Annotated in this window: 55 protein-coding genes (1 of these 55 cut by a window edge); 20 read left to right on the top strand and 35 right to left on the bottom strand. The window is 65.9% G+C overall.

All coding sequences use genetic code 11. From position 1 onward, the window contains the following. Positions 1-748: 748 nt before the first annotated feature. From N5C88_RS23365 to N5C88_RS23335, 7 genes are all read right to left on the bottom strand, one after another. Positions 749-1,471 carry an ABC transporter ATP-binding protein gene (locus N5C88_RS23365; RefSeq protein WP_013396767.1) on the bottom strand — a complete coding sequence of 241 codons (723 nt, stop codon included), beginning with the start codon at positions 1,469-1,471 and terminating at the stop codon, positions 749-751. A gap of 18 nt (positions 1,472-1,489) precedes the next feature. Then, positions 1,490-3,412, bottom strand: a complete 1,923-nt coding sequence (locus tag N5C88_RS23360; protein ID WP_059379992.1) for a branched-chain amino acid ABC transporter ATP-binding protein/permease — start codon at positions 3,410-3,412, stop codon at positions 1,490-1,492. Between the two features lie 3 nt (positions 3,413-3,415). Further along, entirely contained in the window at positions 3,416-4,288 is an 873-nt protein-coding gene (locus N5C88_RS23355; RefSeq protein ID WP_013396765.1) for a branched-chain amino acid ABC transporter permease, read from the bottom strand. A 143-nt stretch (positions 4,289-4,431) separates the two neighbouring features. Beyond that, entirely contained in the window at positions 4,432-5,595 is a 1,164-nt protein-coding gene (locus N5C88_RS23350; protein ID WP_059379993.1) for an ABC transporter substrate-binding protein, read from the bottom strand. A gap of 327 nt (positions 5,596-5,922) precedes the next feature. After that, complete coding sequence (locus N5C88_RS23345) at positions 5,923-6,864, bottom strand: LysR substrate-binding domain-containing protein (protein ID WP_059379994.1); 942 nt, start codon at positions 6,862-6,864, stop codon at positions 5,923-5,925. A 52-nt stretch (positions 6,865-6,916) separates the two neighbouring features. Further along, positions 6,917-7,228: a hypothetical protein gene (locus tag N5C88_RS23340; protein ID WP_059379995.1), complete on the bottom strand. Its 312-nt coding sequence runs from the start codon at positions 7,226-7,228 to the stop codon at positions 6,917-6,919. Positions 7,229-7,329: 101 nt separating this feature from the next. Continuing rightward, positions 7,330-7,962: a LysE family transporter gene (locus tag N5C88_RS23335; RefSeq protein WP_054457287.1), complete on the bottom strand. Its 633-nt coding sequence runs from the start codon at positions 7,960-7,962 to the stop codon at positions 7,330-7,332. A 146-nt stretch (positions 7,963-8,108) separates the two neighbouring features. On the opposite strand from N5C88_RS23335, the gene N5C88_RS23330 reads away from it, so the two are divergent. Next, positions 8,109-9,008 carry a LysR family transcriptional regulator ArgP gene (locus tag N5C88_RS23330; protein WP_042796077.1) on the top strand — a complete coding sequence of 300 codons (900 nt, stop codon included), beginning with the start codon at positions 8,109-8,111 and terminating at the stop codon, positions 9,006-9,008. A gap of 19 nt (positions 9,009-9,027) precedes the next feature. Beyond that, entirely contained in the window at positions 9,028-9,528 is a 501-nt protein-coding gene (locus N5C88_RS23325) for a copper chaperone PCu(A)C (RefSeq protein ID WP_059379997.1), read from the top strand. A gap of 189 nt (positions 9,529-9,717) precedes the next feature. On the opposite strand, the gene gdhA is transcribed toward N5C88_RS23325, so the two are convergent. Both gdhA and N5C88_RS23315 read right to left on the bottom strand, forming a co-directional pair. Next, positions 9,718-11,064, bottom strand: a complete 1,347-nt coding sequence (gene gdhA, locus N5C88_RS23320) for an NADP-specific glutamate dehydrogenase (RefSeq protein WP_054456908.1) — start codon at positions 11,062-11,064, stop codon at positions 9,718-9,720. 429 nt (positions 11,065-11,493) lie between these two features. After that, entirely contained in the window at positions 11,494-12,105 is a 612-nt protein-coding gene (locus N5C88_RS23315) for a LysE family translocator (protein ID WP_118933238.1), read from the bottom strand. Positions 12,106-12,215: 110 nt separating this feature from the next. Here N5C88_RS23315 and N5C88_RS23310 point away from each other — a divergent pair, with 110 nt between their 5' ends. Further along, positions 12,216-13,148 carry a LysR substrate-binding domain-containing protein gene (locus N5C88_RS23310; protein WP_118933237.1) on the top strand — a complete coding sequence of 311 codons (933 nt, stop codon included), beginning with the start codon at positions 12,216-12,218 and terminating at the stop codon, positions 13,146-13,148. Here N5C88_RS23310 and N5C88_RS23305 read toward each other — a convergent pair. Further along, positions 13,130-13,918: an exodeoxyribonuclease III gene (locus tag N5C88_RS23305; protein ID WP_054456902.1), complete on the bottom strand. Its 789-nt coding sequence runs from the start codon at positions 13,916-13,918 to the stop codon at positions 13,130-13,132. The two genes, N5C88_RS23310 and N5C88_RS23305, sit on opposite strands and share 19 nt — an antisense overlap. A gap of 132 nt (positions 13,919-14,050) precedes the next feature. On the opposite strand from N5C88_RS23305, the gene pyrE reads away from it, so the two are divergent. Continuing rightward, on the top strand, positions 14,051-14,734 hold the full coding sequence (gene pyrE, locus N5C88_RS23300) for an orotate phosphoribosyltransferase (RefSeq protein WP_118933236.1): 684 nt from the start codon (positions 14,051-14,053) through the stop codon (positions 14,732-14,734). Between the two features lie 49 nt (positions 14,735-14,783). On the opposite strand, the gene N5C88_RS23295 is transcribed toward pyrE, so the two are convergent. The 5 genes from N5C88_RS23295 to gatC form a co-directional block, all read right to left on the bottom strand. Then, positions 14,784-15,251, bottom strand: coding sequence for a type II toxin-antitoxin system VapC family toxin (locus tag N5C88_RS23295; protein WP_251878229.1), 468 nt, complete (start codon positions 15,249-15,251; stop codon positions 14,784-14,786). Continuing rightward, complete coding sequence (locus N5C88_RS23290) at positions 15,248-15,493, bottom strand: hypothetical protein (RefSeq protein ID WP_251878228.1); 246 nt, start codon at positions 15,491-15,493, stop codon at positions 15,248-15,250. The genes N5C88_RS23295 and N5C88_RS23290 overlap by 4 nt, the downstream gene beginning before the upstream one ends. A gap of 128 nt (positions 15,494-15,621) precedes the next feature. Further along, positions 15,622-17,079: an Asp-tRNA(Asn)/Glu-tRNA(Gln) amidotransferase subunit GatB gene (gene gatB, locus N5C88_RS23285; protein WP_059380003.1), complete on the bottom strand. Its 1,458-nt coding sequence runs from the start codon at positions 17,077-17,079 to the stop codon at positions 15,622-15,624. A gap of 4 nt (positions 17,080-17,083) precedes the next feature. Continuing rightward, complete coding sequence (gatA, locus tag N5C88_RS23280; RefSeq protein WP_280016325.1) at positions 17,084-18,619, bottom strand: Asp-tRNA(Asn)/Glu-tRNA(Gln) amidotransferase subunit GatA; 1,536 nt, start codon at positions 18,617-18,619, stop codon at positions 17,084-17,086. 3 nt (positions 18,620-18,622) lie between these two features. Next, complete coding sequence (gatC, locus tag N5C88_RS23275; RefSeq protein WP_054456891.1) at positions 18,623-18,931, bottom strand: Asp-tRNA(Asn)/Glu-tRNA(Gln) amidotransferase subunit GatC; 309 nt, start codon at positions 18,929-18,931, stop codon at positions 18,623-18,625. A 227-nt stretch (positions 18,932-19,158) separates the two neighbouring features. Here gatC and N5C88_RS23270 point away from each other — a divergent pair, with 227 nt between their 5' ends. From N5C88_RS23270 to rodA, 5 genes are all read left to right on the top strand, one after another. Further along, complete coding sequence (locus tag N5C88_RS23270) at positions 19,159-20,202, top strand: rod shape-determining protein (RefSeq protein WP_006216320.1); 1,044 nt, start codon at positions 19,159-19,161, stop codon at positions 20,200-20,202. Positions 20,203-20,286: 84 nt separating this feature from the next. Beyond that, a complete protein-coding gene (mreC, locus tag N5C88_RS23265; RefSeq protein ID WP_042796087.1) occupies positions 20,287-21,171 on the top strand; it encodes a rod shape-determining protein MreC in 885 nt (294 codons plus the stop codon). After that, a complete protein-coding gene (mreD, locus tag N5C88_RS23260) occupies positions 21,158-21,724 on the top strand; it encodes a rod shape-determining protein MreD (RefSeq protein ID WP_059380005.1) in 567 nt (188 codons plus the stop codon). The genes mreC and mreD overlap by 14 nt, the downstream gene beginning before the upstream one ends. A 15-nt stretch (positions 21,725-21,739) precedes the next feature. Beyond that, positions 21,740-23,665: a penicillin-binding protein 2 gene (gene mrdA / locus N5C88_RS23255; RefSeq protein WP_059380006.1), complete on the top strand. Its 1,926-nt coding sequence runs from the start codon at positions 21,740-21,742 to the stop codon at positions 23,663-23,665. Continuing rightward, entirely contained in the window at positions 23,665-24,801 is a 1,137-nt protein-coding gene (gene rodA, locus N5C88_RS23250; protein ID WP_059380007.1) for a rod shape-determining protein RodA, read from the top strand. Before mrdA ends, rodA begins: the two co-directional genes overlap by 1 nt. A 646-nt stretch (positions 24,802-25,447) precedes the next feature. On the opposite strand, the gene N5C88_RS23245 is transcribed toward rodA, so the two are convergent. The 5 genes from N5C88_RS23245 to argB form a co-directional block, all read right to left on the bottom strand. Next, complete coding sequence (locus N5C88_RS23245; protein ID WP_059378320.1) at positions 25,448-26,500, bottom strand: Ldh family oxidoreductase; 1,053 nt, start codon at positions 26,498-26,500, stop codon at positions 25,448-25,450. 12 nt (positions 26,501-26,512) lie between these two features. Beyond that, positions 26,513-28,006 carry a DASS family sodium-coupled anion symporter gene (locus tag N5C88_RS23240; RefSeq protein ID WP_059378318.1) on the bottom strand — a complete coding sequence of 498 codons (1,494 nt, stop codon included), beginning with the start codon at positions 28,004-28,006 and terminating at the stop codon, positions 26,513-26,515. Between the two features lie 314 nt (positions 28,007-28,320). Beyond that, positions 28,321-28,896, bottom strand: a complete 576-nt coding sequence (gene slmA, locus N5C88_RS23235; protein ID WP_059378316.1) for a nucleoid occlusion factor SlmA — start codon at positions 28,894-28,896, stop codon at positions 28,321-28,323. Between the two features lie 56 nt (positions 28,897-28,952). After that, the gene (locus tag N5C88_RS23230; RefSeq protein WP_059378314.1) at positions 28,953-29,699 is read right to left on the bottom strand and encodes a pyrimidine 5'-nucleotidase; all 747 of its coding nucleotides are present in this window, start codon (positions 29,697-29,699) and stop codon (positions 28,953-28,955) included. After that, the gene (gene argB, locus N5C88_RS23225; protein ID WP_013396740.1) at positions 29,699-30,601 is read right to left on the bottom strand and encodes an acetylglutamate kinase; all 903 of its coding nucleotides are present in this window, start codon (positions 30,599-30,601) and stop codon (positions 29,699-29,701) included. The genes N5C88_RS23230 and argB overlap by 1 nt, the downstream gene beginning before the upstream one ends. 264 nt (positions 30,602-30,865) lie before the next feature. Between argB and N5C88_RS23220 the strand changes: the two genes are divergently transcribed. Next, entirely contained in the window at positions 30,866-31,654 is a 789-nt protein-coding gene (locus tag N5C88_RS23220; protein ID WP_059378311.1) for a MetQ/NlpA family ABC transporter substrate-binding protein, read from the top strand. A 136-nt stretch (positions 31,655-31,790) separates the two neighbouring features. Here N5C88_RS23220 and N5C88_RS23215 read toward each other — a convergent pair whose 3' ends face one another. The 4 genes from N5C88_RS23215 to N5C88_RS23200 all read right to left on the bottom strand — a co-directional run bounded on the left by N5C88_RS23215 (position 31,791) and on the right by N5C88_RS23200 (position 34,181). Beyond that, positions 31,791-32,285, bottom strand: coding sequence for a TlpA disulfide reductase family protein (locus N5C88_RS23215; RefSeq protein ID WP_054457775.1), 495 nt, complete (start codon positions 32,283-32,285; stop codon positions 31,791-31,793). Then, positions 32,282-33,022, bottom strand: coding sequence for a BON domain-containing protein (locus tag N5C88_RS23210; protein WP_059378309.1), 741 nt, complete (start codon positions 33,020-33,022; stop codon positions 32,282-32,284). The genes N5C88_RS23215 and N5C88_RS23210 overlap by 4 nt, the downstream gene beginning before the upstream one ends. Then, the gene (locus N5C88_RS23205) at positions 33,019-33,612 is read right to left on the bottom strand and encodes a phosphoheptose isomerase (RefSeq protein ID WP_054457773.1); all 594 of its coding nucleotides are present in this window, start codon (positions 33,610-33,612) and stop codon (positions 33,019-33,021) included. The genes N5C88_RS23210 and N5C88_RS23205 overlap by 4 nt, the downstream gene beginning before the upstream one ends. An 86-nt stretch (positions 33,613-33,698) precedes the next feature. Next, positions 33,699-34,181, bottom strand: a complete 483-nt coding sequence (locus N5C88_RS23200) for a YraN family protein (protein WP_059378308.1) — start codon at positions 34,179-34,181, stop codon at positions 33,699-33,701. A 66-nt stretch (positions 34,182-34,247) separates the two neighbouring features. Here N5C88_RS23200 and rsmI point away from each other — a divergent pair, with 66 nt between their 5' ends. Further along, positions 34,248-35,183 carry a 16S rRNA (cytidine(1402)-2'-O)-methyltransferase gene (gene rsmI / locus N5C88_RS23195; protein ID WP_280016324.1) on the top strand — a complete coding sequence of 312 codons (936 nt, stop codon included), beginning with the start codon at positions 34,248-34,250 and terminating at the stop codon, positions 35,181-35,183. Between the two features lie 3 nt (positions 35,184-35,186). Continuing rightward, on the top strand, positions 35,187-35,771 hold the full coding sequence (locus N5C88_RS23190) for a methylated-DNA--[protein]-cysteine S-methyltransferase (RefSeq protein ID WP_059378304.1): 585 nt from the start codon (positions 35,187-35,189) through the stop codon (positions 35,769-35,771). A 16-nt stretch (positions 35,772-35,787) separates the two neighbouring features. Here the strand turns inward: N5C88_RS23190 and N5C88_RS23185 are convergent, their stop codons facing one another. Next, a complete protein-coding gene (locus N5C88_RS23185; protein ID WP_059378302.1) occupies positions 35,788-36,750 on the bottom strand; it encodes a septal ring lytic transglycosylase RlpA family protein in 963 nt (320 codons plus the stop codon). Beyond that, complete coding sequence (gene rapZ, locus N5C88_RS23180; protein WP_059378358.1) at positions 36,747-37,619, bottom strand: RNase adapter RapZ; 873 nt, start codon at positions 37,617-37,619, stop codon at positions 36,747-36,749. Before rapZ ends, N5C88_RS23185 begins: the two co-directional genes overlap by 4 nt. A gap of 184 nt (positions 37,620-37,803) precedes the next feature. Here rapZ and N5C88_RS23175 point away from each other — a divergent pair, with 184 nt between their 5' ends. Then, positions 37,804-38,556 carry a c-type cytochrome gene (locus tag N5C88_RS23175; protein WP_118933594.1) on the top strand — a complete coding sequence of 251 codons (753 nt, stop codon included), beginning with the start codon at positions 37,804-37,806 and terminating at the stop codon, positions 38,554-38,556. Positions 38,557-38,568: 12 nt separating this feature from the next. Further along, complete coding sequence (locus N5C88_RS23170) at positions 38,569-39,852, top strand: cytochrome c (RefSeq protein WP_251878217.1); 1,284 nt, start codon at positions 38,569-38,571, stop codon at positions 39,850-39,852. A 7-nt stretch (positions 39,853-39,859) separates the two neighbouring features. On the opposite strand, the gene N5C88_RS23165 is transcribed toward N5C88_RS23170, so the two are convergent. The 9 genes from N5C88_RS23165 to N5C88_RS23125 all read right to left on the bottom strand — a co-directional run bounded on the left by N5C88_RS23165 (position 39,860) and on the right by N5C88_RS23125 (position 47,360). Beyond that, entirely contained in the window at positions 39,860-41,293 is a 1,434-nt protein-coding gene (locus tag N5C88_RS23165; RefSeq protein WP_280016323.1) for a PLP-dependent aminotransferase family protein, read from the bottom strand. A gap of 22 nt (positions 41,294-41,315) precedes the next feature. Then, positions 41,316-42,242 (bottom strand): HPr(Ser) kinase/phosphatase, encoded by a 927-nt coding sequence (gene hprK, locus N5C88_RS23160; protein ID WP_013396727.1) that lies wholly within the window; start codon positions 42,240-42,242, stop codon positions 41,316-41,318. 21 nt (positions 42,243-42,263) lie between these two features. Next, positions 42,264-42,719 carry a PTS sugar transporter subunit IIA gene (locus N5C88_RS23155; protein ID WP_006389881.1) on the bottom strand — a complete coding sequence of 152 codons (456 nt, stop codon included), beginning with the start codon at positions 42,717-42,719 and terminating at the stop codon, positions 42,264-42,266. 362 nt (positions 42,720-43,081) lie between these two features. Next, positions 43,082-43,420 (bottom strand): ribosome-associated translation inhibitor RaiA, encoded by a 339-nt coding sequence (gene raiA, locus N5C88_RS23150; protein WP_013396726.1) that lies wholly within the window; start codon positions 43,418-43,420, stop codon positions 43,082-43,084. Positions 43,421-43,642: 222 nt separating this feature from the next. Continuing rightward, positions 43,643-44,437 (bottom strand): LPS export ABC transporter ATP-binding protein, encoded by a 795-nt coding sequence (lptB, locus tag N5C88_RS23145; protein WP_054457765.1) that lies wholly within the window; start codon positions 44,435-44,437, stop codon positions 43,643-43,645. A 32-nt stretch (positions 44,438-44,469) separates the two neighbouring features. Then, complete coding sequence (gene lptA, locus N5C88_RS23140) at positions 44,470-45,099, bottom strand: lipopolysaccharide transport periplasmic protein LptA (RefSeq protein ID WP_059378291.1); 630 nt, start codon at positions 45,097-45,099, stop codon at positions 44,470-44,472. Then, positions 45,096-45,728, bottom strand: coding sequence for an LPS export ABC transporter periplasmic protein LptC (gene lptC / locus N5C88_RS23135; RefSeq protein ID WP_059378289.1), 633 nt, complete (start codon positions 45,726-45,728; stop codon positions 45,096-45,098). The genes lptA and lptC overlap by 4 nt, the downstream gene beginning before the upstream one ends. A gap of 37 nt (positions 45,729-45,765) precedes the next feature. Then, on the bottom strand, positions 45,766-46,374 hold the full coding sequence (locus tag N5C88_RS23130) for an HAD hydrolase family protein (RefSeq protein ID WP_118933591.1): 609 nt from the start codon (positions 46,372-46,374) through the stop codon (positions 45,766-45,768). After that, entirely contained in the window at positions 46,371-47,360 is a 990-nt protein-coding gene (locus tag N5C88_RS23125) for a KpsF/GutQ family sugar-phosphate isomerase (protein WP_280016322.1), read from the bottom strand. Before N5C88_RS23125 ends, N5C88_RS23130 begins: the two co-directional genes overlap by 4 nt. Before the next feature lie 103 nt (positions 47,361-47,463). Between N5C88_RS23125 and purT the strand changes: the two genes are divergently transcribed. From purT to cydD, 6 genes are all read left to right on the top strand, one after another. Next, a complete protein-coding gene (gene purT / locus N5C88_RS23120) occupies positions 47,464-48,681 on the top strand; it encodes a formate-dependent phosphoribosylglycinamide formyltransferase (RefSeq protein ID WP_059378356.1) in 1,218 nt (405 codons plus the stop codon). 267 nt (positions 48,682-48,948) lie between these two features. Then, a complete protein-coding gene (locus tag N5C88_RS23115; RefSeq protein ID WP_059378283.1) occupies positions 48,949-49,494 on the top strand; it encodes a GbsR/MarR family transcriptional regulator in 546 nt (181 codons plus the stop codon). A gap of 127 nt (positions 49,495-49,621) precedes the next feature. Beyond that, on the top strand, positions 49,622-51,196 hold the full coding sequence (locus tag N5C88_RS23110; protein ID WP_059378281.1) for a cytochrome ubiquinol oxidase subunit I: 1,575 nt from the start codon (positions 49,622-49,624) through the stop codon (positions 51,194-51,196). Between the two features lie 13 nt (positions 51,197-51,209). After that, complete coding sequence (cydB, locus tag N5C88_RS23105; RefSeq protein ID WP_059378278.1) at positions 51,210-52,364, top strand: cytochrome d ubiquinol oxidase subunit II; 1,155 nt, start codon at positions 51,210-51,212, stop codon at positions 52,362-52,364. A gap of 16 nt (positions 52,365-52,380) precedes the next feature. Beyond that, on the top strand, positions 52,381-52,506 hold the full coding sequence (gene cydX / locus N5C88_RS23100; protein WP_043546919.1) for a cytochrome bd-I oxidase subunit CydX: 126 nt from the start codon (positions 52,381-52,383) through the stop codon (positions 52,504-52,506). Between the two features lie 77 nt (positions 52,507-52,583). Further along, positions 52,584-53,820, top strand: the 5' portion of a protein-coding gene (gene cydD, locus N5C88_RS23095) for a thiol reductant ABC exporter subunit CydD (RefSeq protein ID WP_280016329.1). The gene runs 461 nt beyond the window's last position; the window shows 1,237 of its 1,698 coding nt (coding positions 1-1,237); its start codon is at positions 52,584-52,586; the stop codon falls past the right edge of the window.

Raw genomic sequence — 53,820 nt, 5'->3', positions numbered from 1 at the left:
TCGGATTCCCTCGGGCGCATCGAGGTTGCGAGCCGCCACGCCGCACGCGACGACGGGCTACTGTCGTCTTGGGTCACTGCGCTGTTAGATCCGTGGCCAGTGTCGAGTCTTGTGCTGCCCGTCATTTATGGCCGCGCGGGCGGCCATAAATGACATACGTGATTTTTGAAATTTCGATAGTGCTCGCTGTCGCGAATGTGGACAGCTGTTTTCTGATGGCATCGCCGTCCTGGGGGTGGGGCGGTGATGGGCGGCGCGTTGAGCAGTAACTTGCGCATGAGGAGTGTCTCGCGCGCGCCGCCCATCCGGCATCGGCGTTGAAATGTAGATGCTGGGCTGGGCTGGGCCGGGCCGGGCTGAATAGCCGTTATGCCGCAGCCACTGCGCGCAGCGCCATCGCGCGACGCAAGACACCGCGTAGGCCCCAAGAGGCCGCCCGCGCGGCCGGCCTGGGGCGGGCCCCGCAAGACCCGCCACCACACCCCGATGCGGAAAAAAACGCCAAGCACACCACTCGCCCCAGCGCCCGTGAAGATTCAGACAATGCAGCCTGCCGCGTTGGGGACTCGCGCTGCGCGGGGCGTCGATAAGCCCGAGGGAATCGGAAGGCAGCCGCCGCAGGCGGCAACGACGATGACGAAGGGGAAGTCCGGAGCGAAGGCTCCGGACCGCAATCGTTGCCCCGCGCAGCGCGAGTCCCCAACGTGGCAGGCGTCAATAGAAAGAACGCCCGCCGCGCAGCACATCCCTAATGCGACCCACCCAAATATGCCGCAACTACAGCCGGATCATGCTTCAACTTATCCGCACTCCCATGCACCGAAATCCGCCCGTTCTCCAACACATACCCATAATCCGCCACATTCAATGCAGCAGCAGCAAACTGCTCCACCAGCAGCATCGTCACCCCTTCATCCTTGAGCCGCGCAATGATCCGGAACACTTCTTCCACCAGGATCGGCGCCAGCCCCATTGAAGGCTCGTCCAGCAGCACCAGTTCCGGATTCAGCATCACCGCGCGCGCCATGGCCAGCATCTGCTGCTCGCCTCCAGACAGCGTGCCGGCCAACTGATCGCGTCGCTCCTTCAGGCGCGGAAACAGATCCATGGCCCGGCCCAGGTCGGACTGCACGTCGCCCTTAGGACGGCTGCCCGTCAGGCGCGGGAAAGCGCCCAGCAGCAGGTTGTCGGTGACCGACAGCGTCGGGAACACGCGCCGGCCCTCGGGTGAGTGCGCCAGGCCCAGCCGCGCGATGCGGTGGGACTCCAGGCCGTCGATGCGCTTGCCGCTCAGCGTGACCTCGCCCGCGGTGGGGCGGATCATGCCGGACAGCGCCCGCATCGTGGTGGTCTTGCCGGCGCCGTTGGAGCCGATCAGCGTCACTACCTTGGCCTTCGGCACCTCCATGCTGATGCCGTGCAGCACCTTCACCTTGCCGTAGCCCGCTTCCAGATTCTTGATCGATAGCATCTTGTTGTCCCCTTGGCGTCAGGCGGGCGCGCCGCCCAGATACGCCTCGATGACCTTGGCGTTGCTTTGCACTTCGTTGGGCAGGCCCTCGGCGATCTTCTGGCCGAAGTCCAGCACCGACACGGTGTCGCAGACTCCCATCACCACGTCCATGTGGTGTTCGATGAGGATCAGCGTGATGCCGTGGTCGCGCACCTTGCGGATGATGGCCAGCAGTTCGACGATGTCGGGCGCGGTCAGGCCGGCCGCGGGTTCGTCCAGCAACAGCAGTTGCGGGTCCAGCGCCAGCGCGCGGGCGATTTCCAGGAGGCGCTGTTTGCCGTAGGGCAGATTGCGCGCCTCTTCGCTGGCCAGGGACTCCAGGCCCACGAATTCCAGCAGCGCCATGGCGCGGGCGCGGGCGCCCTGTTCCTCGCCTTTCCACTTGGACGTGCGCAGCGCGATGCCGGCCAGGCCCGTGGTGAAGGTGTGGTGCAGGCCGACCAGCACGTTTTCCAGCGCCGTCATTTCGCCGAACAGCTGCACGTTCTGGAAGGTGCGCGCGATACCGGTTTCGGCAATGTCGGCCGGTGTCATACCGACCAGCGACTTGCCCGAGAACTCCACCGCGCCGGCGGTCGGCACGTAGATGCCCGTCAGCACGTTCATCATGGTGCTCTTGCCGGAGCCGTTGGGGCCGATCAGGCCATGGATGGTGCCGCGCTTGACGGTCAGGTCGACCTGGTTCAGCGCCTTCAGGCCGCCGAACTGCATCAGCACGCCCTTGGCCGCGAGCAGCGTGTCGCCCTTGCCCTTGGCCGCATCGGGCACGGCTTCCTGCGCCTTCACCAGATCCGATTTGACCGAGAGCGCGGCGCGGCGGTTGGAGAAGAACAGGTTGCGCACGAAGCCCACGATGCCGTCGGGCAGGTAGTACACGACGAACAGGATCATGGCGCCGAAGATCGTCAGGCGCCAGTCGGTGACCGCTTCCAGCCAGTATGAGAACACCGCCAGCAGGATGGTGCCGATCACCGGCACGGCGACGCGGCGCGGTTCGGTGCGGCCCTTGGAGATCGCGATGGCGCTGCCTACAGTGACCAGGATGGCCACGGCCAGCGCGATCAGCCGGAAGGTCGCGATGTCATCCAGCATCTTGGGCAGCAGCACGATGATGGACGCGCCCAGCAGCGCGCCCGTGCGGCTCTTGCGTCCGCCCATGATGATGGCCAGCAGGAACAGGATGGTCAGTTCGAAGTTGTAGGTGTTGGGCGAGATGTACTGTTCCGAATACGAGTACAGCGCGCCGGCCAGGCCGGCGAAGCCGGCGCTGATGACGAAGGCGAACACCTTGTGCCGGTAGACCGACACGCCCATGCAGTCGGACGCGATGGGGCTGTCGCGCAGGGCCTCGAACGAGCGGCCCAGGTGCGACTTCAGGATGCGGTGCACCACGATCAGCGACAGCACCAGCAGCGCCGCGACCAGCCAGAAGTATTCGCTCTTGGTCAGCACGTGTCCGGCGATGGCGGGCTTGGAGATCTTGATGCCCAAGGGTCCTTCGGTCATGAAGGTCATCTCGTTGATCAGGATCTGGATGATGGTGCCGAACGCCAGCGTCACCATCGCCAGGTACGGCCCTGTGACCCGCAGCGCCGGCAGCGCCAGCACCGCGCCGAAGGCCGCCGCGATCAGGATGGCGGCGGGCAGGATCACCCAGATGGGCATCTGCAGATGGAAGAACAGCACGCCGGCGACGTACGAGCCGATGCCGAACAGGCCGGCGTGGCCCAGCGACACCTGGCCGGTATAGCCCACCACGATATCGAGCCCGAACAGCAGGATCGAATAGATCATGATGGTTTCGATCAGGTGCAGGTAGTACGTGTTGGTCACGCCCAGCGGCACGGCGGCCAGGCAGGCCACGGCCACGATGGATAGCAAAAGGTGCAAGGGTTTCATCGCTTACACCTTCTTGATCGCGGTCTTGCCGAACAGGCCGGCGGGCTTGAAGGTCAGTACGAGCAGCAGCAACACCAATCCCGGCACGTCTTTGTACCCCGTTGAAAGATAGAAACCGGTGGTCGTTTCGGCGATCCCCAGGATCAGTCCGCCCACCACCACGCCCATGCCGCTGGACAGGCCGCCGATGATGGCGACCGCGAAGGCCTTGAGCCCCAGCACCGCGCCCATGGTGGCGCCGGTCAGGGTCAGCGGCGCGACCAGCACGCCGGCGAACGCGGCCGTCAGCGAGGACAGCGCGTAGGAAAACGTGATCACCATGCCGGTGTTGATGCCCATCAGGCCGGCGGCGTCGCGGTCGTTGGACGTTGCGACGAAGGCCTTGCCGTAGATGGACTTGCGATTGAAGATTTCCACCAGCAGCATCATCGCTAGCGCGCCGAACACCACCAGTAGCTCCATGGGCAGCACGTTGGCGCCCAGCACCTGGATGGGCGCTTCCGGCAGCGGCGAAGGGAAGCGCAGGTCGTCGCGGCCCCAGATGTTCTCGGCGACGTTCTTGAAGATGATGCCCAGCGCGATGGTGGCCATGATCCAGCCGAACTCCGAGCGGGTCTTGATGGCGGGCCTGACGCCCACGCGTTCGACCAGCGCGCCTTGCGCGAATCCGAAGATGCAGACGATGGGTATCATCACCCAGTAGTTCACGCCCAGGCCGACCAGCGTCAGGCCGACCAGCGCGCCCAGCATCAGGGCTTCGCCCTGGCCGAAGTTCAGGGTGCCCGACGTGGCGAACGTGAGCTGGTATCCGAACGCGATGACGGCATAGATCATGCCCAGCGCGATACCGCTATAGATGAGCTGTAGAAGAATCATGGTGTGTGTCGTGTGGCGCTGTGGTTCCGTCCCAACCCCCTTGGGCAGAACGCGGTTTTCAGGCGGCGGCAAGCCCGCGCCCTGGGCGACAGGGCGCGGCTGGCGGCGGCCGGGCAGCCGCCGCCGGGATGCGCTGCGGGACCTTAGTTGGCCTTGATGACGCGGCCGCCCTTGACCTCGCCGATGACCACTTCCTTCGCGGTGATCGCGTCGTGGTTGTCTGCGCTGAAGGGCTTGTTGTAGGTCATCACCACGCCCTCGACGGGCGTCTGCAGGTTTTCGAGGGCCTCGCGGACCTTCGGGCCGTCGGTGGAGTTGGCCTGCTTGAAGGCCGCGGCCAGCAGATAGATCGAGTCATAGCCCTGGGCGGCCGACACCGGCGAGTCGATGCGGTTGTTCTTGGGCTTGAACTTGGCCAGGTAGGCGTCGATGAAGGCCTTGCGCTTGGGCGTGTCCGGGTCCTGGATGAAGGTCTGCGGCATGCGCGCGCCTTCGCCGTTGGCGCCGGAGTTGTCGATGTAGTTGGCCATGGACAGGGTCCAGCTGCCGATGATCGGCACCTTCCAGCCCAGCTTGGTCATGCCGTTGGCGACCTGGGCCAGTTCGGGGCCGATGCCGTAGGTCAGCACGGCTTCGGCGCCGGCGGCCTTGGCCTTCAGCAACTGGGCCGTCATGTCGACGTCCTTGATGTTGAACTTCTCCACGGCCACGGGCTTGATGCCCTTGGCGTCCAGGGCCTTTTCCAGGTCTTCGCGGCCGAGCTGGCCGTAGTTGGTGGAGTCGGCCAGGATCGCGACCTTCTTGAAGCCGCGGCGGGTCACCGCTTCTTCCACGATCATCGGGGCCTGGATGCTGTCGTGCGCGGCGTTGCGGAACACGTAGTTGTTCGGGTATTCCGGCGCCTTGAACTGGTGCGTGATCACGCTGCCCGTGGCCACGTTGTTGAACACGGGAATCTTGGCGTCCTGGTAGAAGCGCTGCGAGGCCAGCGCCACGCCGGTATTGATGTAGCCGACGGTGGCGGCGACCTGTTCCTTGTTGATAAGCTCTTGCGCGATCTGCACGCCGCGCTCGTTCTTGGCTTCGTCGTCGCGTTCGACGGCGATCAATTGGCGTCCCATGACGCCGCCGTTCTTGTTGATTTCTTCAATGGCCAGGCGCACGCCGTCGCGCATGCTGACGCCCATGGAGGACGAGCCGCCTGTATAGGGGCCGGCCACGCCGATCTTGATGGGGTCGGCGGCGTGGGACGCGGCCGTTGCGGCAAGTGCAAGGGTTCCTGCAAGCAGCTTCAAACGAAAATCCATGGATGTCTCCGTTGTAATTGGTAGAACTGCGTGGAAAACCGTGTGCCGGCGCCAGGCGGCGGAAATCGTTGCTGCGGCGCTCTCCTGTGTGGCGTGTCGTGACTGTCTGCCTAATCACTTACGCGAAACTGACCCGGCAGGGTTTTTCCGCGTAAATACCTAGTACAAACGTATAGGGTGTCCTGCCATGCGCGATGGCGCGGCCTGGGATTGGGAAGGGGGGCGGCTGCGTGCCGTTGAGGACATGGGCGGGACGTTGCATTGGCCGCATCCTAGCCAGCGCGGCGGCGGATTGCGCGGAATTTCATTCCGCCCCGGTCTGGAAATTTATTCCTTACCGGCCTGCGGGCCTTGCGGCCATTGGGAAACCTGTTTGCACACGCCTTCCAACCATAGGGAAAACGCTTGGACTGCCCTGCCCGGCGGGCGCGAGGTTTCGGTGCACAGGTAATACTGGCATTCGCCGGGAATTTCGATGTCCAGGACGCGCACCAGCTTGCCCTCGTCCAGCCATTCAGCCGCCAGCGCGCGTCGCGTGAGCGCCAGGCCCTGGCCGGCGCGCGCAGCCGCCAGCATGATGCCCAGGTCCACCAGCCACACGCCGCGCGCGGGCTCGGGCCAGTCCAGCCCGGCGGCGGCCAGCCAGGGCCGCCACGGCTCCATGGGGCAGCGCAGCAGTTGCGCCCGCGCCAGATCGGCGGGCCGCTCGAAGGGGCCATGCTGGTCGCGGTAGCCGGGCGCGCAGACCGCGAACACGGGATCGGCCGTCAGTTGGCGTGCGTTCAAGCCTGGATATTTGCCGCTGCCGAAGCGCACCCAGACGTCGGCATTGGGCGGCATGATGTCCAGGTAGGGAATGGACAGCATGATTTCCAGCTCCACCTCCGGATGCGCGGCGGTGAAGCCGGGCAGCGCGGGGATCAGCACCTGGCGGGCGAACGTGGGGGTAGAGACGACACGCAGGGGTTCGAGCTTGGGTTCGCCGCGCTTGTGCAGGGAGGCGTCCGACAGCAGGTCCAGCGCGGTACGTACCTGGTCCAGGTATTCGCGCCCGGCGGAGCTCAGCGTGGCGCCGCGGCTGCTGCGGATGAAGAGGGTGACGTCCAGCAAGGTCTCCAGAGCGGCGATGCGCTTGCCGATGGCGCTGGCGGTGACAAACAGCTCTTCGCTGGCGCGTTCGAAGGAACCCAGGCGGGCAGCGGCTTCGAAGGCCTGGATGGCGGCAAGGGGGGGCAGGCGCACATCTTTGGAAGGGGAGGGACCGCGCATGATCGTCTGGCGGGCCGGTGTTGCGCCCGACGAAAGAATGGCAACCGGCTGATTATAAGGACGGCGGGGCCAGCCCCTCGCCGTAGCGTCTGAGCACCTGGCAGATTTCCACGCGATAGCCGTCCAGCCAGCGCGCTTGCGCGGCCTTGGCCTGCAGGTGCGCGGGGTGGCGGATCAGTTGTTCCAGCGCCTCCAGCGATTCCCAGTAGTAGACGTTGGAGATCAGGCCGCGCGTGGCGTCAGCCCAGCTCTCTTCGCCCGCGTAGCCTGGAATGGCGCGGGCGGCGGCGGCGATGGCTTGATCCAGGCGGTGGAAATCATCGTCGAACTGCCTGGTGGCGAAGATGAAGGTGGAGCTGTACATGAGGGACTCCGGACGCGGCGGGTGCAGCAAGCAAGAAAACCGGCCGCTGGAGGATCCGGGCGGCCGTTCGGGGAACTGCTGGAGAGGTGGCTTGAATGCGCCTACACGCCCTTGAGGGCCAGGCTGACCGCCAGCGCGGCCATGACCACCGCGATGATGCCGTCCAGCACGCGCCAGGCCGATGCGCTGGCGAAGAACGGGGCGAACAGGCGCGAGCCGATGCCGAGCACGGCGAGCCACAGCAGGCTGGCGGTGAAGGCGCCGGCGGCGAATGCCATGCGTGCTTCCTCGAAGCCGTGCGCCAGCGAGCCGACCACCACCATGTCCAGCCAGAAATGCGGATTCAGCAGCGAAAAGCCCAGCGCGCCCAGCATGGCGGCGCGGCGCGAAGGCACCACGTCGCGGGCGGCGGCCAGGCCGCCGGTGGCGGTCCAGGCGCGGCGCGCCGACTGCAGCGCGTACCACGACAGGAAGGCCACGCCGAACCACAGCACGGCGGTCGTCAGCCAGGGGAACCAGGCGGTGAGCGCCTGCAGGCCGGAGACGCTGGCGAAGATGAAGACGGCGTCGATCAGCGCGCAGATGGCGACCACGCTCAGGAGGTGGGCGCGCATCAGCCCCTGTCGCAGGATGAACGCGCTTTGCGCGCCCACGACCGCGAACAGGCCCAGCCCGGTGGCCGTGCCGCTGGCCCAGGCAGTGAAAAAGAGGGGGGATGACAACGTGGCGAACATGACCTGCACCTGTGCTGCTACGCCTGTGGCGGCGCTTGGATGACAACGCCGGGCGCTATCGGCGCTCCGGTAATAAGGCATTTTCGCTTGCGGAAGATATGAAATAAAGCTAATTTTCCTTCACTATCTTAAGCAAAACTAATTTCATGAAAATCGATCACGGCAACCTGCGGGCCCTGGCCGCGGTGGTGCGGGAAGGCAGTTTCGAGCGGGCGGCGCTATCGCTCAGTGTCACGCCATCCGCGGTGTCGCAGCGGATCAAGGCGCTGGAGGACCGCATGGGCCGCTTGCTGGTCCAGCGCACCGTGCCGGCGGTGGCGACGGCGGACGGCCAGGTGCTGGTGCGGCTGGCCGAGCAGACGGCGCTGCTGGAGCATGACGCGCTCGACCGCCTGGGCGTGGCGGACGACGATGTGCCGTATGCCAGCATCCCGGTCGCGGTCAATCACGACAGCCTGGAGACTTGGTTCGTCGACGCGGCCGTACAGTTTTCGGCGCGCACCCGCGCCACGCTGGACATGCAGTCCGAAGACCAGGACCACACCGCGACGCTGCTGCGCAATGGATCGGTGCTGGGCGCGGTGACCGCGCTGGCCGAGCCGGTCCAGGGCTGCCGCATCCATGCGCTGGGCAGCATGCGCTACGTGGCCACCTGCACGCCGGAATTCCACAAGCGCTACTTCTCGCAGGGCGTCAACGCCCAGACGCTGGCGCAGGCGCCGGTGCTGGTGTTCAACCGCAAGGACGCGCTGCAGGCGCGCTTCGCGCACAAGATCGCCGATCCCGCGCCGTGGCAGCCGCCGGTCTGGTGGGTGCCCTCCACCCGCGCGTTCGTGCAGGCCACGCTGGGCGGCCTCGGCTGGACCATGAATCCGCTGCCCTTGGTGCAGGAGCACCTTGATGCAGGTCAGCTGATGCTGCTTCGAGGCCGCGCCTGGGAGGATGTGCCGCTGTATTGGCAGCATTGGCGGGTAAACTCCGAAGCGATGGAAGCCCTGACGGATTCGGTCCTGTCAGCTGCCCGCAGCCTGGTCAGGCGGCGTTAACCCACTAGGAGAACAACCCATGAACATCCGCAAGTTCGCTGTCATCGCCGCCCTGGGCCTGTGTACGGCCGGGTCGGCCTGGGCGAAGGACTACAAGGTTGGCCAGATCGAGGTCGACGACCTCTGGGTGCGCGCATCGGCGCCCGGCCAGTCCAATGGCGCGGGGTATATGGATATCGACAACGACGCCAAGACCGCGGACCGCCTGCTGTCGGTCTCGTCCGACGCGGCCGAGCGCGTCGAACTGCACACGGTCCAGACCGAGAACGGCGTCTCGAAGATGCGTCAGGTGGAAGGCGGCATTGCGTTGCCGGCCGACACCGAGGTCAAGCTCAGCCCGGGCGGCTACCACGTCATGTTCATCAAGCTGAAGGCTCCGTTCGCCGAAGGCGGCACGGTCCCGGCCACGCTGAAGTTCGAAAAGGCCGGCGAAGTCGCCGTGCAATTCACGGTCAAGCCGGCCTCGCACAACCCCGGCATGAACCACGGCAGCATGAACCACGGCACGATGAAGCATTGAGCGGCAGGCGCTGCCCGCGCCTGAAAACTAAGCCGGCCCATGGGCCGGCTTAGGTGGATTCCTGTCAACGAGGCAGGTCCGCCCCGACACAACAGGTCTCCCACCAATCGGGGCCGCGCGGAGCCGGGCTCTGCCGGTCCGCAGCGGCGCCCCCCTGGGGGGGAAGCGCGCAGCGCTTCGGGGGGGGGATTAATACAAGCCTTGCTGACGCATCGCGTCAGCCACCTTCACGAAGCCAGCGATGTTGGCGCCGTCCAGGTAGTTCACGTACTCGCGCTCGCTGTGGCCGTGGCGCACGCAGTTTTCATGGATGTCGCGCATGATGGCGTGCAGGCGCGCGTCGACTTCCTCGCGCGTCCAGGACAGGCGGGCCGAATTCTGGGCCATTTCCAGGCCGGACACGGCCACGCCGCCGGCGTTGCTGGCCTTGCCCGGGGCGTACAGCACGCGCGCCGCGATGAAGGCCTTGGCGGCTTCCAGCGTGGCGGGCATGTTGGCGCCTTCGGCGACGCACAGCACACCGTTCTTGATCAGCGTTTGCGCATCGGCCAGTTCCAGTTCGTTCTGGGTGGCGCAGGGCAGGGCCACGTCCACCGGCACGTGCCAGGGACGCTTGCCGGACTCATAGGTCAGGCCGAATTGGCGGGCGTAGGTGTCCAGGCGGCCGCGCAGGTCGTTCTTGATGTGCATCAGCGCAACCAGCTTCTCGTGCGTGAAGCCGGCTTCGTCCACCACGGTGCCGTTGGAGTCGGAAACGGTCACGACCTTGGCGCCCAGCGCCATGGCTTTTTCGATCGCGTACTGGGCGACGTTGCCCGAGCCCGACACGGACACGCGCAGGCCGTCGAAGGACTTGCCCACGCGCTTGAGCATTTCTTCAGCGAAGTACACGGTGCCGTAGCCGGTGGCTTCGGGGCGGATCAGGCTGCCGCCGAAGGTCAGGCCCTTGCCGGTGAACACGCTGGCGGTCGAGTTGGACAGCTTTTTCATCATGCCGGCCATGAAGCCGACTTCGCGCGCGCCCACGCCGATGTCGCCGGCCGGCACGTCGGTGTCCGGACCCAGGTGGCGGTACAGCTCGATCATCAGGGCCTGGCAGAAACGCATGACTTCTGCGTCGGACTTGCCCTTGGGATCGAAGTCGGAGCCGCCCTTGCCGCCGCCCATGGGCAGCGTGGTGAGCGAGTTCTTCAGGGTCTGTTCGAAGGCCAGGAACTTGAGGATGGACAGGTTCACCGAGGGGTGGAAGCGCATGCCGCCCTTGAAGGGGCCGATGGCCGAGCTGTGCTGGATGCGGAAAGCGCGGTTGACCTGGGCCTGGCCGCGGTCATCGGTCCAGCACACGCGGAACTGGATCACGCGTTCCGGCTCCACCAGGCGCTCGAGCACGGCATGCTCGGCGTAGTGGGGGTGCTTTTCGATGAAAGGCCAGAGACTCAGCATCACCTCCTGGACGGCTTGCATGAACTCAGGCTGCTGCGGGTCGCGCGCGGCGACGCCACGCAGGAAGTCGTCCAGACTCTGCACTTTCAACATGATCTCCTTGGGGGTGCTTCGAATAGGTGCGGACTGCGCCGGATTGGGGCGCGAAATTTCTTTTTTGGTGCACGGCTGCACCGGTATGGTGCGGGGATTGTAGGGGCAAAATGTTGCCCTGCGCAAAGCCGAAAAATAGTGCCATCACCTTGATATCAAAGCACTTTTTCTTTTAATTTAATAGGGACGTATTAATACTTGGAATCAAGGGAATGAGCCCTTTCTCTAAGGGTTTTGGGCGGAAATGCTTGAATTCCCTGGGGAAATATATGTGTCCCCATTTATTTCTCCCAAGAGGGGTTGCGCTCTTCCGATTTCCGGCGAGGGAAGAAAGGTCGATTTCAGGCATATTCAGGGAGGTATGAAGGCCATTGCCGCCATTATATGTCCCCATTATTTATTTGAGCGAAATCAGACCCTGCGGCAGGATTACAACTGCACGGCGGCCAGCGCCGCGCCCAAGGCCATCAGGACCGCTCCCACCACCCGATCGGCCGCAAGCTGATGATCCAGCAGCATCCGCCGCAAGAATGGCGAGGACACCGACCACGCGACCGCGCCGAACCAGACCCAATGCGCCAGCGACATGAACAGGCCATACCCGAACTGCCGCGACAGCGGCGTGCCGGGCGACACGACCTGCGTATAGGTGCTGACCACGAATAGCGTGGTCTTGGGATTGAGCGCATTGGTCAGAAAGCCGTTGTATAAGGCCTGCCAGCCGGTGATCGGCGGGCGGGCCGACAGGTCGCGGCTGACCTGGGTGCGGTTGAAGAAAGTCTTCCAGCCCATGTAGACCAGATAGCAGGCGCCCGCGAGCTTGATGCCCTGCAGCACCGGCTGCGCGTAATGCGCCAGCAGACTGACGCCGAACATCGTATAGAACACGTGCACCTGCACGCCCAGCGCGATGCCCAGCGCGCAGATCAGGCCGGTGCGCCGGCCGAACAGATAGCTGTTGCGCGTGACCATGGCGAAGTCCGGTCCGGGACTGATGACGGCAAGAATGGTGATGAGGGCGACGGCGATCAGTTCGGTCATGGCGACAGGACGGCGGGTTTCGAAACGGAGCCGGCATTTTGGGATGCTGGCGCGCGCCTGAAAAACGATTTCTAATGCCGGATATTCGTGAAAAAAACTCACCTTTCACCATGAAACTGCCACCGCTCAATACGCTGCGGGTGTTCGATGCCGCCGCCCGCAATCAGGCCTTCGGCAAGGCCGCCGAAACGCTGCACGTGACGCATGGCGCCGTCAGCCGGCAGATCCGGCTGCTCGAGGATGCGTTGGGCGTGGCGTTGTTCGAACGCCGCAACCGGGCTGTTTTTCTGACCGATGCCGGCAGGCAGCTGTTCGAGGTGACTAGCGCCCTGTTCGAGCAGCTGGCAACGGGCCTGGCCAAGCTGCGCCAGCCGGCGGCAGATGCGCCCCTGGTGCTGTCCTGCGAACCCACCATCGCCATGATGTGGTTGATCCCGCGGCTGCCGGACTTCCAGCGCGCCCATCCCGGCGTGCAGGTGCATCTGTACGCGGCGGGCGGACCGGTGGATTTCGCCGCCCAGGGCGTGGACGTGGCGCTGCGCCGCAATGACTTCGATTGGGACGCGGCCCTGCATGCCGAGCGCGTTTGCGAGGAATGGACGGGACCGGTGTGCCGGCCGGGACTGCTCGGCGCCGCGGGCGCGGACCCGGCCGCAGCGGATTGGGGCGGGGCGTCTGCGCTCAGCAGCGCGACGCGTCCGCAAGCCTGGCGGCACTGGGCGCGGGCGGCGGGCGTGAAGCCCCCGCGCCGGGCCGGGCCGGCCTACGAGCATTTCTATTTGAGTTTGCAGGCCGCCGCCGCAGGCCTGGGGGTGGCGATAGGTTCCGCCTTGATGGCGTGCGACGCCTTGCGCGACCGCCGGCTGCAGGCGCCTTGCGGCTTTGCCCGCGACGGCTCGGCCTACGTGCTGCTGTCGCCGCGGCCTTGTTCAGAAGATCCGCGGGCGGCAGCCTTTCTGGAATGGTTGCGCCGGGAAGCCGCCGCAACGCTAAGGGAGGCGGCGGGCGATCCGGTGGATGCTGCTCAGAGCGTGGCGTCGTAGTCGATCGTGAGGGGCGCGTGGTCCGAGAAGCGCTCGTCCTTGTAGATGGCCACGTTGCGGGCGCGGGCGGCGATGCCCGGCGTCGCGATCTGGTAGTCGATGCGCCACCCCACGTTCTTGGCCCAGGCCTGGCCGCGATTGCTCCACCAGGTGTATTGGTCGGGGCGATCGTCGATGGTGCGAAACACGTCGACGAAGCCGCGCTTGTCGAACACGTCGGTCAGCCAGGCGCGCTCTTCGGGCAGGAAGCCCGAGTTCTTCATGTTGCCCTTCCAGTTCTTCAGGTCGATTTCCTTGTGCGCGATGTTCCAGTCGCCGCAGATGATGAACTCGCGGCCGGTGGTCTTGTGCTCGTGCATCAGGGCGTCGATCCAGGGGCCGAAGCGGTCCAGGAAGCGGTACTTGGCCTGCTGGCGCTCGTCGCCGCTGGAGCCCGAGGGCAGGTAGGCGCTGATGACCGACAGGTTCTTCCAGTCGGCGCGGATGATGCGGCCTTCAGGATCGAATTCCTCGCATTCCAGGCCGGCGTTCACACGCTCGGCCGCGTCGCGCAAATAGATGCCCACGCCGCTATAGCCCTTCTTCACGGCATGGTGGAAGTGCCCGGTATAGCCGGGCGGGTGGCGCAGGTCGTCGGTCAGGTCTTCGTCGGATATCTTGATTTCCTGAAGGCACAGCACGTCGGCGGCGTGCTTTTCCATCCAGGGTTGCAGGCCCTTGCGGAAGGCGGACCGGATACCGTTGAGATTGATCGACGTGATGCGCAGCAAAGCGAAACTCCTGTTGAGCGGCCGCCAGGGCCGGGGCAATGGCAGCAATTTAACCGACTCCGCGCCGCCGCCCGGGAATAGCCCCGACAGCGGATAAAATGCTGGCGTTTGCCATCTACCGGACCTTTACGCATGCCCGCCGCCCAATCTTCCGCCACCGCCCTGGATTTCGTCCGCTTCGCCTTGAACGAGGGCGTGCTGCGCTTCGGCAGCTTCAAGGTCAAATCGGGTCGAATCAGTCCCTATTTCTTCAATGCGGGCCTGTTCAACAGCGGACGCTCGGTCGGCAAGCTGGCGCAGTTCTACGCCCAGGCGCTGCTGGATTCGGGCGTGGAATTCGACATGCTGTTCGGTCCGGCCTACAAGGGCATCCCCCTGTCCACGGCTACCGCCGTGGCGCTGGCCGGCCACCCGGACATGAAGGGCGGCGACGTGCCTTTCGCCTACAACCGCAAGGAAGCCAAGGACCACGGCGAGGGCGGCACCCTGGTCGGCGCGCCGCTCAAGGGCAAGGTCGTCATCATTGACGACGTGATCACCGCGGGCACCTCGGTGCGCGAGTCGGTCGAGATCATCCGCGCCGCCGGCGCCGAGCCGGCCGCCGTGCTGATCGCCATGGACCGCATGGAACGCGCGGGTCCCGACGACGCGCTGTCGGCGCATTCCGCCGTGCAGGACGTGGCCAAGACCTACGGCATTCCGGTGGTGTCGATTGCCTCGCTGTCGGACATCCTGGCGTTGCTGCAGGATGATGCGTCGTTCGCCGAACACCGCGAGGCGGTGTTGGCTTATCGGACGAAGTATGGGGTGAAGTAAACCCCGGACTCAGCGAGCGCAGGTAGAGGAGCGGTCAGGTACCGCCCTTTCATCCGTAGCTCGCCGCAGGTTCGGCGACGCCGTGGGGTTGGCCAAAGACGGCAACGCCGCTCGCTCGGGCGGCATCCGCCAGCTTGCGGTCAAAGGTGGCCAGATATGCGTTGGTTCTTTGGGCCAATTCGAGATAACTGGCGTCATAGACGGTCAAACCGTGCGTCCGCGCCAGCAGATAACTGCGGGTTACGCTGGAAGACGAGGCGGCCGGATCCGGAAATATCGGCAGGCGTTCGAGCAGCCGGTTGAATGAGAACAACTGGTGCTCCGACACGCGTTGACTGCGTTCAGCGCGCAATATGCCGTTTGCGACCTCGACTCGCCAAATGGGCGGTACCGTGTTTTTGGATCCGTGGGCGACTTCCAGCAGATGCTGCGCAAGCCGTGATTCGAGGGCATCGGTGCGGCTGATCAGCCAGGCCAGCGCGAGTGATGCGTCGGGAATCAAGCGGGTCGGATTCATTCCCGGCCTTCCTCGATCCAGGAGCGGATGACTTCGTGCGGGACGGCCGGCGCGGGCGTAAAGCCTTTCATCGCTTCGAGCGCATCATGCGCGTCCAGCGAGGTCGTGGGCAGGGCGGGGGTCAGCCTGGCGCAGAACACGCCGTCCAGTGAAATGATGAAATGCTGGCCTTCGCGGACCGCTTGCAGGTAGTCCGAAAACCGATGCAGCAGGTCGCTGCTGCTGATTTCGAGGTAGTTCATGTCCAAGTCTCCGGTCAAGATCGACCAGATCATTCTTGGATAAACGAAGGGCCGCGGCAATACGCCGCGGCCCTTCGTTTTGTCTGATACTGCTCGGGGGCGGCCATTGCGCCGCACCCTGCCCAGGATCAGCTATCCAGCTTCTGCTTCAACAGATCATTCACCTGCTGCGGATTCGCCTTGCCGCGGGCGGCCTTCATGATCTGGCCGACCAGCGAATTGAACGCCTTCTGCTTGCCGGCCCGGTACTCTTCCACGATGGCCGGGTTGGCGGCCAGCACCTCGTCGATCATGGCGCCGATGGCGCCGGTGTCGCTGATCTGCTTGAGGCCGCGCGCCTCGATGATGGCGTCCGGCTGACCGCCGTTTTCGCCGGCCCACATGGCGCCGAAGACTTCGCGGGCGATCTTGTTGGAGATGGTGCCGTCGATGATGCGGCCGATCAGGGCGGCCAGCGCCGGCGCCTGGACCGGGGACTCGGCGATGCTCTTCTCGTCCTTGTTCAGGGCGGCAGAGACTTCACCCATGACCCAGTTGGCGGCCAGCTTGGCCTGGCCGGCCGGCAGCGCGTTCGCCACCGCCTGGAAGTAGGCGGCGAGGTCGCGGCTGACGGTCAGCTGGGCGGCATCGTAGGCGGGCAGGCCGTATTCGGATTCGAAGCGGGCGCGCTGGGCGGCCGGCAGTTCGGGCATGGCGGCGCGGACCTCGTCGACCCAGGCGCTGGAGATCACCAGCGTGGGCAGGTCGGGGTCGGGGAAGTAGCGGTAGTCGTGCGCGTCTTCCTTGCTGCGCATGCTGCGCGTTTCGTCGCGGTCGGCGTCGTACAGGCGGGTTTCCTGGACCACCGTGCCGCCATCCTCGATCAGCTCGATCTGGCGCCGCGCCTCATAGACGATGGCGCGTTCCAGGAAGCGGAACGAGTTGACGTTCTTGATCTCGGTGCGGGTGCCGAATTCCTTCTGGCCCACAGGGCGGACCGACACGTTGGCGTCGCAGCGGAACGAGCCTTCCTGCATGTTGCCGTCGCAGATGCCCAGCCACACGACCAGGCTGTGCAGGGCGCGGGCGTAGGCCACGGCCTCGGCGGCCGAGCGCATTTCGGGTTCCGTCACGATTTCCAGGAGCGGCGTGCCGGCGCGGTTCAGGTCGATGCCGCTGCCGGGGGCGCCGTTGGCCAGGCTGAAGTCGTCGTGCAGGGACTTGCCCGCGTCTTCTTCCAGGTGAGCGCGCGTCAGGTTGACGGTTTTTTCTTCCTCGCCCACGAAGAACGACAGCGAACCGCCCACGACCACCGGCAGCTCGTACTGGCTGATCTGGTAGCCCTTGGGCAGGTCGGGGTAGAAGTAGTTCTTGCGCGCGAACACCGAACGCGGCGCGATGGTTGCGCCCACGGCTAGGCCGAAGCGGATGGCGCGTTCGGCGGCGCCGCGGTTCATGACCGGCAGGCTGCCCGGCAGCGCCAGGTCGACCACGTTGGCGTGGGTGTTGGGCGCGGCGCCGAATTCGGTGCTGCTACCCGAAAAAATCTTGGAGTCGGTGGAAAGCTGGGTGTGCGTTTCCAGGCCGATGACGATTTCCCAGTTCATGTTCTCAGCCTTGCTGGACCGGGGCACGCGTGTGCCAGTCCGTCACTTGTTGGTAGCGGTCGGCGATGGCCAGCAGGCGGCCTTCGTCGAAGTAGTTGCCGATGATCTGGAGACCGACGGGGCGTTGGTTGCCAGCGCCGCCGAAGCCGCAAGGGATCGACATCGCAGGCAGGCCGGCCAGGCTCACGCCCAGCGTGTAGACGTCGGCCAGCCAGTCGGCCGTGGGATCGTCGCGGTTGTCGCCGATGTTCTTGGCCACCGTGGGCGTCACCGGGCCCATGATCACGTCGCACTGGTCCGCATAGGCGCGCTGGAAGTCTTGCGCGATCATGCGGCGCAGGCGCTGCGCCTGCAGGTAGTAGGCGTCGTAGTAGCCGTGGGACAGCACGTAGGTGCCGATCAGGATGCGGCGCTTGACCTCGTCGCCGAAGCCTTCGGCGCGCGAACGGCTGATCATTTCGTTCAGGTCGCCGTACTGGGCGGCGCGGTGGCCGTAGCGCACGCCGTCGTAGCGCGCCAGGTTGCTGGACGCTTCGGCGGGGGCGATGACGTAGTAGGCGGGAATGGCGAGTTCGGTGCGCGGCAGCGACACCGGCACGCGCACGGCGCCCAGCGCCTCGAACTGGACCAGCGCGGCTTCGACCGCGGCGGCCACGTCGGGGGCCAGGCCGGCGCCGAAGTACTCGGCGGGCACGCCGATGCGCAGGCCCTTCAGGGGCTGGCTGCCGGCGGTGTCGAAACGGCCCTGGGCCGCCTCGAAGTCACGCCGGACGCGGCCGGGCGCGTTGGCGGCGGCGTCGCATTTTTCCAGGCTGGTGGCGTCGCGCGGGTCGAAGCCGCTGATGACGTCCAGCAATTCGAGCAGGTCGCGGGCGCTTTCGGCCAGCGGGCCGGCCTGGTCCAGGCTGGAGCCGAAGGCCACCATGCCGTAGCGGGACACGGTGCCGTAGGTGGGCTTGATGCCGCTGACGCCGCACAGGGCGGCGGGCTGGCGCACCGAGCCGCCGGTGTCGGTGCCGGTGGCGGCGGCCACCAGGCGGGCAGCCACGGCAGCGGCTGAGCCGCCCGAGGAGCCGCCGGGCACGGCGGCATGGTCCCAGGGGTTCTTCACGGCGCCGTAGGCGGAGTTCTCGTTGCCGGAACCCATGGCGAATTCGTCGCAGTTCAGCTTGCCCAGCGACACGGCGCCGGCCTCGCCCAGGCGCTCGACCACGGTGGCGTCGAACGGGCTGACATAGCCGTCGAGCATCTTGCTGCCGGCGGTGGTGCGCCAGCCGCGGGTGACGAAGGCGTCCTTGTGGGCGATCGGGATGCCGGCCAGGGGGCCGGCCGAACCGGACGCCAGCGCGGCGTCGGCGGCGCGGGCCTGGGCCAGCGTCAATTCGGCGTCAATATGTAAAAAGCAATTCAGGCCGCTGGCCGCTTCGGCGGCCGCCAGGCCGCTTTGGGCGAGCTCGACGGCGCTGATCTGGCGTTGCGCAAGGGCCGCGCGCAGGGCGGCGATCCCCTTGAATTGGGTGTGCAGAGCGGGTTTCGTCATGACTTAATCCAGGACCTTGGGAACCAGGAACAGGCCTTCCTGGGCGTCGGGGGCGTTGGCCAGCAGCTCCTCGCGGCGGGCCTCCGAGCTGGGTTCGGTCACGACATCTTCACGCAGGCGCAGCACGATATCTTCATGGGCGGACAGCGGGTGGGCCAGGGGTTCGACCCCCTGGGTATCGACGGACTGGAGCCGTTCGATCAGGTGGAGGATGCCGTTGAGTTCGGCCTGCGCGACGGTGCGCTGGTCGGGGGTCAGTTCGATTCTGGCCAGCCGGGCAATGCGGGCCACATCTGTGTCATTGAGCGCCATGGGGGATTGCAAATCGATAAGCGAAGGCCGAGGGGCGGGACAGGGCAGTATGCATATGCCGAACCCGTTACAAAGCTTGAATAGCCTGCATTTATGCGCTATTTCCGGGGAAATTATAAGTTATGATTCACGGTTTAATCGCCGTGATGACAGGCGGACCCGTTGTTTTACGGGCCCTACGCCCCGCGGCATGTACCTCATTCCCCCCAGAATTTAGCTGAGCTCCCATGTTCGGATTCCTGCGCAGTTATTTTTCCAGCGATATGGCGATCGACCTCGGTACCGCCAACACGCTGATCTACGTCCGCGGCAAGGGCATCGTGCTCGATGAACCGTCCGTGGTCGCAATCCGTCATGAAGGCGGTCCCCACGGCAAGAAGATCATTCAAGCCGTCGGCCATGAAGCCAAGCAGATGCTTGGCCGCGTTCCCGGCAATATAGAGGCCATCCGGCCCATGAAGGACGGCGTGATCGCCGACTTCACGGTCACCGAGCAGATGCTCAAGCAGTTCATCCGCATGGTGCACCCCCGCAACATGCTGGCGCCGAGCCCGCGCATCATTGTTTGCGTACCCTGCGGCTCCACCCAGGTCGAACGCCGCGCCATCCGTGAATCGGCCTTGGGCGCGGGCGCGTCCCACGTCTTCCTGATCGAAGAACCCATGGCCGCGGCCATCGGCGCCGGCCTGGCCGTGTCCGACGCCAGCGGCTCCATGGTGGTCGACATCGGCGGCGGCACCACGGAAGTGGCGGTCATCTCGCTGGGCGGCATGGTCTACAAGGGTTCGGTGCGCGTCGGCGGCGACAAGTTCGACGAAGCCATCGTCAACTATATCCGCCGCAACTACGGCATGCTGATCGGCGAGCCCACCGCCGAACTGATCAAGAAGGAAATCGGCTCGGCGTTCCCGGGATCCGAAGTCCGCGAGATCGAGGTCAAGGGCCGCAACCTGGCCGAAGGCGTGCCGCGCAGCTTCACGGTCTCGTCCAACGAGATCCTCGAGTCGCTGACCGACCCGCTGAACCAGATCGTTTCGGCCGTGAAGATCGCGCTGGAACAGACCCCGCCCGAACTGGGCGCCGACATCACCGACAAGGGCATCGCCCTGACCGGCGGCGGCGCGTTGCTGCGCGACCTGGACCGCCTGCTGCAGGAAGAAACCGGCCTGCCCGTCGTGGTCGCGGACGATCCGCTGACCTGCGTCGTGCGCGGTTGCGGCGAGGCGCTGGAACACCTTGAGAAACTGGGCGCCATCTTCATCAACGACTAATTTTGCCCGCCAGCCCGGAGCCCCGCTTTTTCACGGCTCCGGCCGCTGCCGGAGCGACGGACGCGGGCGTCCGGGCTGAGATTCATGCAACGACAAGGGACTCCTCCCCTATTCAGGCGCGGCCCACCTGCGGAGGTGCGGCTGGTCGTTCTGGTCGTCCTTGCGTTGGCCCTGATTGTCATGGATTCGCAATGGCGCATGCTGGAACCGGCGCGCCGGGCGATGTCCGTGGCGCTGTACCCCTTCCAGCGCGCCGTCATGGCGCCGCGCGACCTCGTCCAGCAAGTGAACGAATGGGTCAACGCGGCCAATCTCATCCGTAGCGAAAACGAAGCCTTGCAGCGCCAGCGCATCGAGCTGGCCCAGGTGACCACGCATGGCGCCCAGCTGGCTGCCGAGAACTCGCAGCTGCGCCGGCTGCTGGGCGTGACCGATACCGTGGCGCAATCCGCCGTGGTGGTCGAGGTCATGTACGAACCCACCAACGCGTTCACGCAGCGCCTGGTGTTCAACAAGGGCAGCAAGGCGGGCCTGGCCCCGGGCATGCCGGTCATCGACGAAGGCGGCGTGGTCGGGCAGATCGTGCGCGTCACGCCCATGACGGCCGAGGCGGCCCTGGTCACCGACGAGCAGGTCTCCATCCCCGTGCAGTTGCTGCGCAACGGCCTGCGCCTAATTGCGTTCGGCGGCAACTCGCCGGGCAAGATGGAAGTTCGTTACCTTGCCGCCAACGCCGACATCAAGGAAGGCGATACCATCGTCACCAGCGGCGTCGGCGGGCTGTTCCCGGCCGGCCTGCCGGTGGCCAAGGTGACCTCGGTCGAACGCGATACCGCTTCCGGCTTCGCGCGCGCCGTATGCGAACCGCTGGCCCATCCCGAACGCTACCGCCACTTCCTGGTCCTGCAGGTCGATGTGGAGCGCGCCGAGTCCAACCGTCAGGAGGTCGATTCCGGTGGATCGGACTAATCAATCCTCGGGGCAGGCCGCGCGCCGCCTCGGCACCCCCAGCAACGTGCAGCCCGACCGGCTTTCCGGCCCGGCGCACGGCGTGTTCGTCTGGGCCACGGTGCTGGTGGCGTGGCTGGTATCGCTGCTGCCCTGGCGCCTGTGGCAGGGCGCGCCCGACATCCTGCTGCTGATCATCGCCTTCTGGTGCGTGCACGAGCCGCGCCGCGTCGGCCTGTTCACCGCCTTCTTCTTCGGCCTGCTGATGGACGTGCACGACGCCGGCCTGCTGGGCGAACACGCGCTCTCGTACACGCTGGTCGCCTACGGCGCAGTGGTGCTGCACCGCCGGCTGCAGCGCTTCGACCTCTGGAGCCAGGCCATGCACATGCTGCCTGTGTTCTTCATCGCCCGCTTCGTGACCCAGATCATCCATGCATGGCTGGCCGGCAAATGGCCGGGCTGGGACTGGGGCATCAGCGTGCTCCTGACCACCGCCTTGTGGCCGCTGGCGGGCTGGGTTCTGCACTTGCCGCAGCGCGGTGTCGACGACGCTGAATCCTCCTCCGCCTGACGGCGGCGCCGCGTCATGTTCGAATTCAAGAAAACTGGCCAGCAGCAGAAGCAGCGTTTCCGCCTGCGCGCCTGGGTGGGCGGGCTATTCGCGCTGGCCTGCTTCGGCGTGCTGATCGGCCGGTTCTGGTACCTGCAGGTCGATCGCTACGAAGGCCTGTCGGAACGCGCCGATCGCAACCGCATCGCGGTCGTGCCCATCCCGCCGCGGCGCGGCGAGATCCTGGACCGCAACGGCGAGGTGCTGGCGCGCAACTACCGCACCTATACGCTGGAGGTCGTGCCGGCCCATGCCGGCAATCTGAGCCAGCTGTTCGAACGCCTGACCGAGGTCGTGTACATCAGTCCGGCCGACCAGCGCCGCTTCAAGCGCCGCGCCGCCGAGTCCAGCCGCTACGCCAGCCTGCAGCTGCGCAACAACCTCAACGAGACCGAAGCCGCCTGGTTCGCGGCGCATTCCTTCCAGTTCCCCGGGGTGGAGCTGCGCGCGCGCTGGGTGCGCGAGTATCCGCAGGGCGCGTCGGCGGGCCATGTGGTCGGCTATATCGGCCGCATCGCCGAAGGCGACAACGAAGAGCTGGAGCGCGCCGGCCAGTTGGGCAACTATCGCGGCACCGAGGTCATCGGCAAGAAGGGCATCGAGAAAACCTGGGAAGAGCAGCTGCACGGCCGCACCGGCCTGGAAGAGGTCGAAGTGACCGCGGGCGGACGGCCGATGCGCACGCTGCGCCGCATCGATCCGGTGCCGGGCTCCGACATCATGCTCTCGATCGACCTGGGCCTGCAGAAGGTGGCCGAAGCGGCTTTCGAGGGACAGCGCGGCGCGCTGGTCGCCATCGATCCCGACACCGGCGAGGTGCTGGCCTTCGTCTCTCAGCCTTCGTTCGATCCGAACCTGTTCGTGGACGGCATCGACGTGGACAACTGGCGCATGCTGAACGAGTCGCCGGATCATCCGCTGATCAACCGGCCGCTGTACGGCACCTATCCCATCGGTTCGACCTACAAGCCTTTCGTGGCCCTGGCGGCGCTCGAACTGGGCAAGCGCCGCGCCACCGACCGCATCTCCGACCCCGGTTACTACGAGTTCGGCGGCCAGAAATTCCGCAACGCCGGCGGCGCGGCCTATGGCATGACGGACATGCACAAGGCCATCGTCGTGTCGTCCGACACCTACTTCTATTCGCTGGGCCCCGAGATCGGCGTGAACGCACTGCACGATTTCACCAAGCAATTCGGTTTCGGCCAGATCACCGGCATCGACCTGGAAGGCGAAAAGCGCGGCGTGCTGCCCTCGACCGACTGGAAGCGCTCGGCCTACAAGGACAAGGACCGCCAGCGCTGGTACGCGGGCGAGACGATTTCCGTGGCGGTGGGGCAGGGTTACAACGCCTTTACGCTGCTGCAACTGGCGCAAGGCACGTCCACGCTGGCCAACAACGGCCTGTACCGCCGCCCGCACCTGGTGCACGCGGTGCGCGATCCGCGCACCGGCGAGGCCAAGCCCACCGAGTCCGCGCCCGACTATCGCATTCCCCTCAAGCAGGCCAACGTGGACGTGATCAAGAACGCCATGGCGGACGTGGTGCGGGCCGGCACGGCGCGGCGCGCGTTCGCCAACACCCCCTACCAGGCAGCCGGCAAGACCGGCACCGCGCAGGTGTTCAGCCTGCGCGGCGGCCATTACCGCGCCAGCGCCATTGACGAACGTCTGCGCGACCACGCCTTGTTCATGGGCTTCGCGCCGCTTGAGCATCCGCGCATTGCGGTGGCGCTGATCGTCGAGAACGCTGGCTGGGGCGCGAGCGTCGCCGCCCCGGTCGCGCGCAAGGTGTTCGACTATTGGCTGGCCAAGGACCGCAAGGACAAGATCGTGCGGCCCGACCGCGCCGACCCCCTGGCCTCGGTCGAGGAAATCGCTTCCGACGTGGTGCGCCGATAATGAAACGCCTGGGCCTTATCCTGCTACGTGTGTTCACGGCCTTCGATTGGCCGCTGCTGGCGATCCTGCTGATGTTCGCCGCGCTGGGCATGACGGTCATGCATTCCGCGGTGGGCGGCACCGACTGGCGCTTCGCCGAACAGTCGCGCAATTTCATCATCGCTTTTTTCGCCATGTGGACCATGGCCCTGATTCCGCCGAAGTGGCTGATGAAGCTGGCCTTGCCTTTCTACGTGGTGGGTGTGGTGCTGCTGCTGGGCGTGGAGTTCTTCGGCGAGACCAGCAAGGGCGCGACCCGCTGGCTGAACCTGGGCGTGACCCGCATCCAGCCCTCCGAGATGATGAAGATCGCCGTGCCCATGATGCTGGCCTGGTACTTCCAGCGTCACGAAGGCGCGGTGCGCATCCGCGACTTCCTGGCGGCCGCCGCCATGCTGGCCGCGCCCTTTGGCCTGATCGTGCTGCAGCCCGACTTGGGTACGGCCCTGCTGGTGTTCGGCGCCGGCTTCTTCGTGATCTATTTCGCGGGCCTGTCGTTCAAGCTGCTGGTGCCGGTCATGCTGGCGGGCATCATCGGCATAGGCACGCTGATCTACTACGAAGACCAGTTATGCGAGCCCGATGTGGACTGGGTGGTGCTGCACGACTACCAGAAGCACCGGGTGTGCACGCTGCTCAATCCCAGCTCCGATCCGCTGGGCAAGGGCTTCCATACGATCCAGTCGATGATCGCGGTGGGCTCGGGCGGGGTGTACGGCAAGGGTTACATGAAGGGCACGCAGACGCACCTGGACTTCATCCCTGAACGCACCACCGACTTCATCTTCGCGGTGTACGCGGAAGAATTCGGACTCTACGGCGGCATCGCCATGCTGGTGCTGTATGGCCTGATGATGGCGCGAGGACTGACGATCGCGTCACGGGCATCGTCGCAGTTCGGCAGGTTGCTGGTTGGGGCGCTGACGATGATGCTGTTCATCTATGTGTTCGTGAACGTGGGGATGGTGACGGGGATTCTGCCTGTGGTGGGGGTGCCGTTGCCGTTCATGAGCTATGGGGGGACGGCTTTGTTCACCATGGGGATTGCGTTTGGGATCATGATGAGTATTAGTCGGCATCGGTCGGTTAAGACTTGATCTTTTTGGCGGCTGCGCGTTCTTCGTAGGTCGCCCGTCGTCGCGTGCGGCGTGGCGGCTCGCGCCCACGATTGCGGTCCGGAGCGTTCGCTCCGGACTTCCCCTTCGTCATCGTCGTTGCCGCCTACGGCGGCTGCCTTCCGATTCCCTCGGGCGCATCGAGGTTGCGAGCCGCCACGCCGCCCGCGCCGACGGGCTACGTACGTCTTGGTTCGCTGCGCTGCTGGATCTGTGGTCGGTGGCGACTCTTGCATCGCCCGTTGCCTACGGCCGCGCGGGCGGCCGTAGGCAACATACATGGTTGTGGGCGTCGTGGCGATGGTCGCTAGCGCGTTTGCGGAGGGCGGTTTGCTAGTGGCCGCTCATCATTGGGGGTGGGGGCGGTGATGGGTGGCGCGCGGCGGGCAGCGGTATGCGCTTGAAGACTCTCGCGCGCGCGCCACCCATCCGGCACCGTGGCTTAGCGGCAGGTGATGATCAACGGCCTGGTGACGTTCGGTGATGAGCAGCCACCTGCGAGGCGTTAATGCTGACAGGTGTTTCATGTGCGCGCAGCGCCATCCTCAACCGCAAGACACCGCGGAAGCCTCGGAAGGCCGCCCGCGCGGCCGGCCCGAGGCGAGCCCCGCAAGAGCCGCCTACAACCTCAAGCAGGCAACGCCTCAGGCACCCCAAGGTCGACGGCCAGCTTGGTAAGCCCATCCCAAATTCGGCTATCGAACGTCAGCGTATCCTCGTTCAGCGCCCGGTTGCGAGCTTCGTACTCGCCCGGATACTGCACGCCTTCGACGCCGGGTTGCGGCTTGCAGGCGTGGAGGTAGTCGATGAACGCGCCCACCTCCATCGACCGCCAGTCCGTGTTGAAGTCCACCTGCGGATCCAGCAGCAGCGCGAACATGTTGTTCGTCGCCACGCCGGTGCGCGGATGCTGCGGCTGGATCGTGCCGCCGCCGGACAGCACGCCGGCCAGCAGTTCGGCTACCAGGCCCAGCGCGTAGCCCTTATGGCCGCCGAACGGCAGCAGGGCGCCGGGCGGGTCGGTGAACAGCGCGTTGGGATCGGTGGTCGGATTGCCCTGGGCGTCGATCAGCGAGCCCGGGGGCGCTTGCTCGCCCTTGGCGGCCAACACGCGCGCCTTGTTGACGGCGATGGAGCTGGTGGCCATGTCCACGATGAACGGCGGACGGCCGCCGGGCAGCGGGCCGGCGAAACACAGCGGGTTGGTGGTCAGGCAGGCCTGCGCGCCGCCGAAAGGCGCCACGGTGGGCGAGCGGTTGATCACGTTGGTGAAGGCCAACAGGATCAGACCCTTGGCCGCCACCATTTCCCCGTAGTGGCCCATGCGACCCAGGTGATGGCTGTGGCGCAGGGTCAGGATGCACTGGCCGTGCTCTTGGGTGCGCTCAATGGCCTTCTCGATGACGACCTTGCCGACATATTGGCCCAGCCCGTGGTGGCCGTCATAGGCCAGCATCGCGCCGCGGTCGTTGACCAGTTCGGGCCGGCCGTCGGCCTGGGCCAGGCCCTCGGACAGCACGCGCCGGTAGTTGGTCAGGATGGACAGCCCGTGACTGGTGTAGCCGACCCGGTCGGACTCGACCAGGTGCTCGGCCACGTCGCGGGCGATGTCCTCGGGCACGCCCTGCGCCATCAGCACGCGGCGACCGTATTCATTGGCTTGGGCGATCGAAATCTTCATGATGCGACCTCCTTACAGCCAGCCCAGCCAGCGCCAGTAGGTCATGCCCATCAGCAGCATCAGCAGGTAGCCGACGATGGTGACGATGATGCCGACCTTGGCGAACTGCTTGGCGTTGAAGGTCTCGGTACCCAGGCACACCATGTTCTGCGGTGCGTTGATGGGCAGGATGAAGCCGTAGCTGACGACGAAGCCCAGCAGCATGGTCATGCCCAGGCGGCTGAATTCGCCCGGCAGCGTGGCCAGCACCGAGATCAGGATCGGCAGCATGGCCGAGGTCAGCGCGGTGGCGCTGGCGAAACCCAGGTGGATGACGATGAGGAAGGCGGCCAGGATCGCGAAGATCGCCAGCGGTCCGAGGTGGTCCAGTCCGGTGTGCGCCACGACCTGGTTGCCCAGCCATTGGCCGGCCTGGGTCGTCAGCAGGGCGGTGCCCAGGCTGATGCCGACGCCGAACACGATCACGGTGCCCCATGGGATACGCGATTGCACGTCTTTCCAGGTCATCACGCCAAAGCGCGGCAGCAGCAGCAGGACCAGGCCGAAGTAGGTGGTCGAAGTGGTGTCGAACTTGTGCAGCTTGCCTTCGGTCGACCAGAACAGCAGCAGCATGAGCGACACGGCCATCAGGCGCTTTTGCGCGCCGGTCATGGGGCCCAGTTCAAGCAGCGACTTCTCGACGGCTTCCTTGCCTCCCGCGATGCTGTCGCTTTCCGGCGGCAGCAGCTTGAGCACGATGATGATCAGCACGGCCGACATGATCAGCGACCAGGGGGCGCCGGCGATCAGCCAGTCCGACCACGCCACGCGCTGGCCCAGCATCTTCTCCATGAAGCCCACGGTCAGCAGGTTCTGCGCCGCGGCGGTCTGGATGCCGACGTTCCAGATGCTGGTGGCCTGCGCCACGATGATCATGATGCCGGCGGCGATGTTGGAGCGCTTGTCCACGCCGAAGGCCGCGATGACGCCCATCATGATGGGCACCACGGCCGCGCTGCGCGCGGTGGCGCTGGGCACGACCAGGCTCAGCACGATGGTCACCGCGATACATCCGATCAGGATGCGGCGCGTGCTGGTGCCTACCTTGGACAGGGTCACCAGCGCGATGCGCCGGTCCAGCCCGGTGAATGTCATGGCCGCGGCAATGAACAAGGCGCCGGTGACCAGCGCCAGCGCCGAGTTCGAGAAGCCCGCCAGCGCCATGCTGATCGCGGCCGAGGTGCCGTAGATGACTTGCGGGTCTTTGATTGTCGGAGCCGTGCCCAGCAGGAAGGCCATCAGCGTCGTGATCATGATCGCGCTGGCTTCGTAGGACACGGCTTCGGTAATCCAGACCACCACTGCGAATGCCAGGATGGCGAGCATCCGGTGGCCCGCGACGGGCAGGTCGGCGGGCAAAGGCATCATCAGCACGCCGATCATCACTAGGACGCCGGCGACGAGTCCGATTGGAATTTTGGTTTTCTTTGGGGCTTGCGAGGCAGGGACGGCGGCTTGCGCGGTCATATCCATCTCCGGTTGAGGTCAAACTGCCGACACACCGCCCCGCGAGCAACGGGATAGGTCAAATCGGTGTGTCGACGCTACAGCATGATCGTGACGGCATTGCGGAAAACCCGTATTGATACTGATCAAGCCTGTGGAGATTTGGGCTTGTGGAAAACCTTTGACGGGCATTATGCTCGTCGCCCCGCGCCGCCGGCAAGCGGAGATTGTTGCATGGAACAATGCAAATAGGCGGAAATAGAGACGGAAAGGAAGTTAATTAGATCGTGCCACGATGCTAATCGGCGCCGAAGCCGGCAGGCGGCGCGGGCCGCTCAGCCCAGCGCCAGGCGCAGCTGTTCGTCCAGATGCAGCGTGGGCGCAATGCGCCACCCACTCTGCGCGTAACGCAGCCACCGACCCAGCACCAGATGCGTCAGCAGGCTGGCATGCGCCGCGACATTGGCCTGCGGCGGCAGGCCGCCATCGGTGACGGCGATGCGCAGCGATTGCTTCAACGACGCCTCGATGCGGTCGTTGATGTGATTGATGCGTTCCTGCAGGCGGTTGTCTTCCGTGACCAGCGCATCGCCGGTCAGCACGCGCGTCATGCCCTTGTTGCGTTCCGAGAAGGTCAGCAGCATGGAAACGGTCTGGTGGGCCTGGGTCAGGCCATGGGGCTCGGCGATGGCGATCTGGTTCACCAGCGTGAAGATGCTGGTTTCGATGAATTCGATCAGCCCTTCGAACATCTGCGCCTTGCTGGCGAAGTGCCGGTACAACGCGGCTTCAGAGACTTCCAGGCGCGCGGCGAGGGCCGCCGTGGTGATGCGGGAGGCGTGCGGCTGCTCCAGCATCTCGGCCAGGGTTTGCAGAATCTGGGTCTTGCGCTCGCCGGGTTTGCTCGCCATGGAGGGGTCTGCTCTCGCGCAGGCTTGACGGTGGAGGGGAGGGGAGGAGCGCGCCGCTATCCCCGCAGGGGGCGTCGGCGTAACAGCAAATCACTGACGGAGTTTACCCGCAAGTCGACGTAGGCCGGCCGCTGCGAGCGGCCGCGGGCGAACGGCGTGCCCGGGTGATACACGTGAACGGTGCGCAGGCCGGCCTGGCGCGCGCCGCGCAGATTGGCCAGGGTGTCTTCCACCAGCACCGCGTTGCGTGCCTGCACGCCTTCGCGGGCCAGCACATGGCGCAACAAGGCGGGCGAAGGCTTGGGCCGGAACTCGCCATGCAGGCGCATGTGCTCGATGGCCCAGAGGCTGTCGAACTGCCGCAGGATCCCCAGGCGCGCTAGCACGGCGCGGGCGTAGTGCAGCGGCGCGTTGGTCAGCAGCACCTTGCGGCCCGGCAGCCGGCTCAGCTTGTAGGCCAGCGCCTTTTCCGCGCGCACCAGCGGACCGACATCGAAGTCGTGGCTGCGGTGCAGGAACTCATGGGGGTCCACGCCATGATGCCGGACCATGCCTATCATGGTGGCGCCGTAGCGTTTCCAGTACTGCGAGCGCAGGCGGTTGGCGGTGTCGATGTCGACGTTCAGCGCCTCGACCACGGCCATGGTCATGCCGTGGTCGATCTTCGGGAAGATGGCGTGCGAGGTGTCGTGGAGCGTGTTGTCCAGGTCGAACAGCCACAGGCGCTCGGAGTCGCCCGCGGCCGCGCGGCGCGAGCGGCGCATGCGCACCGCCGGCCGCAGCAGGTAACGCTGTGCCCGCATCAGTGCGAGCTGATCATCGTGCCCACGCCCTGGTCGGTCAGGATTTCCAGCAGCAGGCAGTGCGGCACGCGGCCGTCGACGATGTGCACGGAGTTCACGCCGTTCTTGGCGGCGTCCAGCGCGGACGAGATCTTGGGCAGCATGCCGCCGGAGATCGTGCCGTCGGCGAACAGCTCGTCGATGGTTTGGGCCGACAGGCTGCGCAACAGCTTGCCGCCCTTGTCCAGCACGCCCGGGGTGTTGGTCAGCATCAGCAGCTTTTCGGCGCCCAGCACTTCCGCCATCTTGCCGGCGACGACGTCGGCGTTGATGTTGTAGGCCGTGCCGTCCTCGCCATAGCCGATGGGCGAGATGACGGGGATGAACTGGTCGTCCTGCAGCGCCTTGACCACGGCCGGTTCGACCATGGTGATGTCGCCGACGAAACCGATGTCGATGGGTTCGGACGGATTGTCCTTGTTGGCCATCAGCTTCTTCTGGGCCTGGATCAGTCCGCCGTCCTTGCCGGTCAAGCCCACGGCCTTGCCGCCGACCTCGTTGATCATCATGACGATGTCCTGCTGGACCTGGCCGCCCAGCACCCATTCGACCACTTCCATGGTCTCGGCGTCGGTGACGCGCATGCCCTGGATGAAGGTGCCTTGCTTGCCGATGCGGCGCAGCGCGTCGTCGATCTGCGGACCGCCGCCGTGCACCACCACCGGATTCAGACCCACCAGCTTCAGCAGCACGACATCGTGCGCGAAGCTGCGCTGCAGACGCTCTTCCGTCATGGCGTTGCCGCCGTACTTGACCACGATGGTCTTGCCGTGAAATCGTCGGATATACGGCAGTGCTTCAGACAGCACAGCGGCTTTGACAGCAGGAGACGAAACGGCAGCAGGGTCGGGGGTGTCGGTCATGGCAGCTAAGTCGGCAAATATACGTATGAGTGGTTAGAAAAAATGCCTGCACAAAAACGCGTTCGGGACGCGGTAGCGCAAGCATACGACGGATTGTAGTACCCACAGGTTTCTTATGCTTTAAACCCATGTTCATATGCCCGACAAATAACCGGCATTCAGGTAAATTGGGGGCGTTTTCGCAACGGCGACCCCCGCAAAAGGGGGCGAGGCCGCACCGGCAGGGCATCAGCCCCTAATTTTTACCCATAAAAGAGGCAACACATGCGTTTGAACTTTGTCCGGTCCGCTCTGGCGGCGTCGGTGTTCCTGGTGGCGGCGAACGCCGCACATGCCGAAAAAATCGTGGTGGGCGCGACCCAGGTTCCCCATGCCGAGATCCTGGAAGTGGTGAAGCCGCAGCTGGCCAAGGAAGGCGTGGAACTCGACATCAAGGTGTTCAGCGACTACGTGCAGCCCAACCTGCAACTGGCCGACAAGCAGCTCGACGCCAACTTCTTCCAGCACAAGCCCTACCTGGATTCCTTCAACAGGGACCGCAAGGCCACGCTGGTGCCGGTGGCCCTGGTGCACGTCGAGCCCTTCGGCGGCTATTCCAAGAAGATCAAGAGCCTGTCCGAACTCAAGGACGGCGCAACCGTCGCGATCCCGAACGATCCCTCCAACGGCGGCCGCGCGCTGGTGCTGCTGCAGAAGCAGGGCGTGATCAAGCTGAAGGATCCGTCCAACATTCTGGCGACGGCCGCGGACGTGGTCGAGAACCCCAAGAAGCTGAAGTTCCGCGAACTGGAAGCCGCCATGCTGCCGCGCTCGCTGGATGACGTGGACCTGGCGCTGATCAACACCAACTACGCGCTGGAAGCCGGCCTGGTCCCGACGAAGGACGCCTTGTTCATCGAAGGCTCGGATTCGCCCTACGCCAACATCCTGGTGACCCGCGAGGACAACAAGGACGCGCCGGGCATCAAGAAGCTGGTGCAGGCCCTGCACACGCCCGAGGTGAAGAAGTTCATCCAGGACAAGTACAAGGGCGCCGTGGTTCCGGCGTTCTGATTCCGGCCCGTCGCGGCCTGATCTGGAAACCGCCCGCCGTGGGCGGTTTTTCTTTTGGGCGCCGCCGCGGCGGGGCCGGTCGCCGGACGAAAAAAAACCGCCCTGTCGGGGCGGCCATTTTGGGGGGCTGCGGGGCTCAGCCTGCCGCCAGGGCCTTTTCCACGGTGGCGTGGAACTCCGCCACGTCGTATTCGCCCAGGTAGCGCTTGATGATGCGGCCTTGCTTGTCGATCAGGAAGGCCGTGGGCGTCAGGCGGATGTCGCCGAAGGCGCGGGCGATGTCGCCCTTGGTGTCCAGGGCCACCGGGAACGGCAGCTTGCGCGTTTCGGCGAAGTTCAGCACGAAGTTGGGCGGGTCGTAGTTCATGGCGACCGCGACCGCCTGGTAGCCCTTGGCGGCGTACTCGTTGTAGGCCGAGATGGTTTCCGGCATTTGCTTCACGCAGGTCACGCAGCTGGTGGCCCAGAACTTGACCAGCACGACCTTGCCGCGCAGATCCTGCATCGAGAAGGTCTTGCCTTCCAGCGTGGTGAAGGTGACGTCGGGCGCGGTCTGGGCGGGGCGCATGACGAACCAGGCGCCGATGCCGACCGCCACCAGGACGGCCAACGCGATGATGGCTTTCTTCATTTGATGGGCATGGCCTCTACGCCGCTGCTGGTGCCGGCCGCGTTGTCGCTCGCTGCGCCGGCGCCGCTTTCGATGGGCGCTTTGGTTTCCGTGGAAGTGTTGGACTTGGAACCGGTATTCGACAGCCGGATGGCTTCCTCGCGGCTGATCGTCTCGAACAGTTTAACCACCTTGGCCACGCCGCCGACGTCGGCGGTGGCGTTGGCGGCATATTCGCCTTCGGCCTGCGTCACCTTGCCCATCAGGTAGACCACGCTGTGGTCGGTCGTGACCGCGATGGTGCCGGACGGCACGTACTTGGTGTTGAGCAGGGCGGTCTTGACCTTGGAGGTCAGCCAGGTGTCGTTGGAGCGCGTGCTGAATGAGGCGATGGGGCCGACGTTCAGCTGGTTGATGACCTGTTTGACGTTTTCCACGCCTTGGGCGATGGCGGTGGCCTGGTTCTTGGCCTCTTCGGTGGGGACGTCGCCGGTCAGCAGCAGATGGCCGCCGTAGGCCATGGCATTCACGCGGGCGGTGTCGCCCAGCTTCTGCGAGATCTGGCTCTGCGCCTTGAACGCCATGTTCTGGTCTTCGAGCTGGATGCCGGAGGTGCGGCGGTCGGTCACGACGACCGCGGTGGTGGCGGCCGCGCCGCCCACGATCAGGGGCGCGCAGGCCGACAGCGAGAGCGCGGCGGTGGAGAGCGCCGCGGCGAGCATCAACGGGCGGACTGCGGTACGGACGTCAGAAATCATTCGGTGTCTCCAAGCAGAAGAGCGTCAATGCCGTCGCACAGCGCGTGCAGCAGCAGAATATGGACTTCCTGGATGCGCATCGTGCGATCGCTGGGAACACATAGATGGACGTCCATCGGCGTAATGAGTTCCCCCATGACGCCGCCGCCCTTGCCGGTCAGGGCAAGCACGTGCATCTCGCGGGCGCTGGCGGCTTCCATGGCGCGCACCACGTTGGGGGAGTTGCCGCTGGTGGATATGGCTACCAGCACGTCGCCAGCCTGGCCGAAGGCGTTGACCTGGCGTTCGAAGATTTCGTCGAAACCGTAGTCGTTGCCCACCGCGGTGAGGATCGAGGTGTCGGTGTTGAGGGCGATGCCGGCCAGGGGCAGGCGTTCGCGTTCGAAGCGGCCCACCAGTTCGGCGATGAAATGCTGCGCATCGGCGGCCGAGCCGCCATTGCCGCAAGCCAGAATCTTGCCGTTGTTTGCCAGGGCGCCGAACAGCACGTCCACCGCCACTGCCAGCGGCTCGGCCAGGACGTTCATGCTTTGTTCGCACGCAGCCATGGCGTCGCGAAAGTGCGACGTCATTCGAGAGGTCATATCCATGGGCGCGATTATCTCACGGGGCCGAGGCGTGGTTCTGTCCAGGCGTAACGACTGTTAGGCAGGTCGTTACCGGGGCCGTGCGGACTTCAGGCCTGCCAGAACGCGCCGCGCAGCCACTGGGGATCGCCGGCGTCGAAGACGACCGCGTCAAAGCGCGCCGCCGGCAGCCTGCCGCGCCAGTGGCGCCGGGCCAGCTCCGGCAGCCAGCAGGCCGCGGCGCTGGCCAGCCGTGCCTGCTTGTCCGGGCCGATGCTGGCTGCGGCGCCGCCGTAGCGGCTGGGGCCGCGCGATCGGACCTCGACGAACACCAGCGTGTCGCCTTCGCGCATGGCCAGGTCGATCTCGCCGGCGCGGGTCTGCAGATTGCGCGCCAGCAGGACCAGGCCGCGCGACTGCAGCAGGCGCAAGGCGGCGTCCTCGTGGTGGTCGCCCTTGCGTTGGGCGGGCGAGCGTCGCGGGGGCGGGCGATCCGCTGGCGCCGCGCGCGCGGCACGGCGCCGGCGTTTGGCGGCGCGGCCGCGGGCGGCCAGGGCCAGTTCGCAGGCCAGTCGCAAGGTGTCATCCGTCATGGGCGCTCCGGAAGTCGCGGGCATAGGCGGCTACACTGACATGGTTTCCCGTGTCTGTAGGCTGCAATGAATCAAAATGTCTCACCTCCCCCTGCCGGAGATGCCTGGTCTCGCGTTTCTGAACGCGTGGCGGGGCAGCATTGGCCCGCTGCGACGCTGTATGTCGTGGCCACGCCGATCGGCAACCTGGGCGACCTGGGGCTGCGCGCCTGGCACGCTTTGCTTCGGGCCGATGTAATCGCCGCGGAAGACACGCGCGCCAGCCGCGCCTTGCTGGACGCCTGGGGCGTGGGTACGCCGCTCATGGCCGCCCACCGCCACAATGAAGCTGCCGCGGCCCAGGCCATTTGCGAGCGTCTGGCCCAGGGCCAGCGCGTGGCGCTGGTGTCCGACGCCGGCGCGCCCGCGGTCAGCGATCCGGGCGCGCGCATCGTGCGCGCCGTGCGCGAAGCCGGCTTCGGCGTGGTGCCGGTGCCCGGTCCCAGCGCGGTCATCGCCGCGCTGATGGGTAGCGGCGTTACCACCGACGAAAACCCGGGCTATGCCTTTGCCGGATTTCCTCCGCCCAAGGCGGCTGCGCGCCAGCGCTGGCTGCGCACGTGGTGCGCCTTGCCCGCGCCGGTCGTCATGTTCGAATCGCCGCACCGGCTCGCGGCCACGCTGGCCGACCTGCTGGAAGTGTGCGGCCCCGACCGTCTTCTGACCGTGGCGCGCGAACTGACCAAGCGTTTCGAGGAGATCGCAACGTTCCCGATGGGCGAAGGCGCGGCCTGGCTGGCTGCGGACTCGCACCGCGAACAGGGCGAATTCGTGCTGATCGCGCACGCGCCCGCGGAACAGGAAGCGGATGAAGAAGCCGATCCGCGCACCGATGCGCTGCTGGACGCCTTGCTGGAGTCGCTGTCCTTGCGCGACGCCGCGCGCGTGGCCGCCAAGGTTTCCGGCCTGCCGCGCGACGTGCTGTACAACCGGGCCCTGGCCCGCAAGAAATCGGCGGAGTAAGACATGGTGTATTCGACTATCGTGTCCAACAAGCCCGCGGATCCCGACGAACGCCTGGTCTACCGCGACATTTCCACGCCGCTGGGCGACATGCGTCTGGTCGCCAGCGCCAAGGGCCTGCGCGGCGCCTGGTTCACCGATCAGGAACTGCTGCCCGCGGCGGATGGCTGGATCCTCACGGACTCCGATCCCATCCTGGAGCAGGCGCGCCGCGAACTGGAAGAATGGTTCGCCGGCAAGCGCCGCGTCTTCGACGTGGTGCTGGACCCCGTCGGCACCACTTTCCAACACCAGGTCTGGCATGCGCTGTGCGACCTGGAATTCGGCGTGCTGGCCAGCTACGGCGACCTGGCGCGCACCGTGGGGCGGCCCAAGGGTGCGCAGGCGGTCGGCGGCGCCGTCGGACGCAATCCGATCAGCATCATCATTCCCTGTCATCGCGTGATCGGGGCCGACACCTCGCTGACGGGCTTCGGCGGCGGGCTGCCGCGCAAGCAGGCCTTGCTGGCGCACGAAGGCAATCGCTACCGCAGCCGTAGCGCAAGCGCGCGCCGGGTGTGCGACGGTCAGGCCGAACTGCCCTGGTAGGCGGGCAGCGGGGCGTTTACTGCGAGGCGATGCTGGGCAGGATGCCGATGCGGTCCGACACCATCGGCACGGCGTCCAAGGCGCTCTGCCGGTCGGGGTAGGGGCCGATCTTGACCCGATACAGATTGTTCGACTGTTCGACCGATGCGGGCGGCGCGCCTTCGGCGCCCAGCTGCGTGTTGATGCGGCTGACCAGCGATTGCGCGTTGGCTGGCTGGCTGAACGCGCCCACCTGCAGATAGACGCTGCCGATGCCGCCCGCTGCCGGCTGGCGCACCGGCGCGGAACCCGGAGCGGGCCCCGACAGGGGTTCGGCCGCCAGCGCCACCGGCACGGCGGCGATGGGCGCGGCCACGGGCGACGAACCCGTGGCCGATGCGGGTTCGGGTATGGCCGTGGCAGGCGCGCCCTGCGAGGCCAGCCGCCGGATCTCGTCCTGCGGGATGGCTTCCACGATCACCTGGCCGCTGCCGGGGCCGATGATGCCCAGCTTGTACGCGGCGACATAGGACAGGTCCATGATGCGGTCGCTGTGGAACGGGCCGCGGTCGTTCACCCGCACGATGATGGTCTTGCCGTTGACCATGCTGGTGACGCGGGCGTAGCTGGGCAGTGGCAGCGTGGTGTGGGCGGCCGTCATGGCGTACATGTCGTAGGACTCGCCGATGGACGTGGAATTGCCGTGGAACTTCTTGCCGTACCACGAGGCGGTGCCGCGCTTTTTATAGGGCTGGCCGCTGGTGTCCGGCACATAGCGCTGGCCGAACACCACATACGGCCGGTTCGCGCCGCTGGCATAGGGTTCGATCCTGGGCACCGCGTCGGGCACCTGGTCCAGGTTCGAGGGCGGATTCGCGTCTGGCCCGTCGTCCTTGTAATACCCGCCGCCCTTCTTGCGTCCGCCGGTGGAAGAGCAGCCAGCCACGGCAATGGCCAGCAGCAGCATCATGAACAGGCGGGTCGGGCGGGACAGGGTCATGCGGATTCGTCAGGCAGTTGGGTGCGATGGCGCACCAGCAGCGGGTCGTGGTCGGCAAAACGCAGCGCCAGCTGTTCGACCACGTACACCGAACGGTGCTGGCCGCCGGTGCAGCCGATGGCGACCGTAAGGTAATTGCGGGTGTCTTGCGTGTATTGCGGCAGCCAGCGGTTCAGGAAACCGGCGATGTCGTCGATCATCTGCCCCACCAGGTCGAAGCCCGCCAGCCAGGCGGCCACGGGTTCGTCACGGCCGGTCAGCGGCCGCAGGTCGCGGTCGTAGTAGGGGTTGGGCAGGCAGCGCACGTCGAACACCAGGTCCGCGTCGCGCGGCACGCCGCGCTTGTAGGCGAAGGACTCGAAAGTCAGCACCAGCGGCGCGCGGTCGGCCTTGATCAGGTCGCGGATCCAGACGCGCAGTTGGCCCGGCGTCAGGTCCGAGGTGTCGATGACGTGTTCCTGTTCGCGCAGCGGCGCGAGCAGTTCGCGCTCCACAGCGATGCACTCGGACAGCGTCGGGGTCTTGCCACCGTGCTGCAGACGGTCGGTCAGCGGGTGGCGGCGGCGCGATTCGGAATAGCGCTGCACCAGCGTTTCCGTGCTGGCGTCCAGGAAGACCACGCGCAGGCTGGTGCCCATGGCGCGCAGCGCGGTGACCACGTCGGGCAGTTCGGCCAGTTCGCCGGGGGAGCGGACGTCGATGGCGACCGCGACGCGCTCCATGCCGTCATCGCGGGCGTTGGCGATGAACTCGGTCAGGAACCGCACGGGCAGGTTGTCGACGCAGGTATAGCTTGCGTCCTCAAGCATGCGCAGGGCGACGGACTTGCCTGAGCCTGAGATGCCGGTGACGAGGACGACTTTCAACATGGACATGATTGTGGCACGCTTTTCGAGGACGATGCCGGCGGGATGACATCTGATATGGCCGTAAACTGCCAATCTGCGCCTGTACCGCTTTGGTCCCCCTGGCGTAAGCTGGGGGCCGGATACTCGACAGATTCACATACGCGCCCCGCCGTCATGCGTTTCGGGGGAATGGAATTCGACCTAGATGTTAGCCTTCATTTCCTTTCGTAGTGTTTCACTGCCGCGTTTTTGGGCAATTTCCCTATTTGGGGTGGCTGCCGCCTTCCTGGCAGCGCCCGCGCCGGCCCAGCCCGCGCCCCAGGAAATCCTGCGCCCGGACACCATGGACGCCCGCGTCGCCGCCTGTACGGCCTGTCATGGTGCGCAGGGCCGGGCCGGCAACGACGGCTACTATCCGCGCCTGGCGGGCAAGCCTCAGGAGTACCTGTACCACCAGCTGCTCAACTTCCGCGACGACCGGCGTCAGTACCGGCCCATGACGCATTTGTTGACCGGCCTGCCCGACGACTACCTGCGCGAGATCGCCGCGTATTTTTCCTCGCAGCATGTACCGTATCCGCCGCCGACGCGCGCCGACGTCTCCGCCGCCACGCTGGAAGCCGGGCGCAAGCTGGCCCTGAACGGTGACGCCGCGCGCGGTCTGCCCGCCTGTGCCGCCTGTCACGGTGCCGCTCTGGGCGGCGTGTTGCCCGCCATTCCCGGCTTGCTTGGCCTGCCGCGCGACTACATCGGTTCGCAGATCGGCAGCTGGAAGAACGGCTTGCGCCGCGCTGCCGAGCCGGACTGCATGGCCGACATCTCCAACAAACTCACTCCCCAGGACATCGGCGCGCTGGCCGCGTGGCTGTCCTCGCAACCCGTCGTGGAACCCTACGCGCCAGAAGCCGCGGGTTCGATACGCCTGCCCGCGGAATGCGGCAGCCAGGCGCAACGGTAAGGGAGAGGCGGGATGTCGATCATGAAGAAAGTCCTGTCCGCCCTGTTGCTGCTCGCGATCGTAGCCGTGGGCGGCCTCTACTGGTTCGGTACGCGCGACGATGCCAGCACTGGTCCCGCCGCGGCCGCGGCGGATGCCGCGACGCTGGTGGAGCGCGGCCGCTACCTTGCGCTCGCTGGCAATTGCATGGCCTGCCACACCAGCCGGGGCGGCAAGGCGCTGGCGGGCGGCACGCCGATCCCTACGCCGTTCGGCACGGTGTACGGCCCGAACCTCACGCCCGACGACAGAACCGGCATAGGCGCCTGGACCGCGGACGATTTCTGGCAGGCGCTGCACAACGGCAAGTCGCGCGACGGCACGCTGCTGTATCCCGCTTTCCCTTATACGGAATACACGCGCGTGACCCGCGCCGATTCCGACGCGTTGTACGCCTATCTGCGCACCGTGGCGCCCGTGGACCAGCCCAACCGGCCGCCCGAGATGGAATTCCCCTACGACCAGCGGGCGCTGCTGGCCGCCTGGCGCGCGCTGTACTTCAAACCGGGCGTGCAGGAGGCGGACGCAGGGCAATCGGTGCAGTGGAATCGCGGCCGATATCTGGTCGAAGGCCTGGGGCATTGCGCCGCCTGCCATACGCCGCGCAACAACCTGGGGGGGCTGCGTTCGGCCGACCCATTGGCCGGCGGCGTGATCCCGGTGCTGGATTGGTACGCGCCGCCGCTCACCAACGATATGGAAACCGGCATGGGCAGATGGTCCGCCGAAGACATTGCAGCCTTGCTCAAGACTGGCATTTCGAAGCATTCCAGCGCCAGCGGGCCCATGGCCGAGGTGGTGCTGGGCAGTACGCAGCATCTGACCGATGCGGACGCACTGGCCATCGGCGTCTATATCAAATCCCTGCCCGCCACGGCGGCTTCAACTGAGCGCACGCGGACCGCTGTCGCGCCAGCCGCCATGGAACTGGGCGGCAAGATCTACCGCCAGCAATGCGTGCAGTGCCACCAGTCAGCGGGCGAGGGCAGCGGCACGGCATGGCCCGCGCTGGCGGGCAATCCGACCGTGACGGCGCCGTCGCCTGTCAACGCGATCCGCATGGTGCTGGACGGCGGCTATGCCCCGGCCACGGCGGCGAACCCGCGGCCTCACGGCATGCCGCCCTTCGGGCAGCTGCTCAACGACGGCGACATCGCGATGCTGGTGACGTATATCCGCAATAGCTGGGGCAACGAGGCGGGCGGCGTGACCCCGCTGGAAGTCAAGCGCGCGCGCGCCGCATCGACGTTGAACTGACGCGGAATCAGCGCGCTCGCGTGGCCTGCGCGCAGGCCGCGCGAGCCAACTCGCCGAGTACGCGGATGGCAGCCTGCGAGGCCGCGTCCCAAGGGTGCCCGTAATTCAGGCGCAGCGCGCTGCCGAACTGGCCGCTGGCCGAAAAGATCGGCCCCGGCGCCACGCTGATGCCGCGCGCGAGCGCCTGGCGATGCAGCGTCAGCGCATCCACGGCGGCCGGCAGTTCCAGCCACAGGAAGAACCCGCCTTGCGGACGCGTCACGCGCGTGCCGGCCGGGAATTCCTGGGCGATTGCCTCGGCCATGCGCTGCTGCTGTGTCTGCAGCGTTTCGCGCAGGCGGCGCAGGTGGCGGTCGTAGCCGCCTTGCTCCAGATATTCGGCGATGGCGCCCTGGGCGGGGCCGGAAGCCGATAGCGTCGACGACAGTTTCAGGCGCTGTACGCGTTGCGCGTAGCGTCCGGCCGAGGTCCAGCCGATGCGGTAACCCGGCGCCAGGCACTTGGAAAAAGACGAGCAATGCAGCACCAGCCCCTGGGTGTCATAGGCCTTGGCGGGTACCGGCCGCACCGATCCGAAATACAGCTCGCCGTACACATCGTCTTCGATCAGCGGAATATCGTGGCGCGCAAGCAGCTGGACCAGCTGGCGCTTTTTTTCATCGGGCATCAGGCTGCCCAGCGGGTTCTGGAACTGCGTCATCAGCCAGCAGGCGCGGGGCGCGTGGCGCTCGATGGCGCCCTGCATTGCGTCCAGGTCGATGCCGGTGCGCGGATGCGTCGGTATTTCCAGCGCCTTCAGCCCGTGGCGCTCGAGCGCCTGCAAGGCGCCATAGAACGTGGGAGCCTCGACCATGACCGTGTCGCCAGGCTGCGTGACTGCTTGCAGGCAGAGGTTCAGCGCTTCCAGCGCGCCGTTGGTGACGACGATGTCGCCGGCTGGCACGTTGATGCCGCCGATCAGGTAACGCAGCGCGATCTGGCGGCGCAGGCCCGGATTGCCAGGCGCCAGGTCTTCCACCGTGTCCAGCGGATCCTGGCGCTTGAGGTGCGCAGCCATGGCCTGGGCCAGCCGCGGCAGCGGGAACAGCAACGGGGAAGGGAAGGCGGAGCCCAGCGGCGTCACCTCGCGGTTGCGCACTGAGCCGAGAATGTCGAAGATGCGCTCGCTGATCGCGAGCTCCGTTGAGTCGCCATCCGGAGTGGACGCGCCGGGTTCCGGTGGCAGGGATGCGGCAGGGGCGTTGACGTAGTAACCGGAGCGCGGCTGCGCCCGGATCAGGCCTTGCGCTTCCAGCAGGTAGTAGGCCTGGAACACCGTCGACGGGCTGAGGCCGCGCGCCGCGCACGCGTCCCGCACGGAGGGCAGCTTGTCGCCCGCGCGCAGCACGCCGTCGCGGATCGACTTGGCGATCTCGGCGGCCAGGTTTTCATACAGGTTCAAGCTGCCGCCGGACGACGCGCGCCTACTTGCTGCTTTGCAGGATCGCCATGGCCTGGCGTTCCATGAATTCGCCCAGCGTATCGATGCCGCGCAGCTTCAGGATGGTATTGCGCACGGCGGCCTCGACCAGCACCGCCAGATTGCGGCCCGCAGCCACTTGCAGCATGACCTTGCGCACCGGCAGGCCCAGCATGTCCTGCGTGATGTCTTGCAGCGGCAGGCGCTCGAACTTGTCTTGTGCGGTGGCGCGCACCAGGTGCACGATGAGCTTGAGGCGCATCTTGCGGCGTACGGAGGTCTCGCCGAAGATGGTGCGGATATCGAGCAGGCCCAGGCCGCGCACTTCCAGCAGGTTCTGCAGCAGCTGCGGACAGTGGCCTTCGATCATGTTGGGGGCGGTGCGCGAGAACTCCACGGCGTCGTCGGCCACCAGGCCGTGTCCGCGCGAAATCAGTTCCAGCGCCAGTTCGCTCTTGCCCAGGCCGGATTCACCGGTGATCAGCACGCCCAGTCCCAGCACGTCCAGGAACACGCCATGCACGGTGGTGGTGGGCGCCAGTTTCTTGCCCAGGTAGATGCGCAGCAGGTCGATCAGTTGCGCCGCCGCCACCGGCGTGGACAAGAGCGGCACCTGATGCTGGTCGCACTGGTCGATGAGGTCTTGCGGCGGGGTCAGGCCGTCGGCCAGCAGGATCGCGGGTACGCCGCCGATCAGCAGCTCGTCCATGTGGTGCATGCGGCGGCGCAGGTCGAAGCGGGTGTAGTACGCCAGCTCTTCCTGTCCGAACACCTGGATGCGGGACGGGTGGATCAGGTTCAAGTGGCCGACGAGGTCCGCGGCCGACATGCCGTCGTCGGGAATCGCGCGGTCCGCGGCACCCTGGCCGGAAATCCAGTTAAAGGGGATTTTGTCGGCGTTGTCGTCGACGAGTTCCTGCACCGTGAGCATGGCTGCGCTTCCGCGTGGAGTTCAGAGTTGGCCGGTCGTGAGCATCTTATGGACGACAGCGGGATCGGGCTCTGTGGCCAGGGCCTCGCGCAAGGCCTTGTTCGACATGAGCTGCGCCAGTTCGGCCAGGATGTCCAAGTGCTGCTGCGTGGCCGTTTCCGGCACCAGCAGGCAAAGCAGCATCGACACGGGCTGCCCGTCGGGCGCATCGAAAGTGATGGGCTGGGCCAGGCGGATGAAGGCTGCCAGGGCCTGTTCCAGGCCCTTCACACGGCCATGCGGCACCGCCACGCCCTGTCCGAGCGCGGTGGAGCCCAGGCGCTCCCGGGCGAACAGGCTGTCGAAGACGAGCGCGCGCGCCAGGCCATGGTTGTTTTCAAAGAGAAGGCCGGCCTGTTCGAACGCACGTTTCTTGCTCGTTGCGAGCATATCGAGCACGACGTTGCCGGCGGGTAGGATGCGCGACAAATGATTCATCGGATCATTATATGGTTATATGACGCACTGCAATAATCGGCCTCTGAGATGCGTACTCGGCTCGGTCGCATCATGGGGCGGCAAGAGCGACAGCATAGACCGATAGCGGCGGATTGTGGGCATTCTTGCGCCCGGCGGCGAGGGTGGCCCTGGGGAAAGCGTCGGAAACGTGGAAAAACGGAATCGCCGGCGGGGCCGGGAATTGGGGGACAAGGAAGGGGGGTACTGCGGGGGGCACTACAAGGAGGGAAGTTTGCCGATGCCCCAGCCGGACGTTGCGTCTAGCGGGACACCGGGACTCAGGCAGGATTACTAGAATCGCTGTTTAGCTAGTCTCGCAGTGCGAGTGCTCATGAAGCGCGTTACTGCTGGGGTGGCGTTAGATTCGCCGCTTGCCGCTTCACGGACTCCGCCGTGTGACTTCGTACCTTGTCCTTGTGCTTGATGACCTGACGGTCGACTTTGTCAGCAAGAAGGTCTATGGCTGCATAGAGATTTTCATCGGTTGCTTCACAATGAATGTCCTTACCGCTTAGACGCATGGTGATTTCGGCTCTATGCCGCAGGGGCTCTACCGAGAGCATGACCTGGGTATCGATGACGTGATCGAAATGCCGCAGCACTCGCGCCAGTTTGTTCATGACATATTCCCGGATGGCCGGGGTGACGTCGAGGTGACGACCGCAGATGCTCAGGTTCATAGTGTGCTCTCCTTCTAAAAGAGGAAAAAAGGGTGCGCAAAAAGCGCGGCTGATTCGTTAGGCGTTCTCCTTGATTGAGCGGGTTCGTTTAGTACTAGTGTATAGACTCGGGCCGATAAAACAAGCTGACCTAGCGCAAGTTCATGGCATTTTTATGGCTGAGGCCCCAGGGTGCATGCGCCTTTGCGCAGGCGGCGCCTAGGGGTCTTCCCCAGGGCCGCATTACATGCGGAAATGCTCTCCCAGATACACCCGGCGCACGGCGGGATCGCCCACGATTTCGTCGGGGTGGCCGTCGGTCAGGACCTTGCCTTCGCTGATGATGTAGGCGCGGTCGCAGATGCCCAGGGTTTCGCGCACGTTGTGGTCGGTGATCAGCACGCCGATGCCGCGGCCCTTCAGGAAACGCACGATGCGCTGGATCTCGATCACCGCGATGGGATCCACGCCGGCGAAGGGTTCGTCCAGCAGGATGAAGCGCGGGCTGGTCGCCAGCGCGCGCGCGATTTCCACGCGGCGGCGTTCGCCGCCCGACAGGGAGATGGCGGCGTTGCTGCGGATGTGGCCGATCTGCAGTTCTTCCAGCAGCGATTCCATCTGCTCGTTGATCTTGGGCGTGGACAGCGGACGTCCATCCGGCCCCAATTGAAGTTCCAGCACGGCGCGGATGTTCTGTTCCACCGTCAGGCGGCGGAACACGGAGGCGTCCTGGGGCAGGTACGACAGGCCCATGTGCGCGCGCTTGTGGATCGGCATCGAGGTGATGACGGAGCCGTCGATCTCGATGCGGCCCGCATCCGCGGGCACCAGGCCCACGATCATGTAGAAGCTGGTGGTCTTGCCGGCGCCGTTGGGGCCGAGCAGGCCGACCACTTCGCCGCTGACCACGGACAGGGACACGTCCTGCACCACGGTCCGGCCGTTATAGGTCTTGCGCAAGCCGGTTGCGCGCAGGCTGCCCTGCTTGACGCCCGAAGGCGCGGAGGTTACCGGAGTCGGCACTGAAGGTTGGTTCATCGTGGCTGCGAGTGGTGTTGCATGGGAGGCGTTCAACGCCCCTTCTTGGCTGCCTGCTGCTTGCGGCATTCGGCGATGGCCGCATCCGACTTGGCGCGCGGTTCAGCCACCGAACGGACCCGGCCGCCGGCCGCGGCGGAGTTGGGGCCGCCATGGGCTTCGTAGGTGCCGGTCTTCTCGTTGTAGCGTACCCGCTCGCCGCGAATGGTATCGAACGGTTTCCCACAGACGTAGCGGATCACGACCGCCTGGCCGATCAGGTCGAAGGTGCTCTTGGAGCCGTCGTATTCGGCGCGCAGGCCCGTGCCTTCGATGAGTTCGAAGGTTTCCGGGCGTTCCTGGCGGATGGTCACGATCTTGCCCTTGTTGGCGGTGGCCGTGCCGAACTGGTTGCCTTGCGCGTCTTCGTTCATTTCCAGCACGTCGGACGTCAGGGTCATGAGGCCGCGCGTCATGTTGACGTTGCCCGTGAAGACGCTCTTCTTCTTCACGTCGTCGTAGTGCAGGGTGTCCGACAGGATCAGCGTGCTGGGCTCTTCAGCCGGCGTCGCTGCCTTGGGCGCCGGATCCGCGGCATGGGCCGGGGCCAGCGCCGAGGCCGTCAGCAGGATGGCGCCGAGCAAGCGGGTCGTCGGGGCAAGGAGAATCCGGAGGTCGGTCATGGTTTTTTCTGGTCAGTGTTGTTGGCGGGAATTTCGGTCCGGCGTTGCTGCCTGCCTTCGGAACCGGCAATTTCCACATCGGTCGATGCCGAAACCTGCAGTTGGCGCGTTTTGTTGTTGTAGTGCATGCCCGTGCCGTTCATGCGCGAACGGCCCTTGATGACTTCCGCCGGCAGGTCGGTGTAGACCACGTCGTCGTCGGGCAAGATGATCAGCTGCTGGCTGCGCACGTCCAGCAGGTCGTTATTGGCGTCCGGCTGGCGGCGCACGTGGGCGTCGCCGTTCATGACGATGCGCTTGCCGCCTTGCTCCATCACCGCGGTCTTGGAGACAGCCACGGTGATGGGGTTGTCCTCGCGCTGGCCCACGGCGCGCGGCGAGGTCACGTGATAGGAATCGTCATCCGGAAAATGTTCAGCGTAGTCGCCTTCCAGCCGGTTGATGGGCTTGCCGTTCGGGTCGGTGCGCAGCATGATGAAGTCGCGCGACCAGGCGTCCATTTCGTGGGTGACGCGGCGCGGCGGATCCGTCTGGATGGCCCGCTGCGCGTAATCCGCCGCCCACCACGAGCTGGCGACCAGCACCAGCAGCAGGAACAGCGCGATCAGGGATGGAAAACGTTCTTTCATCGGGTCTGCCGCAAGGGCGTATGGGTTGTCCTGGCGATCATTGGATGGCGCCCGGGCCGAGCAGGCCTGGCGCCGCCAGGAAGGCGCCAAGGCGTCCCTGGGCCGCCAGCAGCAGGTCGCAGCATTCGCGCACGGCGCCGTTGCCGCCGGCGTGCGTGGAGACCCAGTGGGCGGCCTGGCTGACGTAGCCCGGCGCGTTCGGCACGCTGGCGGCGAAGCCGGCGCGCTGCAGGGCCGGCAGGTCGATGACATCATCGCCCATGTAGCCGGTCTGGTTCAGTTGGACACCGGAGCGCTGCGCAAGTTCGGCCAGGGCGCCGCCCTTGTCCCGCACGCCCTGGATGACCTCGGCGATACCCAGCTCGGCCGCGCGGCGCGCCACGATGGGGCCGGAGCGTCCGGTCATCAGCGCAACCTTCAGGCCGCCTTCCATCAGCAGGCGCAGTCCGTGGCCGTCCAGCACGTTGAAGCGCTTTTGCAGTTCGCCGTTGTCGCCGTAATAGAGGCTGCCGTCGGTCAGCACGCCGTCCACGTCGAACACCATCAGGCGCACCGCGGCGGCGCGTTCGCGCACGCCGGCGGGGATGCGGGCCAGGACCAGCGCTTCGGCCGGATGCGTCACGGGTACAGAAAGAGTCATAGTCATACCACTTTGGCGGCCATCAGGTCATGCATGTGCAGGGCGCCGAGCAGAACGCCGTCGCTGTCCAGCACGAGCATGTGGTTGAGCCGTTGTTTGTCCATTTGCTGGGCCGCCTCGACGGCCAGCGCGTCGGGAGTGATGCTGCGCGGCGAGCGCGTCATGCCGGATTCGACGGTCAGGCTGCGGATGTCGCCCTGGCGGGCAATCAGTCGGCGCAGGTCGCCGTCGGTGAAGATGCCTAGGGGGCGGCGCTGCGCGTCGGTCACGACGGTCATGCCCATGCCTTTGGCGGACATGACCTCGAGCGCCTGCGATACCGGGGTGCCGGCCATGACGATGGGCAGGGCGTCGCCCTGGCGCATGACGTCGCGCACGTGGGTCAGCAGGCGGCGGCCGAGCGCGCCGCCCGGGTGCGAGCGCGCGAAATCCTGCGGGCCGAAGCCGCGGGCCTCCAGGCAGGCGACGGCCAGGGCATCGCCCAGGGCCAGCGCGGCGGTGGTGCTGGCGGTGGGCGCCAGATTCAGCGGGCAGGCTTCCTGGGCCACGCTGGCGTCCAGGTGGACGTCGGCCAGCCGGGCCAGTTCGGACTGCGGGTTGCCGGTAATGGCGATCAGCTTGGCGCCCATGCGGCGGGCGACGGGCAGGATCGTCAGCAGTTCCTGGCCGGAGCCGGAATAGGAAATCGCGATGAGGACGTCGTCCTGGGTGATCATGCCCAGATCGCCGTGGACGGCCTCGGCGGCGTGCACGAAAAAGGCCGGCGTGCCGGTGGAGGCCAGGGTCGCCGCGATCTTGCGGGCCACGTGGCCGGTCTTGCCGATGCCGCTGACGACCACCCGGCCGCGGCAGGCCAGCAGCATCGCGACGGTCTGCGCGAAGCTGTCGTCCAGCCGGGCCGACAGGTCCATCAGGCCCTGGCATTCGATCTGCAGCGTTCTGCGCGCAGATGCCAGCGCGGTCTCGGACGATGTTGTGGGATGGTCAGTCATACGTGGATTTTAATATCAGTATGCGGGTTTGCCCCCGGAAAGGGCGTATGGCATGCTGGCGGGTCATTTCAACGGCTTTCCAACTTTTTTCCAGGCCCGCTCCATGTCCAGCATTTCCAGCCCCGTTCTTGGCACGCCCCTGTCCCCCTTGGCCACCCGCGTCATGCTGCTCGGGTCCGGCGAATTGGGCAAAGAGGTCATCATTGCCCTGCAGCGGCTGGGCGTGGAAGTCATTGCCGTGGATCGGTACGCCGACGCTCCGGGCCACCAGGTGGCGCACCGGGCGCATGTGGTCTCGATGACGGACCCGCAGGCCCTGCGCAAGGTCATCGAACAGGAACGGCCCCACGTTATTGTCCCCGAAATCGAAGCCATTGCCACCAATTTGCTGGTGGAACTGGAAGCGGCGGGCGTGGCCCGGGTGACGCCGACCGCCCGCGCGGCCCAGTTGACCATGAACCGCGAGGGCATCCGCCGGCTTGCGGCCGAGACCCTGGGACTGCCGACCTCGCCCTACCGTTTTGTCGACACCGAAGAAGAATTGCGCGCGGCCATCGACGGCGGCATCGGCTATCCCTGCGTCATCAAGCCCGTCATGTCCTCCTCGGGCAAGGGCCAGTCCGTGATCAAGAGCGCCGACGACGTCGAGTCCGCCTGGCGCTATGCCCAGGAGGGCGGCCGGGTGGGCGGCGGGCGCGCCATCGTCGAGGGCTTCATCCGCTTCGACTACGAAATCACCCTGCTGACCGTGCGCGCCCGCGGCGCCGACGGCCAGGTCGAAACCCGCTACTGCGAACCCATCGGCCACAAGCAGGTCGACGGCGACTACGTGGAAAGCTGGCAGCCGCACCCGATGTCTCCCGCCGCGCTGCAGCGTTCGCGCGACATCGCGCTGGCGGTCACTTCCAACCTGGGCGGCCTGGGCATCTTCGGCGTGGAGCTGTTCGTGGCCGGCGACCAGGTCTGGTTCTCGGAAGTCAGCCCTCGTCCGCACGACACCGGCATGGTCACCATGATCACCCAGGTCCAGAACGAATTCGAACTCCACGCCCGGGCGCTGCTGGGGCTGCCGGTGGACACCAGTCTGCGCCAGCCCGGCGCCAGCAGTGTCATCTACGGCGGCGTCGAGGCCGCCGCAGTCTCGTTCCACAACGTGGCCGAAGCGCTGGCCGAACCCGGCACCGACATCCGCCTCTTCGGCAAGCCCGAATCCTTCGTCAAGCGCCGCATGGGCGTGGGCCTGGCCGTGGCCGAGGACGTGGCGGCTGCTCGCGCCAAGGCCAAGCGGGTGTCGGCGGCGGTGTCCGTCAAGGCCGGCTAACGCCTTTTTTCCGTTTTCCCTAGCGGCCACCAGCTCACCGGCTGGTGGCCGCTTGCGTTTGTCGGCGGCTTTAGGCAAAGGCCGGAGAAGGCCGTCTGTCACTGCCGCGACATCATGTCTTGAGATCATCCCCCTGCCGCCAGTGTGGTTTGCGCTTTCGCATGGATTGTTTGATAATTTCGGAAGTTCCAGAATTTTCTGAAATCGGTGTAACTGTTTTTATCGGCCAGGACGACGCGTCCTGGTCTTGCCGGCGTAGCGCGATCCATGGCCCTGTCCCCTCAAAACGAACGATTCGTCCTGCATTTCGGCGAAATGGGCAGCCGGTGGGGCGTGAACCGCACGGTCGGCCAGATCTACGCCCTCCTGTTCCTGTCGCCCAAGCCGCTGAACGCCGATGACATCGCCGAAACCCTCGGCTTCTCGCGCTCCAACGTCAGCCTGGGGCTGAAGGAGCTGCAGTCCTGGCGGCTGGTCAAGCTCATGCATCAAGTCGGCGACCGCCGCGACTACTTCGAAACTCCCAAGGACGTCTGGGAGATCTTCCGCATCCTGATGGAAGAAAAGCGCAAGCGCGAAATCGATCCCACGCTGACCCTGCTGCGGGACACCCTGTTGGAACCCCCGTCGGGTCCGGATGAGGCGTACGCGCAACAGCGCATGAACGACATGCTGGAGCTCATCGAACTGTCTACCGGATGGTTCGATGAGGTTCAACGACTGCCGCCAGAAACCCTGCAGAACCTGATGAAGCTCGGTTCGAAAGTGCAGAAGGTGCTGGGTTTCGCCGGCAAATTGCGGGGCAAGGGCTGAGCCTGATCCGCCCCGATTTTTCAGGAAACCTCTATGAAGTTGTATGCAACGCTCGTAACATGGCGCGAGAGACGGCCTGGGAACCATGCCGGTTGCCGCGGCACCTCAACTGCTTGGGAGCGACCCAATGATTGATCTCGACGTCGTAAATCTGTCGCGATTCCAGTTCGCCGCGACCGCGCTCTATCACTTCCTCTTCGTCCCGCTCACGTTAGGCCTGTCGTTCATTCTGGCCATCATGGAAAGCGTGTACGTCATGACTGGCCGCGCCATCTGGAAGCGGATGACGATGTTCTGGGGCACCCTCTTCGGCATCAACTTCGCATTGGGCGTTGCCACAGGCGTCGTGATGGAGTTCCAGTTCGGCATGAACTGGTCCTATTACAGCCATTACGTAGGCGACATCTTCGGCGCGCCGCTGGCGCTCGAAGGGCTGATGGCCTTCTTCTTGGAAGCGACCTTCGTCGGCCTGTTCTTCTTCGGCTGGAACCGCATGTCCAAGGTCAGCCACTTGATCGTGACCTGGCTGGTGGCGTTCGGCACCAACTTCTCGGCGCTGTGGATCCTGATCGCCAACGGCTGGATGCAGAATCCGGTCGGTTCGATCTTCAATCCCGACACCATGCGCATGGAGATGACCGACTTCGCTGCGGTGATCTTCAACCCGGTGGCGCAGGCCAAGTTCGTGCACACGGTCAGCGCAGGCTACGTCGCGGGCGCGATGTTCGTCATGTCGATCAGCGCCTGGTACCTGCTGAAGGGCCGCCACATCGACCTGGCCAAGCGCTCGATGGCGGTCGCCGCCAGCTTCGGCCTGGCCTCGGCGTTGTCGGTCGTGGTGCTGGGGGACGAAAGCGGCTATCTCACCACCGAACATCAGAAGATGAAGATCGCGGCCATCGAGTCCATGTGGCACACCGAGCCGGCCCCTGCGTCCTTCAACCTGATCGCCATCCCCAACCAGGCCGAGCGCAAGAACGACTTCGCCATCGAGATCCCCTACGTCATGGGCATCATCGGCACGCGTTCGCTCACCACGCCGCTGCTGGGCATCGACGACCTGATACGTCGTGCCGAGAATCGCATTCGCGACGGCATGGTGGCGTATGAAGCCTTGCAGAAGATCCGCGCCAATCCCAAGGATGTGGATGCGCGCATGGTCTTTGACAAGACCTGGCCCGACCTGGGCTATGCGCTGCTGGTCAAGCGCTATCAGCCCGACATGAGCAAGGTCACCGAAGACGACATCAAGAAGGCCGCCGTCGATACCGTGCCCAACGTGGCGCCGCTGTTCTGGGCGTTCCGCATCATGGTCGCGGTGGGCATGTATCTGATCCTGTTCTTCGGCGTGGCCTTCTGGCTGGCCTCGCGCGGGCGGCTGGACAGCCGGCGCGGCCTGCTCAAGGTGGCGTTGTGGAGCTTGCCGTTGCCCTGGGTGGCCATCGAAAGCGGCTGGTTCGTGGCCGAATACGGCCGCCAGCCCTGGGTGATCGAAGGCGTGCTGCCGACCTACTACGCGGCTTCCGGCCTGACCATCGTCGACCTGGCCATCAGCCTGACGATATTCCTGGTGCTGTACACGGTGTTGCTGATCATCGGCGTGAAGGTGATGCTGCACGCCGTGAGGAAGGGACCGAAATCCGATGGGCCGGCGCCCGGAGCTGCCGCCGCCGATCCTGTGCACGCTGCCGTGCGGGCCTGAAGGAGAGACAGCGATGGATACTCTTATTCCTTTCGACTACGGCACGCTGCGCGTGGTCTGGTGGGTGCTGCTGGGCGCATTGCTCATCGGCTTTGCCGTCATGGACGGCTTTGACCTGGGCGTGGCTGCGCTGCTGCCGGTGGTTGCCAAGACCGACGCCGAGCGCCGGGTGGTGATCAACGTGGTGGGACCGGTCTGGGAAGGCAACCAGGTCTGGCTCATCACCGCGGGCGGCGCCATTTTCGCGGCATGGCCCTTGCTGTACGCCGCGTCGTTCTCCGGGTTCTACCTGGCGATGATGCTGGTGCTGATCGCGCTGATCCTGCGGCCGGTCGGCTTCAAGTACCGCAGCAAGATGGAAGGCACCAGCTGGCGCAACCGCTGGGACGGCGTGCTCTGTTTCTCGGGCGTGGTGGCCTCGCTGGTGTTCGGCGTGGCCATGGGCAACATCATCCTGGGCGTGCCGTTCACGTTCGATCCGGTGACCCTGCGTCCGATCTACGAAGGCCACTTCTACCAGTTGTTCATGCCGTTCGCGCTGTTGGCCGGCGTGCTCAGCGTGGTGATGTTGGCCATGCATGGCGCCGTACTGCTGGCCTGGCGCACCGAAGATCCGATTTCGTCGCGTGCCCGCAACTGGGGCAGGCTGTGCGCCTTGCTGACCGCGGCGTTGTTCGCGGCGGGCGGGTTCTGGGTGGCGGGCGGCTTGCCTGGCCATGTGATCACCAGCGCGGTGGACATGGCCGGCCCGTCGGATCCGATGCTCAAGACCGTGGCGGTGCAGAACGGCGCCTGGATGGCCAACTACGCGAAATGGCCGCTGATGTGGATCGCGCCTGCGCTGGGCGTGGGCGGCGCCGTCCTGGTGGCGCTGCTGCTGAGCGTGCGCGCCAACGTGCTGGCGTTTCTGGCCTCGTCGGTGTCGATCGCCGGCGTGATTCTGACGGTGGGCTTTTCGCTCTTCCCGTTCATCATGCCCTCGTCGACCAAGCCGCAGGCCGGCCTGACCATTTGGGACGGTTCGTCCAGCCACTTGACGCTGTGGATCATGGTGATCGCGGTCGCCATCTTCCTGCCCATCGTGACCGTCTACACCGCCTGGGTCTACCGCGTCATGCGCGGCAAGGTCACCCATGAATCGGTCGGCGACACGCCCAACTCATACTGATAAAGGAGCCTCCACCATGTGGTATTTCTCGTGGATACTCGGTCTGGGCCTGGCGTGCGCCTTCGCCATCCTCAATGCAATGTGGTTCGAGCTGCGCGAGGGTCATACCCATGATCCGCGCGCCAGCCGCGACGACGAGTGAGCGGCGGCGCTAGCAGCCTCGAGCACGATCCCTCGGCAACCCTGAACAAACCGCCGCGCGAACAGTCGCGGTGGTTGATGGCGCTCGCCAAGACGGCCAGGCTGCCGCTGATGCTGGCGGGCGCCGCGCCCCTGGTCAGCGGCGCCCTGCTGGTGGTGCAAGCCTGGCTGCTGGCCAGCGTGCTCGATGCGGCCATCGTCAGGCAGGCGCCCCGGCAGGAGCTGCTGGGCGACATCCTGGCCATCGCGGGACTCATGCTGGTGCGCGCCTGCATCACCTGGGCGGGCGAGCGCGCAGGCGCGGACGCGGCCGAGCGTATCAAGCGCCATGTGCGACTGTCGCTTTTCCGGCGTTTGGTGCAGAAGGGGCCGTACTGGAGCCGAGGGCAGGCGTCGGGAGAACTGGCGAGTGCGGTGGTGGACCAGGTCGAGGCCCTGGACGGGTTTTTCGCCAAGTACCTGCCCGCCATGGCGGCGGCCGCCATGCTGCCGGTTGCCTTCTCGGTGGTGCTGCTGCCGATGGACGTGATTGCCGGGCTGGTCCTGCTGATCACGGCGCCGCTGATTCCCTTGTTCATGGCCCTGGTGGGCTGGGGCGCCCAAGGCGCAAGCCGCCGCCACCTGCGCGCCTTTGCGCGCTTGTCGGGCTTCTTTGCCGATCGGCTGCGCGGTCTGTCCACCCTGAAACTCTATGGCCGCGCGGAGGCCGAAGCCGAGTCCGTCGTGGCGGCCAGCGACGCGTTGCGCCAACGCACGATGTCGGTGCTGCGCATCGCCTTTCTTTCATCGGCGGTGCTGGAGTTCTTTGCGGCGCTGGGCGTGGCCGGGGTGGCGGTCTATATCGGATTGACCTACCTGGGATTCCTGGACCTGCGCTGGTCGCCGCTGACCCTGCAGGCTGGGCTGTTCTGTTTGCTGATGGCGCCAGAGGTCTATGCGCCGTTGCGCCAGTTCGCGGCGCACTATCACGACCGTGCGGCGGCGCTCGCGGCAGTTTCGCAGATCTCCCTGCTGTTCGATGGCTTGCCGCAGGCCGGCGATGCTGCAACCAGTGGCGTGCCTGGCGCAGGCAAGGCCGCCGCAGATCCCGGACACGTTCGCGAACGCCGTGCTGCGGGCGCGGCCCTTGTCATTGCGGGCTTGAATCTGGACGCGCCCGGCCGCAGCCAGGCGGTGCTGACGGATGCCAGTCTGGCGCTGGCGCCGGGCGAGCATGCCGCGCTGATGGGCCCCAGCGGCATCGGCAAGTCCTCCCTGATCGAGGCGGTCGCACGCCTGCGTCCGTTCCAGGGCGACATCAGCGTCGACGGCGTGC

Source organism: Achromobacter sp. GD03932 (assembly GCF_029839485.1).
Classification (GTDB): domain Bacteria; phylum Pseudomonadota; class Gammaproteobacteria; order Burkholderiales; family Burkholderiaceae_B; genus Achromobacter; species Achromobacter bronchisepticus_A.
Note: the sequence above shows the minus strand (reverse complement) of the source record. Positions and strands in the feature narration are given on the sequence as shown.

Coding starts and splice junctions, on each gene's coding strand:
- cydB (WP_059378278.1), top strand. CDS start 51,210: ATGGATACTCTTATTCCTTTCGACTACGGCACGCTGCGCGTGGTCTGG.
- gatA (WP_280016325.1), bottom strand. CDS start 18,619: ATGACGAAACCCGCTCTGCACACCCAATTCAAGGGGATCGCCGCCCTG.
- N5C88_RS23335 (WP_054457287.1), bottom strand. CDS start 7,962: ATGTTCGCCACGTTGTCATCCCCCCTCTTTTTCACTGCCTGGGCCAGC.
- rodA (WP_059380007.1), top strand. CDS start 23,665: ATGAAACGCCTGGGCCTTATCCTGCTACGTGTGTTCACGGCCTTCGAT.
- rapZ (WP_059378358.1), bottom strand. CDS start 37,619: ATGTTGAAAGTCGTCCTCGTCACCGGCATCTCAGGCTCAGGCAAGTCC.
- N5C88_RS23295 (WP_251878229.1), bottom strand. CDS start 15,251: ATGAATCCGACCCGCTTGATTCCCGACGCATCACTCGCGCTGGCCTGG.
- hprK (WP_013396727.1), bottom strand. CDS start 42,242: ATGCTCACGGTGCAGGAACTCGTCGACGACAACGCCGACAAAATCCCC.
- argB (WP_013396740.1), bottom strand. CDS start 30,601: ATGACCGACACCCCCGACCCTGCTGCCGTTTCGTCTCCTGCTGTCAAA.
- N5C88_RS23350 (WP_059379993.1), bottom strand. CDS start 5,595: ATGGATTTTCGTTTGAAGCTGCTTGCAGGAACCCTTGCACTTGCCGCA.
- N5C88_RS23190 (WP_059378304.1), top strand. CDS start 35,187: ATGGTGTATTCGACTATCGTGTCCAACAAGCCCGCGGATCCCGACGAA.
- N5C88_RS23345 (WP_059379994.1), bottom strand. CDS start 6,864: ATGCGCGGTCCCTCCCCTTCCAAAGATGTGCGCCTGCCCCCCCTTGCC.
- pyrE (WP_118933236.1), top strand. CDS start 14,051: ATGCCCGCCGCCCAATCTTCCGCCACCGCCCTGGATTTCGTCCGCTTC.
- purT (WP_059378356.1), top strand. CDS start 47,464: ATGTCCAGCATTTCCAGCCCCGTTCTTGGCACGCCCCTGTCCCCCTTG.
- slmA (WP_059378316.1), bottom strand. CDS start 28,896: ATGGCGAGCAAACCCGGCGAGCGCAAGACCCAGATTCTGCAAACCCTG.
- mrdA (WP_059380006.1), top strand. CDS start 21,740: ATGTTCGAATTCAAGAAAACTGGCCAGCAGCAGAAGCAGCGTTTCCGC.
- N5C88_RS23155 (WP_006389881.1), bottom strand. CDS start 42,719: ATGAATCATTTGTCGCGCATCCTACCCGCCGGCAACGTCGTGCTCGAT.
- lptB (WP_054457765.1), bottom strand. CDS start 44,437: ATGAACCAACCTTCAGTGCCGACTCCGGTAACCTCCGCGCCTTCGGGC.
- raiA (WP_013396726.1), bottom strand. CDS start 43,420: ATGAACCTGAGCATCTGCGGTCGTCACCTCGACGTCACCCCGGCCATC.
- N5C88_RS23325 (WP_059379997.1), top strand. CDS start 9,028: ATGAACATCCGCAAGTTCGCTGTCATCGCCGCCCTGGGCCTGTGTACG.
- rsmI (WP_280016324.1), top strand. CDS start 34,248: ATGAATCAAAATGTCTCACCTCCCCCTGCCGGAGATGCCTGGTCTCGC.
- gdhA (WP_054456908.1), bottom strand. CDS start 11,064: ATGTTGAAAGTGCAGAGTCTGGACGACTTCCTGCGTGGCGTCGCCGCG.
- N5C88_RS23330 (WP_042796077.1), top strand. CDS start 8,109: ATGAAAATCGATCACGGCAACCTGCGGGCCCTGGCCGCGGTGGTGCGG.
- lptA (WP_059378291.1), bottom strand. CDS start 45,099: ATGACCGACCTCCGGATTCTCCTTGCCCCGACGACCCGCTTGCTCGGC.
- N5C88_RS23340 (WP_059379995.1), bottom strand. CDS start 7,228: ATGTACAGCTCCACCTTCATCTTCGCCACCAGGCAGTTCGACGATGAT.
- N5C88_RS23205 (WP_054457773.1), bottom strand. CDS start 33,612: ATGGATATGACCTCTCGAATGACGTCGCACTTTCGCGACGCCATGGCT.
- N5C88_RS23115 (WP_059378283.1), top strand. CDS start 48,949: ATGGCCCTGTCCCCTCAAAACGAACGATTCGTCCTGCATTTCGGCGAA.
- N5C88_RS23110 (WP_059378281.1), top strand. CDS start 49,622: ATGATTGATCTCGACGTCGTAAATCTGTCGCGATTCCAGTTCGCCGCG.
- N5C88_RS23360 (WP_059379992.1), bottom strand. CDS start 3,412: ATGAAACCCTTGCACCTTTTGCTATCCATCGTGGCCGTGGCCTGCCTG.
- lptC (WP_059378289.1), bottom strand. CDS start 45,728: ATGAAAGAACGTTTTCCATCCCTGATCGCGCTGTTCCTGCTGCTGGTG.
- N5C88_RS23175 (WP_118933594.1), top strand. CDS start 37,804: ATGTTAGCCTTCATTTCCTTTCGTAGTGTTTCACTGCCGCGTTTTTGG.
- N5C88_RS23245 (WP_059378320.1), bottom strand. CDS start 26,500: ATGAAGATTTCGATCGCCCAAGCCAATGAATACGGTCGCCGCGTGCTG.
- N5C88_RS23290 (WP_251878228.1), bottom strand. CDS start 15,493: ATGAACTACCTCGAAATCAGCAGCAGCGACCTGCTGCATCGGTTTTCG.
- N5C88_RS23200 (WP_059378308.1), bottom strand. CDS start 34,181: ATGACGGATGACACCTTGCGACTGGCCTGCGAACTGGCCCTGGCCGCC.
- mreC (WP_042796087.1), top strand. CDS start 20,287: ATGCAACGACAAGGGACTCCTCCCCTATTCAGGCGCGGCCCACCTGCG.
- N5C88_RS23210 (WP_059378309.1), bottom strand. CDS start 33,022: ATGATTTCTGACGTCCGTACCGCAGTCCGCCCGTTGATGCTCGCCGCG.
- N5C88_RS23215 (WP_054457775.1), bottom strand. CDS start 32,285: ATGAAGAAAGCCATCATCGCGTTGGCCGTCCTGGTGGCGGTCGGCATC.
- N5C88_RS23240 (WP_059378318.1), bottom strand. CDS start 28,006: ATGACCGCGCAAGCCGCCGTCCCTGCCTCGCAAGCCCCAAAGAAAACC.
- N5C88_RS23315 (WP_118933238.1), bottom strand. CDS start 12,105: ATGACCGAACTGATCGCCGTCGCCCTCATCACCATTCTTGCCGTCATC.
- N5C88_RS23310 (WP_118933237.1), top strand. CDS start 12,216: ATGAAACTGCCACCGCTCAATACGCTGCGGGTGTTCGATGCCGCCGCC.
- N5C88_RS23365 (WP_013396767.1), bottom strand. CDS start 1,471: ATGCTATCGATCAAGAATCTGGAAGCGGGCTACGGCAAGGTGAAGGTG.
- cydX (WP_043546919.1), top strand. CDS start 52,381: ATGTGGTATTTCTCGTGGATACTCGGTCTGGGCCTGGCGTGCGCCTTC.
- N5C88_RS23125 (WP_280016322.1), bottom strand. CDS start 47,360: ATGACTGACCATCCCACAACATCGTCCGAGACCGCGCTGGCATCTGCG.
- N5C88_RS23270 (WP_006216320.1), top strand. CDS start 19,159: ATGTTCGGATTCCTGCGCAGTTATTTTTCCAGCGATATGGCGATCGAC.
- gatB (WP_059380003.1), bottom strand. CDS start 17,079: ATGAACTGGGAAATCGTCATCGGCCTGGAAACGCACACCCAGCTTTCC.
- N5C88_RS23130 (WP_118933591.1), bottom strand. CDS start 46,374: ATGACTATGACTCTTTCTGTACCCGTGACGCATCCGGCCGAAGCGCTG.
- N5C88_RS23230 (WP_059378314.1), bottom strand. CDS start 29,699: ATGCGGGCACAGCGTTACCTGCTGCGGCCGGCGGTGCGCATGCGCCGC.
- N5C88_RS23355 (WP_013396765.1), bottom strand. CDS start 4,288: ATGATTCTTCTACAGCTCATCTATAGCGGTATCGCGCTGGGCATGATC.
- N5C88_RS23220 (WP_059378311.1), top strand. CDS start 30,866: ATGCGTTTGAACTTTGTCCGGTCCGCTCTGGCGGCGTCGGTGTTCCTG.
- gatC (WP_054456891.1), bottom strand. CDS start 18,931: ATGGCGCTCAATGACACAGATGTGGCCCGCATTGCCCGGCTGGCCAGA.
- N5C88_RS23185 (WP_059378302.1), bottom strand. CDS start 36,750: ATGACCCTGTCCCGCCCGACCCGCCTGTTCATGATGCTGCTGCTGGCC.
- N5C88_RS23170 (WP_251878217.1), top strand. CDS start 38,569: ATGTCGATCATGAAGAAAGTCCTGTCCGCCCTGTTGCTGCTCGCGATC.